The 43,960-nt window shown below is 60.7% G+C and carries 39 protein-coding genes and 3 pseudogenes; 17 read left to right on the top strand and 25 right to left on the bottom strand.

What is annotated here, in order from left to right; genetic code table 11:
* Positions 1-72 precede the first annotated feature (72 nt).
* The gene (locus IEX25_RS16720) at positions 73-1,008 is read right to left on the bottom strand and encodes a multicopper oxidase domain-containing protein (protein WP_229665362.1); all 936 of its coding nucleotides are present in this window, start codon (positions 1,006-1,008) and stop codon (positions 73-75) included.
* Positions 1,009-1,587: 579 nt separating this feature from the next.
* Between IEX25_RS16720 and IEX25_RS16715 the strand changes: the two genes are divergently transcribed.
* Positions 1,588-2,076: a DUF305 domain-containing protein gene (locus tag IEX25_RS16715; RefSeq protein ID WP_229665361.1), complete on the top strand. Its 489-nt coding sequence runs from the start codon at positions 1,588-1,590 to the stop codon at positions 2,074-2,076.
* 383 nt (positions 2,077-2,459) lie between these two features.
* Here the strand turns inward: IEX25_RS16715 and IEX25_RS16710 are convergent, their stop codons facing one another.
* Positions 2,460-2,615, bottom strand: a complete 156-nt coding sequence (locus tag IEX25_RS16710) for a hypothetical protein (RefSeq protein ID WP_229665359.1) — start codon at positions 2,613-2,615, stop codon at positions 2,460-2,462.
* 196 nt (positions 2,616-2,811) lie between these two features.
* On the opposite strand from IEX25_RS16710, the gene ccoN reads away from it, so the two are divergent.
* The 6 genes from ccoN to IEX25_RS16680 are packed head-to-tail and all read left to right on the top strand — an operon-like array spanning position 2,812 to position 7,313.
* The gene (gene ccoN / locus IEX25_RS16705) at positions 2,812-4,467 is read left to right on the top strand and encodes a cytochrome-c oxidase, cbb3-type subunit I (RefSeq protein ID WP_188716550.1); all 1,656 of its coding nucleotides are present in this window, start codon (positions 2,812-2,814) and stop codon (positions 4,465-4,467) included.
* A 4-nt stretch (positions 4,468-4,471) separates the two neighbouring features.
* Complete coding sequence (ccoO, locus tag IEX25_RS16700; RefSeq protein WP_188716549.1) at positions 4,472-5,248, top strand: cytochrome-c oxidase, cbb3-type subunit II; 777 nt, start codon at positions 4,472-4,474, stop codon at positions 5,246-5,248.
* A gap of 4 nt (positions 5,249-5,252) precedes the next feature.
* Positions 5,253-5,423: a cbb3-type cytochrome oxidase subunit 3 gene (locus IEX25_RS16695; protein ID WP_188716547.1), complete on the top strand. Its 171-nt coding sequence runs from the start codon at positions 5,253-5,255 to the stop codon at positions 5,421-5,423.
* On the top strand, positions 5,414-6,286 hold the full coding sequence (ccoP, locus tag IEX25_RS16690; protein WP_188716545.1) for a cytochrome-c oxidase, cbb3-type subunit III: 873 nt from the start codon (positions 5,414-5,416) through the stop codon (positions 6,284-6,286). The genes IEX25_RS16695 and ccoP overlap by 10 nt, the downstream gene beginning before the upstream one ends.
* Entirely contained in the window at positions 6,283-6,474 is a 192-nt protein-coding gene (locus IEX25_RS16685; RefSeq protein WP_188716543.1) for a hypothetical protein, read from the top strand. Before ccoP ends, IEX25_RS16685 begins: the two co-directional genes overlap by 4 nt.
* An 11-nt stretch (positions 6,475-6,485) precedes the next feature.
* A complete protein-coding gene (locus IEX25_RS16680; protein ID WP_188716541.1) occupies positions 6,486-7,313 on the top strand; it encodes a DUF2189 domain-containing protein in 828 nt (275 codons plus the stop codon).
* Positions 7,314-7,324: 11 nt separating this feature from the next.
* Here the strand turns inward: IEX25_RS16680 and ccoS are convergent, their stop codons facing one another.
* From ccoS to hmpA, 4 genes are all read right to left on the bottom strand, one after another.
* Entirely contained in the window at positions 7,325-7,501 is a 177-nt protein-coding gene (gene ccoS / locus IEX25_RS16675; RefSeq protein ID WP_188716539.1) for a cbb3-type cytochrome oxidase assembly protein CcoS, read from the bottom strand.
* Positions 7,498-9,684 (bottom strand): heavy metal translocating P-type ATPase, encoded by a 2,187-nt coding sequence (locus tag IEX25_RS16670; protein WP_188716537.1) that lies wholly within the window; start codon positions 9,682-9,684, stop codon positions 7,498-7,500. Before IEX25_RS16670 ends, ccoS begins: the two co-directional genes overlap by 4 nt.
* A 490-nt stretch (positions 9,685-10,174) precedes the next feature.
* Complete coding sequence (locus IEX25_RS16665) at positions 10,175-10,480, bottom strand: DUF6522 family protein (protein WP_188716535.1); 306 nt, start codon at positions 10,478-10,480, stop codon at positions 10,175-10,177.
* A gap of 17 nt (positions 10,481-10,497) precedes the next feature.
* Positions 10,498-11,688 carry an NO-inducible flavohemoprotein gene (hmpA, locus tag IEX25_RS16660; RefSeq protein WP_188716534.1) on the bottom strand — a complete coding sequence of 397 codons (1,191 nt, stop codon included), beginning with the start codon at positions 11,686-11,688 and terminating at the stop codon, positions 10,498-10,500.
* Positions 11,689-11,766: 78 nt separating this feature from the next.
* Between hmpA and IEX25_RS16655 the strand changes: the two genes are divergently transcribed.
* From IEX25_RS16655 to IEX25_RS16640, 5 genes are all read left to right on the top strand, one after another.
* On the top strand, positions 11,767-12,183 hold the full coding sequence (locus IEX25_RS16655; protein WP_188716532.1) for an RrF2 family transcriptional regulator: 417 nt from the start codon (positions 11,767-11,769) through the stop codon (positions 12,181-12,183).
* A 283-nt stretch (positions 12,184-12,466) separates the two neighbouring features.
* Positions 12,467-15,481, top strand: coding sequence for a PAS domain-containing protein (locus IEX25_RS16650; RefSeq protein WP_229665357.1), 3,015 nt, complete (start codon positions 12,467-12,469; stop codon positions 15,479-15,481).
* The gene (locus IEX25_RS20165; protein WP_229665355.1) at positions 15,396-15,866 is read left to right on the top strand and encodes a response regulator; all 471 of its coding nucleotides are present in this window, start codon (positions 15,396-15,398) and stop codon (positions 15,864-15,866) included. Before IEX25_RS16650 ends, IEX25_RS20165 begins: the two co-directional genes overlap by 86 nt.
* A 197-nt stretch (positions 15,867-16,063) precedes the next feature.
* Positions 16,064-16,471, top strand: a complete 408-nt coding sequence (locus tag IEX25_RS16645; protein WP_188716530.1) for a sensor histidine kinase family protein — start codon at positions 16,064-16,066, stop codon at positions 16,469-16,471.
* Positions 16,464-16,829 carry a response regulator gene (locus IEX25_RS16640; RefSeq protein WP_188716528.1) on the top strand — a complete coding sequence of 122 codons (366 nt, stop codon included), beginning with the start codon at positions 16,464-16,466 and terminating at the stop codon, positions 16,827-16,829. The genes IEX25_RS16645 and IEX25_RS16640 overlap by 8 nt, the downstream gene beginning before the upstream one ends.
* Before the next feature lie 241 nt (positions 16,830-17,070).
* Here IEX25_RS16640 and IEX25_RS16635 read toward each other — a convergent pair whose 3' ends face one another.
* The 8 genes from IEX25_RS16635 to IEX25_RS16600 all read right to left on the bottom strand — a co-directional run bounded on the left by IEX25_RS16635 (position 17,071) and on the right by IEX25_RS16600 (position 25,437).
* On the bottom strand, positions 17,071-18,870 hold the full coding sequence (locus IEX25_RS16635; protein WP_188716526.1) for an acetate/propionate family kinase: 1,800 nt from the start codon (positions 18,868-18,870) through the stop codon (positions 17,071-17,073).
* 87 nt (positions 18,871-18,957) lie between these two features.
* Complete coding sequence (locus tag IEX25_RS16630) at positions 18,958-20,022, bottom strand: NAD(P)-dependent alcohol dehydrogenase (protein ID WP_188716524.1); 1,065 nt, start codon at positions 20,020-20,022, stop codon at positions 18,958-18,960.
* 603 nt (positions 20,023-20,625) lie between these two features.
* On the bottom strand, positions 20,626-21,249 hold the full coding sequence (locus IEX25_RS16625) for an ABC-type transport auxiliary lipoprotein family protein (protein ID WP_188716522.1): 624 nt from the start codon (positions 21,247-21,249) through the stop codon (positions 20,626-20,628).
* Positions 21,250-21,260: 11 nt separating this feature from the next.
* Entirely contained in the window at positions 21,261-22,508 is a 1,248-nt protein-coding gene (locus tag IEX25_RS16620; RefSeq protein ID WP_188716520.1) for an MlaD family protein, read from the bottom strand.
* Positions 22,509-22,512: 4 nt separating this feature from the next.
* A complete protein-coding gene (locus IEX25_RS16615) occupies positions 22,513-23,292 on the bottom strand; it encodes an ABC transporter ATP-binding protein (protein ID WP_188716518.1) in 780 nt (259 codons plus the stop codon).
* The gene (locus IEX25_RS16610) at positions 23,289-24,380 is read right to left on the bottom strand and encodes an MlaE family ABC transporter permease (protein WP_188716516.1); all 1,092 of its coding nucleotides are present in this window, start codon (positions 24,378-24,380) and stop codon (positions 23,289-23,291) included. The genes IEX25_RS16615 and IEX25_RS16610 overlap by 4 nt, the downstream gene beginning before the upstream one ends.
* Positions 24,381-24,616: 236 nt before the next feature.
* Positions 24,617-25,072, bottom strand: coding sequence for a DUF2934 domain-containing protein (locus IEX25_RS16605; RefSeq protein ID WP_188716514.1), 456 nt, complete (start codon positions 25,070-25,072; stop codon positions 24,617-24,619).
* 128 nt (positions 25,073-25,200) lie between these two features.
* On the bottom strand, positions 25,201-25,437 hold the full coding sequence (locus IEX25_RS16600; RefSeq protein WP_188716512.1) for a hypothetical protein: 237 nt from the start codon (positions 25,435-25,437) through the stop codon (positions 25,201-25,203).
* Positions 25,438-25,588: 151 nt separating this feature from the next.
* Between IEX25_RS16600 and IEX25_RS16595 the strand changes: the two genes are divergently transcribed.
* A complete protein-coding gene (locus IEX25_RS16595; protein WP_103174725.1) occupies positions 25,589-26,323 on the top strand; it encodes a Crp/Fnr family transcriptional regulator in 735 nt (244 codons plus the stop codon).
* 1,054 nt (positions 26,324-27,377) lie between these two features.
* On the opposite strand, the gene IEX25_RS16590 is transcribed toward IEX25_RS16595, so the two are convergent.
* Entirely contained in the window at positions 27,378-27,614 is a 237-nt protein-coding gene (locus tag IEX25_RS16590) for a hypothetical protein (RefSeq protein ID WP_103174723.1), read from the bottom strand.
* 514 nt (positions 27,615-28,128) lie between these two features.
* Between IEX25_RS16590 and IEX25_RS16585 the strand changes: the two genes are divergently transcribed.
* Positions 28,129-28,347, top strand: a complete 219-nt coding sequence (locus IEX25_RS16585) for a hypothetical protein (protein ID WP_188716510.1) — start codon at positions 28,129-28,131, stop codon at positions 28,345-28,347.
* A 178-nt stretch (positions 28,348-28,525) separates the two neighbouring features.
* Here the strand turns inward: IEX25_RS16585 and IEX25_RS16580 are convergent, their stop codons facing one another.
* Entirely contained in the window at positions 28,526-28,711 is a 186-nt protein-coding gene (locus tag IEX25_RS16580; RefSeq protein WP_188716508.1) for a hypothetical protein, read from the bottom strand.
* A gap of 945 nt (positions 28,712-29,656) precedes the next feature.
* Here IEX25_RS16580 and IEX25_RS16575 point away from each other — a divergent pair.
* Together IEX25_RS16575 and IEX25_RS16570 are read left to right on the top strand one after the other, a co-directional pair.
* Entirely contained in the window at positions 29,657-30,088 is a 432-nt protein-coding gene (locus tag IEX25_RS16575; RefSeq protein ID WP_188716506.1) for a hypothetical protein, read from the top strand.
* Positions 30,089-30,331: 243 nt separating this feature from the next.
* Entirely contained in the window at positions 30,332-30,967 is a 636-nt protein-coding gene (locus IEX25_RS16570; RefSeq protein WP_146038716.1) for a hypothetical protein, read from the top strand.
* A gap of 324 nt (positions 30,968-31,291) precedes the next feature.
* On the opposite strand, the gene IEX25_RS20355 is transcribed toward IEX25_RS16570, so the two are convergent.
* A complete protein-coding gene (locus tag IEX25_RS20355; protein WP_256388169.1) occupies positions 31,292-31,414 on the bottom strand; it encodes a hypothetical protein in 123 nt (40 codons plus the stop codon).
* A gap of 578 nt (positions 31,415-31,992) precedes the next feature.
* Here IEX25_RS20355 and IEX25_RS16565 point away from each other — a divergent pair.
* Positions 31,993-32,322: a hypothetical protein gene (locus IEX25_RS16565; RefSeq protein ID WP_188716504.1), complete on the top strand. Its 330-nt coding sequence runs from the start codon at positions 31,993-31,995 to the stop codon at positions 32,320-32,322.
* A gap of 202 nt (positions 32,323-32,524) precedes the next feature.
* Here IEX25_RS16565 and IEX25_RS16560 read toward each other — a convergent pair.
* From IEX25_RS16560 to IEX25_RS16525, 8 genes and pseudogenes are all read right to left on the bottom strand, one after another.
* A pseudogene (locus tag IEX25_RS16560) lies at positions 32,525-32,629 on the bottom strand (transposase domain-containing protein); the annotation flags it as partial.
* Positions 32,630-32,946: pseudogene (gene tnpB, locus IEX25_RS16555) on the bottom strand (IS66 family insertion sequence element accessory protein TnpB); the annotation flags it as partial.
* Positions 32,943-33,317 (bottom strand): annotated as a pseudogene (gene tnpA, locus IEX25_RS16550) (IS66-like element accessory protein TnpA); the annotation flags it as partial. The pseudogenes tnpB and tnpA, both read right to left, overlap by 4 nt.
* A gap of 146 nt (positions 33,318-33,463) precedes the next feature.
* Positions 33,464-33,790: an endoribonuclease MazF gene (mazF, locus tag IEX25_RS16545; RefSeq protein WP_103174720.1), complete on the bottom strand. Its 327-nt coding sequence runs from the start codon at positions 33,788-33,790 to the stop codon at positions 33,464-33,466.
* The gene (locus tag IEX25_RS16540; RefSeq protein ID WP_188716502.1) at positions 33,790-34,032 is read right to left on the bottom strand and encodes an AbrB/MazE/SpoVT family DNA-binding domain-containing protein; all 243 of its coding nucleotides are present in this window, start codon (positions 34,030-34,032) and stop codon (positions 33,790-33,792) included. The genes mazF and IEX25_RS16540 overlap by 1 nt, the downstream gene beginning before the upstream one ends.
* Before the next feature lie 253 nt (positions 34,033-34,285).
* Positions 34,286-42,487: a glycoside hydrolase family 94 protein gene (locus IEX25_RS16535; RefSeq protein WP_188716500.1), complete on the bottom strand. Its 8,202-nt coding sequence runs from the start codon at positions 42,485-42,487 to the stop codon at positions 34,286-34,288.
* A gap of 188 nt (positions 42,488-42,675) precedes the next feature.
* Positions 42,676-43,164, bottom strand: a complete 489-nt coding sequence (locus IEX25_RS16530; RefSeq protein WP_188716498.1) for a hypothetical protein — start codon at positions 43,162-43,164, stop codon at positions 42,676-42,678.
* Between the two features lie 210 nt (positions 43,165-43,374).
* Positions 43,375-43,809 carry a hypothetical protein gene (locus IEX25_RS16525; protein ID WP_188716496.1) on the bottom strand — a complete coding sequence of 145 codons (435 nt, stop codon included), beginning with the start codon at positions 43,807-43,809 and terminating at the stop codon, positions 43,375-43,377.
* Positions 43,810-43,960 lie beyond the last annotated feature (151 nt).

The raw sequence follows: 43,960 nt of genomic DNA, 5'->3' as shown, positions 1-43,960 counted from the left end.
GCGTTCGCGAAGCTCGGCCGGATAGGCGGGGGTGAATCTCGGCTTTGACATAGGGCTCATCCTTTGAGTGTTTTACTCTCCGGTAAACCAGGGGCGGTTCACACCGATGACGTGGAACGAAGACGTGTAGTTCGGGCCGCCTACACCGAAAAAGATGCGCACGGTCTCTCCGACTTTGGCGCGCAGGGGGAAGTGTTCCGTCAGTGCACCGACATGGCCGTTGAACACGAAGTATTCCGGCCGCTCATTGAGAAGCTTGTCAAAGCTTTCGGTCAGGAGGCCGCGGCTTCCGAACGTCTCCTCGGTGTAGATCTCGCCCTGCATAACGTAAAATTCACGATCTACCGGTGGCAGGCCGTCTTCCGGCTCCACCAGGATCAGGCCGTACATGCCGTTGGCGATATGAAGGGCCACAGGGGCCACAGCGCAGTGGTAGACGTAGAGCCCGGGGTTCAGGGCCTTGAACCGAAATGCATACTCCTCGCCTGGCGATGCGGTTGTCAAAACTGCCCCGCCACCGGGACCTGTAACAGCATGGAAGTCGACATTGTGCGCCATCCAGCTCTCTTCATGGTTCTTGAAATAGCACTCCACGGTATCGCCGACACGAACCCGAACGAAGGGACCGGGGACACGCCCGTTGAAAGTCCAGAAGCGGAAGGTGGCATTGCTGTCGAGGTGAGCTTCCAACTCAATGGTCTCGAGATCGACACGCACGGTTTGCGGTTCACGCTGGCCAATCGGACCGGGAATATCGGTGGGATCGTGCGCGATATCCGCATGCTCGGGCATGTCAGGATTTGTCTGGTACAGACGACCGCTCAGACTATTGCCGCCAGCAGCCGATACATGCCCCGAATGTACGTTGTGGCTTTCCTGCGCCACTGCGGCAGAAGAGGAAAACGTCCCGGCCAAAGTCAGTCCTGCGGTGCCGGCAAGAAGGTGGCGGCGGGATAGGCAGATTTCTTCTTCCGTGGGCTCTTTGGAAGTTTTTTCCCGTTCAGTCATGTCGTTTCCTTGAGTTACAACAGGTTCCGCCATGATTGTGAGGCATGGCAGCGGGCCAAGGACGCAACGATCGCCATCCATGCAGGTTCCTGTCAACGCCGCTGGTCAATATGCGCCACCTCGGAAGACCCGCTGATCCTGGCAGGCGGATAGCCGCCGCGCAACAACTTGGACTGTACCCAGGCCTGCGCTCCCCGATCCGGTAGTTTCGGAACTTGGGAACCAATTGCACCAGATGCCCTTTGAGATGCAGCACTGCATCTCTGCTTGTCGCACGGTGTAATACCGGCTGCCTGGGCATGGCGATGAACCATTACCTTGAGGCAGGCAGCCGACGAGCCGGTCCACCATCGGCTTATGATCGCCTGTGCCGAAAACCCGACAGATTGCAGCGAACGTCATGCTGATCGGCACCAGTCTCCTAACACGTATCCGCGGCGTGCGCCGATGGCTGCGAGAGTGCTCCCAAAGCTGTGGAAATCTGAACTGCGTCGACGCTTGCCAGCGTTGTACTGAAAGTTGCCGAAAGATGGCGGCTTGAACCGTTGAAAAATGTCATCAGCCCTCAGGAGAATAACCATGGGTAAACTTCATCTCACTGCAGCTGTCGCTGTACTTCTTGCCGCCACTCCTGGTCTTGCTCAGAACGCCCATCATGCTCATCAAGGGGGAACAGCAGCGGGGCAGCCTGAGCAGATGGCTGATCTGTCGATCTTGCCCCAAGGCTGCCAGGATGCAATCCAGCATTCCGGAATGATGCATGGAAATGACATGTCCGGCATGATGAGCGGCATGGAAGGCATGGACGAGGCACAGAGGGCTTCCATGGAAGCCATGATGGAAATGAACGCTCCCATGATGGCCACTCACACCATCAAGGATCCCGACCTCGCCTTCCATTGCGGGATGATCGCCCATCATGCAGGTGCCATTGCCATGGCGGAAGTCGAGCTGAAGTATGGCGACGACGAGACGTCAAAAGAGATGGCTCAGAAGATCATTGACACTCAGGGGCGGGAAATCGACGAGATGACGGCCTGGGTCGAGGAACATACGGGCCAACAGTAAGAGATTGGCCGCCGGAGCCTGAGGCTCCGGCGGTGCCGTCTCCTGTAGTAAGCCGCAGCACCCGAATGAGGTCATCACGGCCTTTCGACAGTGCTGTACTCAGAGGGGCAAAGGGGCGACCACAGGATAATTACCAAAGGAAAATCGGGCTCGGCGCCGCATTGACGATATAGGAGGCAAACCACTTCACGTAGGCGTAGACTATGCCCGGCAGGCTCCTTGCAAGGACGCCGACAAGCATGTGAGACCTTTCGTTTTAGGGGATGAATACAGCATTAAACCGCTCCTTCAGCGACGAGGCCTTGGTGCCGAAAAGCCGAGACAAGGCGCCACGCGTTGAACCTGCCTCGGCTACCCACTGCTTGAAGCCGTGAGCGGCACGTTTACTGCACGACAATCTCGCTGGATGGCCGTGGCGTGGCATTGGTTTCCACCGGCAAGCTGGGCAGGGTAATCTCGGGCCCCTCACCGGTCAGGCTTTCGAGGAAAGCCACGATCTGCTCGGCTTCAGCGTCTGTCACATCTTCGACGACTGACACGCCACTGAATGTTGGACGCGAACAGCAGGCTGACGGGCGTCCTATTTTTACGACCCGGCTGTCTCTGATGCCGCACACCTTCTCCACATGTCGCACCACGGCGGTTCAGCTTCACTGCAGGTTTGTCGAACCACCTGGTTCACAGCTTCGCGATGATCTGCCATGCTGGCAAGGAAGCCAGGCGCAGGGAGAAAGCATGATTAACAACCTGACTGTGGCAGAGCGCCAGTGGGCTCTCGTTGTTTTGCTCGTCGGAGGACTCATCGGTCTGACGATGGCGGCGGTGGGCGCAGGAGAACCATTCGGGGCGCACGGGTTCCTTGTTCTGTTCTTCTGCGCGGCCCTGTTCTTTCCGGTGCTGTCGCGTCTGGACGAGCCGGAGCCCTCACCCCATGCTGGGCGGAGCTATTACGACGATCCGATCAAGGTCGGTATCATCCTGGCAATGGTCTGGGCCGTGATCGGAATGTTCTTCGGTCTTTGGGTCGCCTATCTGCTGGCTTGGCCTGACCTGACCATTGACGCCCCTTGGGCAAGTTTTGGCCGCCTGCGCCCCGCACATACGACGGGCGTGATCTTTGGCTTCGGCGGCACGGCCCTTATCGCTACGTCTTTCCATGTCATGCAGCGCACCAGCCGTGCCCGGCTTGCCGGACAGTTCAGCCCTTGGTTTGTGCTCCTCGGCTATCAGCTTTTTGTCCTGATCGCAGTCAGCGGCTACCTGATGGGCGTCACCCAGTCCAAGGAGTACGCGGAGGCAGAGTGGTATGCGGATCTCTGGCTGGTCGTGGTCTGGATCACCTATTTCGTCCTTTACCTCCGCACGCTCGCGCGTCGGAATGAGCCGCATATCTACGTGGCCAACTGGTACTACATGGCCTTTATCCTGATCGTGGCCATCCTGCACATCTTCAACAACCTTGCGCTACCCGTCTCCTGGGCGGGATCGCGCAGCTATATCGTGTGGTCCGGCGTGCAGGATGCGATGATGCAGTGGTGGTACGGCCACAACGCCGTGGCGTTCTTCCTGACCGCAGGCTTCCTCGGCATGCTCTACTATTACCTGCCGAAACGGGCGGAGCGGCCGATCTATTCCTATCGCCTGTCGATCCTGTCGTTCTGGGGGATCGTGTTCTTCTATGTCTGGGCGGGGTCGCACCACCTGCACTATACCGCGCTGCCGCACTGGGTGCAGACGCTGGGCATGACCTTTTCGGTGATGCTGCTGGTTCCATCCTGGGCCACGGCGGCGAACGCGCTCATGACGCTGAACGGCGCTTGGCACAAGGTGCGCGACGACGCGACGCTGCGGTTCATGATGGTGGCGGCGATCTTCTACGGCCTCACTACCTTCGAGGGGTCGTTCCTGGCTATCCGCGGGGTCAATGCGCTTTCGCATTACACCGACTGGACGGTGGCGCATGTCCATGCCGGTGCGCTTGGCTGGAACGCGCTCCTGATCTTCGGGGTGGTCTACGCGGCCGTCCCGGTGATCTGGCGGCGCGAACGGATGTGGTCGAACCGGCTGATCGAATGGCACTTCTGGCTCGCTGTGCTGGGGACCGTCGTCTACGTGCTTGCGATGTGGAACTCCGGGATCCTGCAAGGCCTGATGTGGCGGACCTATACGGATGCCGGAACGCTGCAGTATCCGTTCATCGCGTCCGTTCTGGCGATGAACCCCTATTACGTTGCACGGGCCGTGGGCGGGACGATGTTCTTTGTGGGCACCCTGATCGGCATCTATAACCTGTGGATGACGATCCGGCAGGCGCCGGCAGCGGATATGGTGGCTGATCATCCAGTGTCCGTGCGCGACGAGGCGGGTGAACGCGGCGTTCCGGCGGAGTAAGATCATGCTGAAGAAACTTCTCACGCCATTCCGCAAGTTCTTCCACGGCGTCTTCGGTCTGCAATACAAGCTGGAGCGCTATTCACTTGGTTTGGCGGTCGCCATCATCATCGCGGGCAGCATAGGCGGCGCGGTGGAGATCGCGCCACTGTTCACCATCGACGAGACGGTGGAGGACGTGCCCGACATGCGCGTCTACACCCCCCTGGAGCAAGCCGGACGTGACATTTACATCCGCGAGGGCTGCTATACCTGCCACAGCCAGATGATCCGCACGCTTCGCGACGAGGTGGACCGCTATGGCCCCTATTCACTTGCCGTGGAATCCAAATACGACCATCCGCATCTCTGGGGCTCCAAGAGGACGGGCCCGGATCTCGCGCGGGTGGGGGGCAAGTATTCGGACGCTTGGCATTTCGCGCATCTTTACTATCCGCGCGATGTGGTTCCGGATTCGGTCATGCCCGCCTATCGCTGGCTGGCGCGGCGGAACGTCGACCTCGACGACCTGCCGCAGCGGCTTGAGACGCTTCGGCGCGTTGGCGTTCCCTATACCGACGAGATGATCGCCAATGCTGTTGCCGACGCACGCGGCCAGGTGGCGCCGGACAGCGCATTGGCCGAGGGCCTGATAGAGCGTTACGGCGAAGCGACGACGATCCGCAACTTTGATGGCCAGCCGGGTGTTCTCACCGAGATGGACGCGATCATCGCTTACATGCAGGTGCTCGGACGGCTGGTCGACATCAACGCTACCGCCCCGACCCTTGCGGAGGAGTAGGGCCATGGAGATCGACCACTATACGCTCGTCGCCTTTGCCAAGACGTTCGGTCTGTTTTACCTGATGGTGATGGCCGGGCTGGCCACGCTTTACGCACTCTGGCCCTCGAACGGGAAGCGGTTCGACCGGGCTGCGAAAAGCGTTCTTGACGATGAGGAGGGCCCATGTCGGTAGAGGAACGCGACCCGCTGACCGGCCATAAGACGACCGGCCACGAATGGAACGGGATCACCGAGCTAAACACCCGTGTGCCGCGGGCGGTTTGGTGGGCCATCGGCATCACCCACGTCTGGGCGCTGATCATCTGGATCCTGCTTCCAAGCTGGCCGCTGATCACGACCTATACGAAGGGCCTCTTGGGCGTCGACCAGAGGGAGCTTGTCCAAGGGGAAATCCAGGCGGGGCAGAGATACCGCGCCTACTGGGAAGCGAACCTGGCGGCTGCCTCGCTTGACGAGATCCGGGGTGAACAGGCGCTGATGGATGTCGTTGTGGCAAGTGCGCCGACGCTTTGGGGCGATAATTGCGCCGCTTGTCATGGGATGCTTGGTGTCGGCGGACCCGGCTTTCCCAACCTGACGGACGATGCCTGGCTTTGGGGCGGCAGCGACGAGGCGGTGCTTGAATCCATCCGCGTGGGGATCAACGCAACGCATCCTGACACGCGGGTTTCGGAGATGCTGGCCTTCGGCCAGCTTGATGTTCTTACGCGGGACCAGATCCGGGCGGTGGCCGCCTATGTACAGTCCCTGTCTGGGCTGGCCAACCCAAACCCGGAGGTGCGCGCAGAGGGGCAGACGATCTTCGAGGTGAACTGCACGAGTTGTCATGGCGAGGACGCGACCGGAATGAACGAGGTTGGGGCGCCGAACCTGACGGATGAATTCTGGATCTATGGCGGTAGCGACGAGGCGATATTCACATCGATCCACGACGGGCGGCGCGGTTGGATGCCGGCGTGGGAGGGGCGGCTGAGCGAGGCGCAGAACAAGATTCTCGCGCTCTATCTGCTCGACATCCTGCCAGACGCACAATGAGCGGAACTCCTAAACGCGGATCGCGCCGGCTCTGGATTGCCTTGGCCATTGCGATCACCGCAGTGGTGGCGGCGGCGAACATCCACCTGGTGCATGTTTCGATCGCCTCGCAGCCCGATTGTGTTCCGCACCTGAAAGCGCCCGACGGCAGCGGCACGACCTACCGCGCCGCGAAGTCGTCCTGTTGAGGGAGATGTCCATGGATACCCACTCCGTCCTTCCGAAAGTGGTACCGCCCTTGCCGCGCCCCAATCCCAAGGCCCGCGACCTACCGAAGAGCACGGCGTTTGAATGGCTGAAGGCGGGCTGGCGCGATTTTTGGACAAACCCCCTTCCGAGCCTGTGCTACGGGTTTGCGATCTTTGCGCTTTCAGCTTTTGTCCTCTGGGGGATGTTCCGGTTTGAGGTGGATTACTTCTTCCTGCCGGCGCTGAGTGGGTTCCTGGTCCTTGGTCCGCTGATCGCGACCGGTCTTTATGAAAAGAGCCGCCGACTGGAAGAAGGCAAGCGCACCAGCCTTGCAGGCATGATCTTCGTACGGCCCGCGTCGCGCTACCAGGCGGTGTTCCTGGGCTTGCTGCTTCTCCTGCTGTTCATGCTGTGGCAGCGGGCTGCGTTCCTGCTTTACGCGCTGCACATGGGCGTGCGGCCGTTTCCGGGCTTCGACGAGGCTTTGCAGATGATCTTCACGACCTGGATCGGCTGGTCGCTGTTGATCACCGGAAGCATCATTGGCGGACTTTTCGCGGCATTCGCCTTCGCCGTGGGAGTCTTTGCCATGCCGATGATGCTGGAGGAACGGACCGATGCGCTGACCGCGATGGGCATCAGCATGACGCTTGTCTGGAACAACCTGAGCGTCATGCTGTACTGGGGAGCGATCGTCGTCGCGCTGTTTGCCGTTGCTCTCTTGACAGGTCTTCTTGGGCTCATCGTGATCTTTCCAGTGCTGGGGCACGCGACCTGGCATAGCTATCGCGCCATCCGGGTGAGCCGCGGCGAAAGCGTCTTCTTCCGGCCGGAATAGCGGGCAGGCCTTTATTCGCCCTTTTCCTCGGCGCGGGCCGGAAGAGGCTCGTCGTCGCTATCCAATACACGTTCAGCCGAGCCTCTCAGATCATCATACTGACCGCTGCGCATGCTCCACAGGAAGGCGGCAAGGCCGAGCAAGCCAAGCCCGATGCTGGTGGGGATCAGGAGGGCCAAGACGCTCATCCGGCGGTCTCCTGCGCGGGGTGGTTGGCGAAACGGAAAGTAGGCTGGCGTTCTGGGCGAATTGAGTTTGCAACCACAACGATGGAGGAGGTCGACATCGCGATCGCCGCCAGCAGCGGTGTTACGTACCCTGCCACCGCCAGAGGGATCGCGATGCAGTTGTAAAGGATCGCAAGGCCAAAGTTCTGCCGGACCAGCGTCTCCGCTCGTCGCGCAATCCGGTAGGCGCCCGTCACCGCATCCAAACTGTCGCGCGTGAAGACGAAATCTGCCGCGAGCCGCCCGGCATCCGATGCCGAGCCTGGCGCCATGGAGACATGGGCCGCCGCAAGTGCGGCGGTATCGTTCAATCCGTCGCCGACCATCAGGACATGCCTGCCTTCGGCACGGAGTTCTTCCAGCCGGGCGATCTTCTGCGCCGGTGTTGCGCCCCAGGCAACTCTATCGAAGGGGATGTCGCGGGCGATGGTTTGCGCCGCCTCTTTCCCATCGCCAGACAAGAGTTCGACGCGCATCCCGGCTGCGCGGAACGCCGCGACGGCCTCTACCGTGCCGTCCCGCAGCGTCTCGGCAATGGTGAAGGTGGAAAGTGGCCCGCTCTCAAGCGCAAAGGCGGGGCCGCTGCCGGCTGTGCTGTCGGCTGTCCTGTGGCCGGTCACGATCTCGGCAACCCAGTCGGGCCGGCCCAGACGGGCGCGGCGGCCGCCAACCACCGCTTCAACGCCGCATCCGGGCGTCTCGCGGAGTTGCTCGATCGCTACAGGCGAGGCTGGTATGCCGAGCGCGACCGCCCTGGATGCCGGATGAAGCGAGCGAGAGGCAAGCGCGGATGCGATGGCCCGTTCTTCGGGCGACACCGGGCCGCCGCCGGTCAGAACTGGCGTTCCGGTGGTGATGGTGCCGGTCTTGTCAAAAACAGCGGTGTCGATAGTCGCCAACCGCTCCAGCGCAGAGCCGTCCTTCATCATGATGCCTTCGCGGAACAGGCGCCCTGCGGCGGCGACATGCACCACGGGAACTGCAAGCCCAAGCGCGCATGGGCAAGTGATGATGAGAACCGAGATGGCAATGAAGATTGATTCATACCAGCGGCCGGTGGCGAGCACCCAGCCCACCAATGTCAGTGCCGCCAGCAGGTGGACCACGGGCGCGTAAAGGCGCGCTGCCCTGTCCGCAATCCGTACATAAACGCCGCGCCCCTGTTCGGCTGCGGCGAGCATGCGCGAGACCTCGGCGAGAAACGAGCTTTCTGCTGGACGGATAACGCGCATCCTGATCGCGCCCGTCAGGTTGAGGATACCGGCTTCAACCGGAGCGTTGGGGCCGGCCGGCACGGGGGCATGTTCGCCTGTGACCAGCGAGCGGTCGAGATCGGTGGTGCCGTCAAGAATGCAGCCATCCACTGGGATCCGTTCTCCCGGGGCGATGCGCAGCACCATGTCGGGCTGAAGCTGATCCAAAGTGAGATAGGTCGTCGTCCCGTCCGGCAGTTCGCGCATGGCACCGCGGGCCGCGAGGCGAGAAAGGCTTGTGACGGCGCTGCGCGCCTTGGCCCGCATGAGCTGGTCGAGGTATCGTCCGACGAGAAGGAAAAAGAGCAGCACGACGGCGGCATCGAAGAAGACGTGCCGACCGTTCATGGCAGTCTCAAAGACACTCAGCCCTGTGGCGAGGAGCACGCCAAGCGAGATCGGCACGTCCATGTTGAGGCGCCCCGCCTTCAATGCACGCAGCGCCGAGCCAAAGAACGGCCGGCCAGAGTAGGCGACGACCGGAAGCGCAATCAGGGCGGATACAATGTGGAACACCTGACGCGCAGAACCCTCGGCACCGGCCCAAACCGAGACCGACAGGAGCATGATGTTGGCCGCGCCGAACCCGGCCACGGCGACGCTTCGAAGCAGGCTTGAGGCGACGCCGCTGTCGGTCGCGTCGGCGGGGGCGGCAGGATCGAGTAGCGTAGCAGGATAACCCCGCGCCTGGAGCTTTTCCAACGCTGGCAGAGGATCGGTCTCCGGATCGCGCAGCGTGATCGCAACCTGTCGCAGCGTCAGGTTCGCACGCGCGGCAACAACGCCCTCGCAGTCGGCAAGCGCCCGTTCGACCGCGCCGATGCATTTCCCGCAGCTGATGCTTGGCACGGACAGGCGGCAATGGCCCCGCCCGTCGGTGCCGCCCTGCACCCGTTCTATGCGTTCAGCGCGCCGAAAGCGCGCGGCAACTGTGGAAGGTAAAGTACCCTCAGGTGAGACGTCGGAACAACTCACGTCAGCTCCTGACTGAACCTAGCATACCTTCCTTGCTGTACATCAGAGTGGCAGGACTTTGAAGGCTTTTGCCCTTGGCGCACGCAACGCGCCCTAGCAAGATCTGAGGTTATGAAAGTCGACTTAATCACAGAAAGCCTCTTCGCAGTCGGGATCCTGGACGGGAGCGGCTCGATGAGTTCTCGAGCCAGGTGCTGAAGCTCCTCTGTCTGCGCCCAGGCCTCCGTCGCAGCACCGATTGAACGCAAATATCGTAGGTCCTCACATGAGGCTGCCCTTTGTCATCCACGCGTTGTTGGCGAACCATGCGCTTGCGTTTTTCTTTCCTGACCGGCTTGGCCTGCTGCCTCGTGCCAAGTTGTGGCAACACAGGCTCCAACGCTCCTGAGATATCGCGACCGAGAGGTCATGACCCTGTGCTGACTGACCGCCCTTCCGGCAGAGGCACATCCAACCGCACGCGCGTCATGCTCAGGACCTCACCGTCCCGCCCGCAGGTCAGGCGAACCCGCCAGCGAGGCGATTGGAACGTCAGGCGGAACTTTCCACCGTCCTCTCCTTCGCCGCGTTCCACGATGCTCCTGATCTTCCCGGATCGCATGAGATCCTGAAAGCCAGATACATCGAGTTCCAGCAGCGGTGCGATCTCGACCGCCTCCACGACCGGACGATCCTGGTCGAACGCGATCTTTGTGGCAAACTCGAGACTCATGACACGGCTCCTTTCCTCTAGGTCGCTAGTTCTTCGTCGGCCGGGCCGAAGAACTCGTAGTGGATGCGGTCGGCAGGGATGCCCACATCCTTCAGACCGCCAACGAAGTGTCGCAGGAAAGGACGGGGGCCGCAAAGATAGACCTCCGCTTCGTCCAGGGGCGTGTTGGCCCGGAGCCAGTTGATGGTGATCCGGCCCGGATTGGCTTTGTCGTCAGCGCCAGTCTCGTAGAAAGTCTCGACAAGAACATTGCCGTGCCGGGAGGCAGCAAGCCGTACCTGCGCGTCAAGGGCATGATGCGCCGGGCTGCTGGTGCCGTGGACATAAAAGACAGGCACATCGCGATGCTGTTCTGCCAGCACCTCCAGCATGCTGACGACGGGCGTCAGGCCGACGCCGCCCGACAGCAGGATCAGGGGACGCTGCGGGTCCTTGGCAAGATGGAAGTCCCCAGCGGGTGGCGTGGCCTCAAGAATGGTACCGACGGGCGCGTGATCATGCAGAAAACAGGATGCTTCTCCATTCGGCTCTCGCTTCACGGTGATCCGGTAGCCCTCGTCGCCTGGAATGCTGGAGATGGAGTAGTTCCGCTTCACGCCCGGGAGGCCCGCCTCGTCAAAGCGCAGGGTCAGATACTGCCCCGGCCGGTGCGGAACAACAAGGCCGCCATCCTCGGGCCGCAAGATGAATGAGACGATCCCCTCTGCCTCGACCTGTCGCTCCGCCACCACGAAGCGGCGCCAGTCGGTCCAGCCTCCGGGCTTTGCTTCAATCTCCGTGCGGATGGCGGCTTCGCGTTCGATCAGAAAGTCAGCCAGGAACCAATAGGCTTCGCCCCAAGCCTGCAGAATGTCCGGTGTCGCCGCATCACCCAGGACCTCTTCCATGGCGCCAACAAGAGCTTCGGCCACAAAGGGATAATGCTCCGGCAGGATCGCATAGCCGATGTGCTTCTGGGCAATCCGTTCCACCGCCGCGCCCAGAACCGACAGGTTTTCGATGTTCTGGGCATAGGCCAGTACGGCCTGCGCCAGGGCAAGGCGCTGTGTGCCCTTCTTCTGATTGGCCTGGTTGAACAGCGCAGCGATGTCTGCGTTGCGGAACAGGCGGCGGTACATTGTCTCAGTAATCAGGGGACCATGCTGTTCCAGCGCGGGCACCGTCGCCTTCACGACGGCAATGGTCTGTTGCGATAGGGGGCGCGGCATGAGTCTCTCCTAAACATGCATTATAGATGCATCTATAGATCCCTATATATGCAAATGGAATGCATCTAATGTAAAAAGATGAAGTTGACCCGCTACACCGACTATGCGCTTCGTGCGCTGATCTACCTCGCCAACCATGATGGCGGGCTGGTGTCGATCCGGCAGATCGCCGAAACCCATGGCATTTCGCAGAACCACTTGATGAAGATCATCCAGGACCTGGGGACTGCGGGCTTCGTCAAGACCACCAGGGGACGTCACGGTGGACTGGCACTGGCGCGGCCGGCTGCGGACATCACCATTGGTCAGGTTGTGCGGCACACTGAACGCGACGGGGGGCTCGTCGATTGCAGCACCTGTCGGATCGCCGAAGGATGCAGCCTGCCGGATGTCTTTTCCGAAGCCAGGGAAGCCTTCATGACCGTGTTGGACAAGCGTCGCCTGTCGGATGCCGCACGCACACCGGATGCCTTTCGGCATCTGTTCGTCGCCTGAGAAAGCAACCTCGGCGAACGTGGTGACGGGACGGGCTTTCGTCTGCCTGGTCGGCGCTCGTCCGGCTGAAGTCGGCAGGTCTCGCTGTTAGCCTTCTCGCTCCGCTTTGTCCGATGAACGATCCCCTTGCAGACGCCTTCTGGAACCTCCGCTTTCTTTACTTCTCTCGACTGTAGGCCATGCTGGAACAGTATGTTGTTTGATCAAAGGCAGGTAATGGCGGTTTGTGAGACTCCTGCGCTAGAGGCAATCGGCGCCACAACGGCACGTGGAGGACTAAAGCGTGGATGAGCTGACCATATCGAACCGCAGCCGCATCTTTCCCGGCGACGGCGAGATGGCCGCGCTCATGCGCGCCAAGGACTGGAGCAAGACCGGCCTTGGCGATCCCGAGCAATGGCCGCAACCGCTGAAGGTCGCGGTCGGCATCCTGCTGACCTCGCGCTTCGAGATGTGGCTGGGCTGGGGTCCCGATGTCAATTTCTTGTATAACGACGCTTATCGCCCGACGCTGGGCCTCAAGCATCCAAATTCCCTTGGCATGCCGACGCGCGAACTCTGGGCCGAAATCTGGGACGATGTCGAACCCCGGGTCCGAAGTGTCTATGACCGCAGTGAGGCAACCTGGGATCGCGCTCTGTGCCTGATCCTCGAGCGGAACGGCTACCCTGAAGAAACTTATCATACTTTTTCCTACAGCCCGATCCTGGACGAGGATGGAAAAACTACCGGCCTGCTGTGTGCAGTATCCGAGGAAACCGTGCGGGTCATCACAGAACGGCGCATGGAAACTCTTCGGGTGCTGTCGGCCTGTCTCGCGGGGACGACGGATCGGGCTTCGGTTCTAGCCGCGGCTCGCCTGGCCCTGAGCGAGAACCCCCACGACCTCCCCTTCACACTGACCTATCTGGCAGATGATCCTACGCGCGGCCCGGCTTTTTCCACTGGCCTGCCCGAAGGCTTCGATCCACAGGTCATACGCCAAGTGCTGGACCTGGACAGCGAGGCCCCGCAGGCCTTGCTCACGCCATTGCCTCAGGACGCTTGGGACCGCCCGCCCACTCAGTCCGTTGTTGTTCCTTTGACCGAGCAGGGAACCGGCGCCAGTTTCGGCGCCATGCTGGTCGGGCTGAACCCGCTGCGGCCCTTTGATAAGGATTATGGCGATTTCCTGAAACTGGTGGCTGGCCAGATCGCGGCGGGACTGTCCGGCGCGGCAGCTCACGAGTCCGAGCGGCGCCGAGCCGAAGCGCTTGCCGATGCATTGCGCATGCGCCAGGCGGCGGCGGACGCGCTCAAGCAGGCGAACGCCACCCTCAGCTCCGAGATCGACAAGCGCACCGCGGAACGCGACCGCTTGCGTGCCTTGTTCCAGCATGCGCCCAGCTTCATGTGTGTGCTAGGAGGCCCCGATCATGTGTTCGAGTTTACAAACGAGGCCTATCTGGACCTGGTCGGACATCGCGACCTGGTCGGCAAGTCCATTCGCGCCGCCCTGCCCGATGTCGAGGGTCAAGGCTATTTCGAGCTGCTGGACACCGTTTATCGCACAGGTGAACCCTTCATCGGCCGGGATTTGGCCGTCACGGTCCAGCGTGGCCCAGGTGCGCCGGGCGAGCAGCGCTTTGTTAATCTGGTCTATCAGCCGATCCTGGACGATGGGGGTCAGGTCAGGGGGATCTTCGCCGAGGGTCACGACGTCACCCACCAAAAGCGGGCCGAGGAGGCGTTGCGCTCGCTGAACGAGACCTTGGCCGCGCAGGTTGAAGCGCGCACCCATGAGCGCGACATGACATGGCGGATCAGCGAAGATCTGTTTCTGATCTGCGGCCCTGACGGCGTCTTCCAAAGCGTGAACCCGGCTTGGGAGACAGCACTAGGCCATGCCCCGCAGGATCTGGTGGGTACCAGGCTGGACGCGCTGATCCATCCCGATGACCTGATCCCCACGATTGAACGCGGCCGGGCCCTGGCCGGCGGGGAGGCGCTGCGTGACTTTGACCTGCGGCTGCGCTCCAGGGAGGGGGAATATCGGTGGTATTCGTGGACATGCGTCCCCGAGGGCGGTCGGATCTATGGGGCCGGGCGTGATGTCACGACCCGAAAGTCCCTGGAGGAACAGCTGCGCCGGTCCCAGAAGATGGAAGCACTGGGGCAACTCACCGGTGGCGTGGCACATGACTTTAACAACCTGTTGCAGGTGATCAGCGGCAACCTGCATCTGCTGACCAAGGATATCGCCGGCAACGAACGGGCGGAAACACGGGTTCAGAATGCCCTCGCGGGGGTGGCGCGGGGATCAAAGCTCGCTTCGCAGCTGCTGTCCTTCGGCCGACGGCAACCACTGGAGCCCAAAGTGGTCAATGTCGGGCGCTTCTTGCAAGGCATGGACGATATGCTGCGCCGCACCTTGGGCGAAGAGATCGAGTTGGAAACCGTTGTCGCAGGCGGTTTGTGGAACACCCTGATCGACCCGAACCAGGCCGAGAATGCGGTGCTGAACCTTGCCATCAATGCGCGTGACGCCATGGGTGGGCGTGGCCGCCTGACAATCGAGGCGAGCAATGCCTCTCTGGACGATACCTACGCGAGCACCAATGACGCCGAGGCTGGCCAATACGTGCTGATTGCCGTGACGGATACAGGCACAGGAATGACACCTGAAATCCTGGACAAGGTGTTTGAACCCTTCTTTTCCACAAAGCCCGAGAGCAAGGGGACAGGTCTGGGCCTGTCCATGGTCTACGGCCTGGTCAAGCAGTCGAACGGCCATATCAAGATCTACAGCGAGGTCGGGCACGGAACGACGGTCAAGATCTATCTGCCGCGGAACACGGCCTCCGAGGACGTCTTGACCGACCTGCGGAGCCTGCCCGTGCAGGGTGGGACGGAGACCATTCTGGTGGTCGAGGACGACGATGAGGTGCGCGACACGACCGTGGCGCTCCTGACAGACCTCGGCTATCGGACCTTGCGCGCGCGACGCGGCAAGCGCGTTGACAGTGGTGGAAAGTGGCGCGCCCATCGACCTGGTGTTCACCGACGTGGTGATGCCCGGTCCCCTGCGCAGCACGGAACTGGCGCGAAAGGCCAAGGAACGACTACCCGGCGTCGCAGTGCTGTTTACCTCGGGATATACAGAAAACTCCATTGTCCATGCCGGACGCCTGGATCCTGGGGTCGAACTGCTGCCCAAGCCTTATTCCCGCGAGATGCTGGCCCGCAAGATCCGGCATGTGCTGGCCAATCAGCAGCAGGCCAATGCCGTCGCCGCCCGGAAGGCATCCTCTGGCAATGAGAACCGCGACGGCTCGCGTGCTCCCTCCTCCGCAGACGCACTTCGCATCCTCCTGGTCGAGGACGACCCCTTGATCCGGGTTGGCACGGCTGATATGCTGGAATCGCTGGGCCATTCAGTCACTGCCGTGGGGACAGCGGCGCAAGCCTTGGCCGCCTTGTCACCCGATCTGGACGTCCTGATGACCGACCTGGGCCTGCCGGACATGAACGGCAGGGATCTCGTGGCGGCTTGCCGCCACCAAAGGCCGGACTTGCGCGTGGTCCTAGTCACGGGCGATCCAGGAGCGGCAGGCGAAGTCGAGAATGCCATTGCGGTGATCAAGCCCTATGCGGAAGCCGATCTGGAGCGGGCATTGACTGCCCTGTCCGGTACCAAACAATAGCAAGACGGTCGCAAGCTTCTTTGTCGAAGTCTGCCGCAGGTCGTGGCAGTGCCGCCTCCCCTCAAGTGGAGTGTCCGTTTGACCATCCCTTTCGGACGCTATCGGGAAAGGACTCGAAGCGGTGAGCCTCGCTGTCGCGGCTGCGCGATCTCGACCGCGTTACCTTTGACGAGCTGATCAGGACCGAACTCGCGGCCATGGGCGGCGACCCGGAACGCATATCGCTCAACGGTCCGGCCGGTATCCGGCTGCGGTCCTCGACAGTTCAGACGCTTGCCATGGCGCTCCACGAACTGGCAACCAATGCCGTGAAGTACGGCGCGCTCGGGCAGGCGGCCGGGCGGCTGGCGATCACCTGGTCACTCGACCCCGATGGCCTGGAGGGCGCGCCGTGGCTGCATATCGACTGGCGCGAAAGCGGCGTTGAAATGCAACTAGCCGAGGCGTCTTCCCGTGGAACTGGCCAGGGGCGCGAACTGATCGAGCGGGCCTTGCCCTACCAGCTCAAGGCAAAGACGACCTACGCGTTCACGCCGAATGGGGTGCATTGCACGATCTCGCTGCCCGTGTCCGCCAGCACAGGGGAGCAGACGAAGCATGGCTGAGCATACGTTGCAGGATCATCGCATCCTGGTCATCGAGGATGAGTATCTGCTGGCCATGGCGCTCCAGGGCAAGCTTCAGGATTTGGGTGCCGTCGTCCTTGGGCCTGTCGGAAACCTTGACGACGCGCTTGCGCTGATCCAATCGGAGGCGTGGATCGACGGCGCCGTCCTGGACATCAACCTGGGCGGCAAGAAAGCTTTTCCTGCTGCCGATCTGCTGACGGAGCGGGGCATCCCCTTTGTGTTCACCACAGGGTACGATGACTTGATCATCCCCGAACGCTTTGGAAACGCCCCTCGGTTGCAGAAGCCGGCCGACATCAGCACAATCGTGCAGGCGTTGGCTGGCGTGTCATAGGCACCGTTGCGGTGTTCGTGCCTTCACGGGACTGGTCGTGGGCGGCGTGCCGACCGGCAGTGTTCTGCTCTTCGCGTCGATTTGACGATGGCTCAGCGCAACGGCTTTCTATTGCAAAGCCACCCATCTTCTAGGGCTGCTCACGAGCACATTGTTCTGCCACTTAGGGCAGGCAAGCCGTCGCGATGAACGTCATCAAGCATTTTTGGCACCGCTTCGCATGCGGCCAAGAGTGGTTGCTTTATGCCTCCCTGCTCGGCACCGCGACGGCGCGAAGATCGGGAACGAGCGATCCTTCACCGTTGACGCGGATATCGGCCGCGTTTGCCTCGTCAGTATCAATATGCATCTCAGTCACGGCCCCGGCGCCGACCCGGATCAGCGTCTTGCCGAACACCAGCCCGCGCTCTTCGTCGCCAATATGAACATCCACGAGCATGCCGTCTGCGAGACCGAGGCGTTCGGCATCATCCGGATTGGTATGTATGTGCCGTGCGGCCACGATCAGTCCGCCGGTCTCGAGGCTCCCAGCGGGACCGATGAGCCGAACGGTCGGCGTTCCGTCCAGCTTGCCGCTGTCGCGAACCGGCGCATCGATGCCGAGCGCAAACCCGTCCGTCCTTGAAATTTCGATCTGCGTCCCGGGACGTTCTGGGCCGAGGATGGCGACGCGCTCCAAGCGGCCTTTAGGTCCCTCCAACGTGACACGCTCGCTAGCGGCCCATTGGCCTGGCTGCCGCAAAGGAACGGCAGGTGTCAGTTGGTAGCCTGTGCCGAACAGGGCCTCAACCGCTGGCCGGGACAAGTGCACGTGACGGGCCGATACCGCGACGGATACCGGTTGGGGCACGGGCGCCTTTGGAGCCAACGCGGCGGCTGTCTCTCGAGCGATCATTAATTGCTCCGCCGTCTCGGTGACAATTACCCGCACTTTCGCACCATAGGCCTGGATCTGAGGTGCAGCATTGTCGGCAAGTTCCACGGATTGGTTGCGCTCGTGGTCAATCTGCAGACCCATGAACTCCAGTCCATCGCAGATGCGCCGACGCATTGATGGCGAGTTCTCGCCGATGCCGCCGGTGAAAACGACAGCATCGAGGCCTCCCATCGCCGCCGCATAGGCTCCGATGTATTTGCGGGTCCGGTAAGCATAGATTTCGATAGCAAGCTGGGCATTGGCGTCCCCCTTGGCTGCGCGGTCCTCTACGCTGCGCATGTCTGAGGAATTAGTCAGACTCAGCAGCCCGCTGTTCGAATAGAGCGCATCCTCGATCTCATCGATCGACATGCCAAGCTGCCGCGACAGGAATCCGAACAGCCCGGGATCGACGTCGCCGGAGCGGGTCCCCATCACTAGTCCCTCGAGCGGTGTCATGCCCATGGACGTGTCCAGGCTTTCACCGCGACTGACCGCGCAGACGCTGGCCCCATTACCAAGATGCACACTGACGATCTGGAGATCACGCAGGGGGGCGCCAATCTCCTCTGCGGCGCGGATAGCCACATACTTGTGCGACGTTCCATGAAACCCAAAGCGCCGCAGGCCAGCGTCCCGCCACGCCTTCGGCACCGCGTAGGTCGTTGCACGAGGTGGAATGGTGCTATGGAATGCGGTGTCGAAGACCGCGACCTGAGGAAGGTTCGGCCAGACTTCTTGTGCAATGTGCACGGCGAGCAGATTAGCGGGATTGTGGAGCGGCGCCAGCGGCGTCAGTGTCTTGATCGCTTCGATGGTCGGCTGGTCGAGGATCGTCGTTGTTCGGAATTTTTTGCCTCCATGGACGACCCGATGTCCAACCGCGTCGAGTTCGGTGACCCTATGGCCCCTAAGGATATGCGGAAGGGCACGCAGCGCGGCGGCGATGTCGCCGAAGGCCGCTTCTCCGGTCTCTGTCTTTCCGCCTCTCGTGATCTTGTAGGAACAGCTCCCGGCTTCAAACTTCTCGTAGCTCGCTTTGAAGACTTCGATGGCTGTCTTCCCCACTTCGAAAACGCCGACCTTCAGACTGGAACTGCCGCAGTTCACCACAAGTATCTTCACAATGCGTCTTTCTCAGTCGGCTCAGCCGTGTCGAAGGATTTGGCGCTGGTCAGCGGCCGCTGATCGCTTTCCTCACGGATGGTGTTTTCAAGGGGTAATGGCGACCTTGAAAACGCCATCTCTTTGATTGGCAAAAAGCTCGTATGCCGCCTCAATGTCATCGAGCTTGAACCGATGAGTGACCATCGCCGCGAGATCCACGCGGCCTGATTCAATGACGGCCATGAGCCGCCGCATCCTCTCCTTGCCGCCTGGGCAAAGGCTTGTCACGATCCGATGGTCACCAAGGCCGGCAGAAAAGGCATCCAGAGGAATGATGAGATCGGACGAATAGACCCCGAGGCTGGAAAGCGTCCCCCCGGGTCGGAGCACACGCAAGCACGCTTCGAAAGTCGCCTGTGTGCCGAGCGCCTCGATGGCGACATCAACACCTCGACCTTCTGTGATGCGCATGATCTCTTCAACAGGGTTCACGCCGCTGAAATCCACAACGTGGTCAGCGCCAAGACGCCGGGCCATGTCGAGCCGTTCAGGCAGCTTGTCCACGGCGATAATGTTCGAAGCGCCCAGCAGCTTTGCACCGACAGTCGCGCACAGGCCGATGGGCCCTTGTGCGAAGATCGCCACCACATCGCCTATCTTGATGTCACCCTGTTCAGCCCCGCTGAAACCGGTCGACATGATGTCCGGACACATGAGTACCTGTTCATCCGTAAGGCCGTCCGGCACTTCGGCCAGGTTCGCCATGGCGTCAGGCACGAGCACGAACTCGGCTTGGCAGCCATCGATCGTGTTGCCGAACTTCCAACCTCCCATCGCTTTCCAACCGTGCCGACTGCCTGCCCCATCTTGAGACGCGCGGCCGCATTGGCAGGCGTTGCTGTGGCCGCTCGGCGTAATGGCGCCCGCGATTACGCGCTGGCCTTCTGTGAATCCCTTCACTGCTGAACCGAGTTTCTCGATCACTCCGACCGGCTCGTGCCCTATCGTCAAACCCTTCTTGACGGGATATTCGCCCTTCAGGATATGCACGTCCGTGCCACAGATCGTGGTCGTCGTTATCCAAAGCAGCGCATCGAGCGGTCCGACATCCGGTATTGGCTTTTGATCCAAGACGATCCGCCCGGGCTCGACGAAAATTGCGGCCTTCATTCTACCTGCTGACATTGAAGCTCCTCGGATTATTTGCCCTGTGCGCCATGTTCAAAGCCGCCGGATGGAAACACCAAGCGTTCCACATTTATCCGACCGGCCTCAAGGAGACCGCGACCACGCAGAATGGAAGGCTGACATTGGCTGGAGGCAAACCCACAGCACACTTGATAGCACACTTGAATGAGAAGTGTTGTGTTCAATCGACCTGCGTAATGAAGAGGGTCGTGTCTCGGAACTGGTAGAAATTGGCTGGCGGCGTAATCTCCGGGTGAACCAACACCCACCCAACCGGCGGCTGCAACCGCCAGGGAGATCACGCCATGAAGCAGAATACCGACAACTCGTCCTTTTCGCTACTGCCTGACGCAGGCGGGTATGATCCGATCGAGGATCGCCTGCGGGCGAATATCCGTGCCACGATTGAGGCAATTACCCTATTCCGCATAAGCCCCGATCAGCGTCGCAGGCGATTCATCAGATTATAGACCGCCGTGGTCGCGGCCGCCTGCCGAGCCGTGCCCGAGTTCATAAACAGCGCGCAGATGCCCCTACTTTCAGCGCAGTATGTTCTAAAAAGGCCGCCGCATTGCCGGGCTTTGTTTATCGACATCCCGCCGGGTTCACACCCGAAGCGCGCAGACCCCAGTCGGTCATCTGCGTGACCAGCTGCCGCGCCCCTGCGTCGAAGGCCGGGACCAAATCTGCCGTGCGGGTGCTCGCCGCGGGAACGGTGGCGGCGAAACGACCACGCGAGATCACGTCTGCTTCCATCTCGCTTACCATCTGTGCGTCGACCGTCATCTGAATGATCACGCCATCAGGGGTCAGTTCGGCATTGAAATCCTGGATTTCACTGATCAGGGCATAGTCGCCAGACAGCCCGAGCGGCGCGCGGCCGACCTGGGAATAGCTGCCCGTTGCGCCCAGGCTTTGGACCAGCAAGCGCTGCAGCATGGCTGGCACCGTATCGCCCCATTGCGCGTCTGGCAGGTATTGCGTCTGCAGGGCCGACGGACGGATCATGATCCGGTCGCTGTCGAGCGTGCCGCGCGCTTTCGGAGGTTCGACAACCAGCTCTCCAATGCGGGCCCGCCCGCAGCTGCGGGCAGCAGGAGGGCGCAGCTCGAACAGATCGCGCTCCGGTTCGCCCTGAAGGGCGGACAGGGCACCACATCCCGGCAAGGTGCTCAAGGCTGCGATCAAAACGGCGGGAAGCAGGCGCATGGGAAACCTCATCATCGACGGAATTCAGGGGTGCGGGGACCGGACAGCAGCTGTGTCGGATTGCGGCGCAGGGTCGAGACAAGCTGATTCATGTTCTCGACCAGCGTGCGCAGATCTTGAGACAAGCGCGAGATCTGGGGCAGCGTGTCAGCGGCGAAGGCTTGCACGGGCGTGCGGGCGCCCTCGATCACGCTACCTAGCGACTGAAACGCCACCGCAGCCGAGTCTGCGGCCCGACGCAGGCTAGCGGTGATTTGCGGCAGATCTTCGGGCAGGCTGGCCAGCGCGGTGTTCACCGCAGCCAACGTGCCACGCAGGTCGCCGGCCACGGGGGCAAGATCGCGGCTGATGACCATTTCTGCCGCATCAAAGGCGCGCGTGCCAGCGGCCAATGCAGTGTCGAGGCTGTCCAGGCTGGTGGCGCCTCGTTCACTGAAAGCGGTCAACCCGGCGGCGCTGCGTTCCAGCTGCTGTGTCAGCGTCGTCAGATCGCCAGAAACATAGCGGTCCACCCGCTCCAGTGTCCCCGTGGCGGCGCTCAGGGTGGTCTCGGCCTCGGACGCCGCATCGGCAAAACGCTCCAGCGTCACTCCGGCACTGCGGCTGAGGCCATCCATCTGCGTCCCAAAGGCCGCGATGCCCGTGGCAGCTTCCGATATCGCCTCCGTCGCAGTGGCCACATCGTCCAACGCCTGATCCAGGTTGCCGCTGGATCGTTCCACATTGTCCAGGATCGCAGCCACCCGGCCCTGATTGTCCGGTCCCAGGATTTGCGACAACTGTTCGGCCACCAGGCTGAGGCGGTTGATGATCTGCGGCCCCTCGTCGCTGAGCGTCTGCAGTGCCGACCGGCTGGAGGCGATAACCGGCACCGCGGAGGTGTCGGTCTCCCTCAGCAAGGGCGCGCTCTCGGAGCCTGCGGTGACCGCAACAAGCGCCACGCCCGTGACGCCCTGCACCTCCATCGCGGCAACGCTGTCGCTGCGTATGGGCGTATCCAGGATCACCTCCAGCCGGACCCGGACAGGCAGGGGATTGCCGGGGGCCAGCTGCATGTCCACAACACGCCCGACCGGCAGCCCTGCGAAACGCACGTCTGACGACGGACCGAGGCCTGACACGTCTGGGAAGTACACGTCATAATAGGCGAATTGACGGTCCAGTTCCAATTGAGCAAACCACAGAACAAACCCCAGGATGCCCAGGAAGCCTGCAATCGTGAAGGCCCCGATCAGGATATAGTTGGCTTTGGTTTCCATGGAATCAGTCCTTGTCCGGGATGCCTTCGGTCGCAGCGCGCGCCCGAGGCCCGTGGAAATACTCGTGCACCCAGGGGTGATCGACCTGCAGCATCTCGGCCATCGTGCCGGTTGTCAGCACCTTGCGTTCGGCCAGCACTGCCACGCGGTCGCAACAGGCGTGCAGCGTGTCCAGGTCATGCGTCACCAAAAACACCGACAGGTTCAGCGCGTCGCGCAGCGTCACGATAAGCCGGTCGAAGGCCGATGCACCGATCGGGTCCAGCCCGGCCGTAGGCTCGTCCAGAAAAACGATCTCGGGGTCCAACGCCAGCGCACGAGCCAGTCCCGCCCGCTTGCGCATCCCTCCTGAAAGATCCGAGGGATAATTGCCGTTGGCCTTCCAGGGCAGCCCCGCCATCGAGACCTTGAGTTCCGCCAGTCCCTGTCGTTGGGTATCCGAAAGTCCTGCGACCGCCCTCAGCGGCACCTCGACATTCTCGCGCACGGTCAGCGACGAAAAGAGCGCCCCATCCTGGAACATCACGCCCCAACGCTGTTCCAGCGCGCGACGGTCAGGATTGGAAAGAGTTCCGATCTGTTTCCCCAGCACCTCGATTGTGCCGCCTTGGCAAGCCTCAAGCCCCACAATGGCGCGCAGCAGGACCGACTTGCCGGTTCCGGACCCGCCGACGACGCCCAGGATCTCGCCACGCCGCAGGTCAAGGTCCAGTTCTTCATGCACGACATGATCGCCAAACTGCGTGCGCAGGCCGCGGACGCGGACAACAGGATCGCCGTTCATAATCCCACCTGCGCGAAGAAGATCGAGAAGGCCGCGTCGGCGATGATGACCGCAAAGACCGCGCTGACTACGGCGGACGAGGTCATCCGTCCAAGCGATTCAGCATCCTTGCCGACACGCATCCCGGCATGACAGCCGATCACTCCAATGATCAATGCAAAGACGGGAGCCTTGGTCAGGCCGACTACGGCGTGGCTGACGCTGACATCTGCCAATCGCGCAACAAAAACGGCAGGAGAAATGCCCAGCTCGATCCAGGACATGACCGCACCGCCCAGCAGTCCGGTAAGCGCCGAAACTAGGCCGAGGATCGGCAGCATCAAGACCAAGGCCAATATGCGGGGCAAAACCAGCACCAGATCGGGGTCAAGCCCCAGGGTCCGCATTGCGTCGATCTCCTGGCGCATCTTCATCGACCCAATAGACGCGGTCAGCGCCGAGGCCGTGCGTCCCGCGACGATGATCGCGGTCAGCAGAATGCCCAGCTCGCGCAGGATCGAGATCGCGATCAGATCGACCACGAACACCTCCGCCCCAAACTGGCGAAGCTGGTCCGAACCTTGGAAGGCGAGGACCACACCGATGAGGAAGGACATGACGGCAACGATCGGCACCGCGCGCAAGCCGGTTTCCTGGCAGTGATGGATCAGGGACGTCGCAGGAAATCGTGACGGGTGGCATAAGCCTCGCCAAAGCGCGGCCAGGGTGCGTCCCAGATACTCGGCCAGCTCACTCAGATATACCAGCACCCCGGCCACGCGACGCCCTGTCCCCTCCAGAGTGCGACGCCACCAGGCAGGGACTTCGACGGCCAGGTCCGGCACCGGCAACGCCCCAGTGACGGTCGCAAGCAGACTGGCATGATGGTGCGACAGTCCGGTCAGCGTGCCGCCTGCCGCGCGTCGCCGCGTCAGTTCCCATGCACCTGCCGTATCCATCCGGGTCACCGCAGCAAGATCAATCTTCGCCGCATCTGGCGTGTCAGACAGCTTGCTCAGCGTCCACACGACCAGGTGGCCGGACAGGATCACGCGCTTGTCGAAAACATCAATCGACAGGTCAGACAAGGTCGTATCGGCAACCTTCATGCCCACCTGAATTCGCTTTTTGCGTGAACAGCGGCGCGCGCTAGGAGGCAGCAGCCAAGCTGTTCCGCCGAGACGGCAGGAATGCTGATTGTTGGGCGATGGTAGTGGGGCAAGCTTGGCAGACCTTTTGCTTATGTAGAAAACGCTGCCCGGGAATTGCTTGCGGCTTGGCGGCGCCAGGATGATGCTCTTTGTGGCGGCCCTTGCGCGGTGTTCCTCACGCCGCTCCCCAATCGTTATTGCGACTGGAACTCGCGGGTTTGATGCCAATCTTTGTCGGCGCCGCCGTCCGGACTCCCCTCTTGCTGCCACAGGACATAGGCACGCCCCTTGAGATGCTGCTCGAGGGCACGATGCCAGAACTCTTCGGCGCGTCCGTCTGGCCGTCCTTCCTGTTCCCACAGGGCATGGGCTTGCTCGCGCACCACCTGTTCCAAACCAAGTTTTGTCTCCGATGTGGTGCTGATCTCGTCGCTGGAGGGCTGCAGTCGGCCTCCCCGGCTTTGGTGCATCCGCGCGCTCAAGCCAGGGAGTTCGGCGTCGGGAACGAGCGTACCATGGGCGGCAGCCTGCAAGGCTTTGGCCTGGTAATCGGCGTCGCTGGCAACTCCGTGGGCCTCACCCAGTGTGATGGGATAGGTGTGAAGGACCCGTCCATTGCTGTCGATAACATCTACAAGACGTTCTTCCATAGTGATCTCCCAGGATTGCCAAAGTCGTTTAGGCTACGGCGTCTTCCTGACGCCAAGGATGATGGGGGCCGAGCACATGATGAGTAACGCTCAGGTTCAGGACGCCAATCGGCGCACGCAAACCCGCATCACGGGTGCCGAACCGAATTGCCGCCAACAATGATTGCGTTGATCAGGTCAGCAGCAGCCCGGTGCTCCTTCCTGTTTACCTCAGTGCCAATGGCGTTCTCGTGGGCAGCCGCGGCATCCCGGAGAACTCCCATGATCTCGTTTTCGGGTAACAACTCGGCGTCGTTCATGGCAAGCAGGAGTGATTCGCAGATCGAAAGTGCAGCTAATCCCGCGTATTCGTTCGCAGTGGACATCCACAAAGTTCCTTTTATCAGCCTACCGGCTTTCGCAGAGGCTTTGATCTGATGCGTCCCCACTTCTCGCAGAAAATCCCCTATGCTGGACTGATCGAAAGCAGTCTCAGACAGATTTCTGCTTACGCACCGCAAATCGGCAGGAGGAGGCATGACACCAGTCAAAAACAGTCCACTTGTCCGTAAGCTCTCCGCGTTCGTGGCCCTGTCAGAGGCCGAGCTCGCTGTTCTGGACCATCTGCATCAGCGTCGCCGGACCTTCCTTGCAGGGCGCGATCTGGTACATCAGGGACAATCGGAACAAGCTGCGTACATCCTGTCGGCGGGTTGGGTCTGCTCCTACAAGCTTCAGCCGGACGGGACGCGTCAGATTGTTGACTTCCAGATCCCCGGGGATTTCCTCGGATTGCGCAGTGTTTTGCTCCGCACCTCGGACCACAGCTTCGAGCCGCTCACGGATATCCAGGCAGCTGAGGTGCTGAAAGGCGATCTTCTTGATGCGTTCACGCACACCCCGCGATTGGCCATGGCCGTTCTTTGGGCGGCATCACGAGACGAGGCGATGGTGGTAGAGCATCTTGTCGGCATCGGACGGCGAAACGCCGAGGCCCGAATGGCACATTTCTTGCTGGAACTGGCATCAAGGCTGGCTTTGGTCGGGATGGGCAGCAGGGAAGGCTACGACTGCCCCCTCACGCAATATCATCTTGCCGACGCATTGGGCCTGAGTGCCGTTCATGTGAACCGCGTGTTGCGCCAGCTCCGTGAAAACGGACTGGTGACCTTTCGGGACGGTCATGTATCGATCCACGATCACGAGGGGCTTATAAAGTTGGGGGAATTTGATCCAGCATACCTCGACCAGGACGGGCCGCTCGTAAGATGAGGAAGTTAGCGTTTGCTTTTCCGCAAGTTGCAAGAACTCTTTTTTGCCGCAAAGTCCAAGGCGTACGGCCAGCGCTTCGGGAGTTTCAGCAGTATGTTTGGGGTTAAGGATTTTATGGGGTAGGAGGCTCCGTTATAGGGAGCTGATTGCACTTACCCTTTTTGCAATGATGTCCCTCTTAGCGGCGCCTGTCTTGCTCAGGTCGAGTTGCGAAGGCTTGCCCTTCTTTATATAAAAAAAGAAGCGCATAGGCCTACCGACCGATAAGGCTACGGTACGCCCACGCGCTTCTGGAACTCGTAACGAACAATGCCTGACGGCACGTTCACACTTAAACCATGCCAGAGCCCGGTCATACTGACATAGGTTAGCCTTACCTGTGACACAGGGCAATTTTCAGAGGCTTTGATCGGACTGAAGACATAAGCGCCTTTTCTGAGGGCCATTTTTCGTGGAGCGCGTCAGACAAGACGTTGTTCTTCCGTTGGGATCGACCAAACTCAGCGTGAGGATCAGCATGGCGATCCACGCCAATCTGAGCTTCATCGATTATGCGTCAGTCTTTGGCTTCTTGAACGGCTCACGCATCGCTCCATACTGGAGATCGTAAACGGAGGGTCCTACCTCATAATGCTGGACGTTGCATTGAAAGCGGCGAAAGGCTGGGCAGCACCGCGGGGTTGTGGAGCGGACATTGGCATGGCTCGACCGCTTTTGCCGCCTCGCTGTCAATTGCGAGCGGCCCACCGATAAAGACGGGGCTTTCTTGATCATCCCCTGCGCTCTCATCTGCCTCAATCAGATCGAAAGCTTCTTTAAACGTTCTAAACTTCGGCCTTAGCAAAAACCCAGCGTGGCGTGGCGCCGGAGATTACTCTAGGTTGATCGTTCTTGCGGTATTCAACTCCAGATAACTAGGCCATATAGTCGACTGAATACATGTCTTTTAAGCTGGTGCACTGCTCGCCGCTTTGCTGGAACATGTGGCTTTTGCCCAAAGATAGACATCAAAAGCCCTGCAGATCCTGGCCGGCGCGGGGCAGTCCTGCCTAATCTACTCCCCGTCCCCTATCTGCTGCCCCAGCGTCTGTGCCCATCCAAACAGCAATCGCGCTGCCCCATCGTCGCCTTGCTGTTTTCGCCCATCGGCGGCTTCGGACAACACCTTCGGCAAATCCTCCGGGCTGATCGCACCAGGAGCGACTGTCTGCACACGCAGCAATGCCAAAAGGAGTTCCAAGGCTATCTCGTATTGCCGGATGTCTTCAGGAGCGTTGCCCTTATCGGTCATCCCACGTCCCCTTAGCGCTTTTCGCATCACAATGCCCGTCCTCGTTCTTAACCCATCTCATCTTTTCGCGATACAATCCGGCGAGATTTCACCGGGACTCGTTGCCTTGCCACACCTGGGACACTTGCTTGCGTGAAGAATATCGGCATGGAGCGGCAAACTGTTCTTTCCAGCCTTCCTATAGGCTTGCGCTTTAGGGCCAGCATCACTGATGCAAAATGACCTTTTGTACCCCATGTTTGAAGGGTTGCGACAGAATACTCTGCCCGTGATTTATGGAGGGCCTGATGATGGCCGTGCTAATTCCCATCGCTCCGAAAGACTCACCAGCCAAACCCAACGGCGAGTACAAAGACCCAAATCGGGATTGTGAAGACGCCGAGGCTTCCCAAAAGATGGCTGACGAAGGCGGCGTCCTTCACAAGAAGAACCGCCTTCCTGTTAGGGAAATCCGCGGCGGACAAAGTTCATGTTCGGGTGGAAGTATCTGCCTTTTCTCATGAAGGAGCATAGAATGAAAATTATTCACAAGACATTGCAAAACGAACGCACGACGCTTGCAAATGGAGACGCACAGGTAAGTCCTGCAGGACTGCGTGGGTTGTTCGCAAGAGCATTTCGACGGGCTATTGGCTGGCTCGCTGGCGATCCTGCCGCTGTCAATCCAGACATGGTGCGGTCTCTGGCTTATGTCAGGATCAACAGCCATTACGACGCGCTTGGGCGCAGATGAATTCTGAAGGAATAAAGGGCGGCGGGGGAAGCCCCGCCGCTTTCGGAAGGAACGCAAAATCCATCTCGCCAACAGGTTCTCGAAAGTGCCGCGTGAACAGGCCTGACAGATGACCGCACTGGATCACCAAGCCCAACGTCAAGAATTCTTGCATCACGGCCGGTAACCACAAAAATCGCTAGACGGGGACATTATCAAACGGGTCTGTCTCTTCTAGCAAAGTTTCTAACTGCGGGGGTGGTCGATCACCGCCAGAAATTGCCTGCCGCAACTGCTGCACTGCAAGCTCTTTTTCCCTGGGGATCGCAGCATCTATTTGATTTAGAAGTTCGTTGATCGGATCTTCTAAGTTCATCTTAGTCATGATTTCCTCGATTTCCATAAGAGGTGATGCAGACGTCTTTTAGAAAACGGAAGCGCCTGATCCTGCTAATGATCCAGACAGAAGGGGATTTCCTACGGTCGGTTCTCGATGACCGATCTCGAGTTCAATGGCGCTTCGTCGCTTGAGGAGCTTTTCCACTAGCGGGACATGCCGCGGCGAATGGTATCATGCGAGGAAAGACATCACTTAATACAAGCCTAAAGCCTTTCGGAATTAGCCTACGACATCCCCGGCTGCCTGAAAGTAGTTCCAGCACCCCTCGGGCCTGAACAAGGAACAATGCCTGTCAGCACGTTTACACTTAAACGGTGCCTGAGCTGTTCGTGCTGACATAGGTTAGGGCCTTCCTGATAAATACCTGCTATGAACTGGCCAGCATCCCGGTGTTAGTATCGATCGTTCAGGCAGGGGATGATCCCTCCTTTTTTCCGAGGCGAGAAAGGGAACCGACATATGACTATGTGGTCAACAGGCCGTCGGTATCTATTCGAGGCAATCAGATGTGCTGCCGCGTGGCAGAGCAAATACTCGCCCCGGTCAGGTCGACTGATGCGGCCACGCAACCCATCGATAATACAGACTGCGATGAGGGCGCGGTTGGACGTGGGGGATGCCTTTGGTGCAGATGGAGCCTGGGGAAGGCGCTCGACGCTGGTCCTTTTGTGACACCGCTCAAGAGGGCGCAACCAAATTTCAGCTGCTGTGCCGGAGAATTTCTCAGGTTCTTTTGATCCAGCGAGTGCTGCAGAGAAGAAACGGAGGCCCCACCGTGCCTATAAGGGGCCTCACGGACCATGGCACAGCAACAATCTTCCGCTCCTAGGATAGCTTTTGTCCAGGCGCCCCGCAGGTTGCACGCCTTCGTTCCGGAGCGATGTCTCCGGCCAGGGTATCGCGCCTTTACTCTTTGCAAAGGGAACCATGATGACCACGCGATCCACGACCTCTGTTGTTGAATTCAAGCATCCTTTTGTCGTGCCCGGCTCACCCCGGCAGTTCCCTCCCGGTCGCTATGAGGTTCTCGTTGAAGAAGAGCTGATCGAAGGTCTCAGCTTTGCGGCGTTTAGAGAAACCGGGGCCTATCTGATGATCCATGAAAAAGGGCACAGCACAAGGCCCACAGAGATGCGATCGATCTCGTCGACCTATCTCGACATGGCCCTGAAACGGGACGCTATATTAGACACCACGGTTGAAGGCGCCTTTGTATCTCCCTCTGACAAAACCATTCCGGAGGAAGAAGGGTCAACTCTTCAAGACATGCAGGCACAAGATCTGCCATCGCAGGAAACCGCGACTGTCGGCAACAGGATCAAGCAATGGATCGAGACCGTAACGTCGCCTTTGCCACGGTGACGATCGCCTCAGATCTGCAAAGGCAGCGCCAGTCAGGCGAATGGCCGCTGGCAAGAAAGGTAAACATTCATGTTCCCGTCCCTCGAACCCCCGCAGCTCCTAGTGCTCCGGCTCATGGCCAGGATTGGCCTTGCGGCAGGCCTTGCTGCCTTGCTCGCGCTTCCAGCGTCCGCACAAATGGGGGTTGGTCCAATACCGCCGAATGCTCAGCCCCGCAGTTACGGCGGGGGCTGGGATTGCGACTTGGGCTACGTTCTGGAGGGGGCGGAATGTGCAAAGGTCGAGGTTCCTGAGAACGCCTATGCAACCAGACGCTCCTACGGAACGGGCTGGAACTGCCACCGCGGATTTGAAAAGGTTGATGGAACGTCCTGTTCTGCAATCCTTATACCGGAAAATGCCTTCTTGAAGTCGTCAGGCTACGGCTGGCAATGCGAACGCGGCTACTGGAAAGACGAGGACCTTTGCGTGTCAATTGTTCTGCCGGAGCATGCTTATCTTACGGATAATCGAACCGGATCCGGATGGGCCTGTGAGCGTGGTTTCACAGCAGATTTGGACCGCTGTATTCCCATTGTTGTGCCGGAAAACGGTTACCTGACCAACGTGGATTACGGCGATGCATGGTCCTGCGAGAGAGGATTTATTCAGGTCGGCGACCGATGCGATCCCGTGGTTCTCCCGATCAACGCCTTCCTCGATCCAGGTGCTTACGGACCAGGATGGCGCTGCGATCGTGGGTACGCACCAGATGACCGGGAGCGCGGGTGCGTCGCGATTGAGCTGCCGAGGAATGCACATCTTGATGACTCCGGAAACCGATGGGAGTGTGACCCCAGCTTCCAGCTCTCGGAGGGGGCGTGCATTCTTGGGCGATGACGTGGAAGACTTCCCGTGCATGACTATCCGGCGTACGCAAATGTAACGAGTGGCTGTCTGACCACCAACGGCAGCAATCGGGCCGGCCTTACCCCACTTGACCCTCACCCGAAGAGATTGCCACGAAGCTGCGGCGAGTCAGGGTCTTGGCATCGCAGGGCTGTTCGGTAGCGCAAGCGAAATCGCCCAAGCCCGCTGGAGGCGCAAACGAAGCCAACTCTTCGTGCCACAGCTTCAGGCCTTTGGCGGTCAGCAAGGTGGCCGATCAGCATGACCAGAAACCAATGACACTGCCGGACCATGTCGTCTCACGCCCGATCCGTATCAGTCATTCGAAGCAGCCGTTTTGAACGTGGGCAGCTTGAAAAAGGCTTCGGTACGTTTGCCATCCTCGTCTTTACCGTGGACCTTATAATATTGGTCCTCGGTTTTGACGTTGTCGATCATCAATCTCTTTTCTATCCGACCATCGGCCTACGAGATGCCTGCAGAAGGCCCATGTAATTGCGCGTTCTGATCCCTATATCTGTAGTGACCTTTCAGTATCTTCTGCACGGTCTTATGGAGGGCCCGACAATGGGCACCGACGTCAAGATGCCTGGCGATGGCCAGCATGTGAACCGGGTCACTGAACCCTCTCAGGAAAAGTTGTCCAGCGGAATTGGTGCAAGCCAAAAGCGCGAGGCTGGGCGCCCGGGCCGCGATCCCGACGACCAGGCGCGCCCAGCCGATGGAGATCGGGCGTAACTTTTGGCATCTGCAGAACTGGGAGGATGATGGCGGAGCCATCGTTTTCCCGGTGTCGTTCAGGAATGTTCGCCATGGGCAAGTTGCACGCAGACCTCGTGTGATTTGTATCTGAACTTTCCTAGAAGCGAAGTCAGCGCGTCGGCCTCAGGCCGGTTTCGTCTGCATGCCAGCAAAACTCGGCAGGCCCCGCCGGGGCCGCGCATCGACGCGATCAGGGAGAACCAATCGCAGAGCTGCCGCTTCAAAAAGGCAATGCCACCAGAGGGGATCACGACATGATCGATGCGATGAAACGACTGATCGAAGCGACAGAGTCTGGTACCTGGGACGAGAGTTGGCGATGGCTTTTGGATAATGTCGGCATCATTGACCCCCAGCGGTTCTCGGACGCATATCTCGGATCGCTTGACGCAGCTAAAGCCATTCATGATGCCTTGCTGCCGGGGTGTAGGATCGAGTTGTTCGGTCCTACGGCACAGGGCCTGTACGGGGTGGGCTTGCCCACTCTTGGACAAGATATGGTTTTTGGTCCGAACCCTGCTCGGGCATGGTTGTTGGCTATCCTCCGCGCCAAACTGGCCCAGACGGATCAGGATCCCTTATAAAGAGGTCCATAAGATCCGTACTGCGCCTTCCTTGACTAGCCAAGGAGCTGTCTACGGCACCATCCAAGCGCAGATCGCCTGGGCGGTATCTCCCACAACCGCCCAGGCTTCTTCCCTGGACAGGCCGGCGATGTCAAAGAGCGCGATCATGGCCTCGGCCCTGGTGGCCATGCGTATCCGTCCGGCATGACTGCCGTTGATTTCAGGCTTTCTGCCAATTCCAAGGCAGGAGTTCGTCGATGCGATTGATCTTGTGATCGGCGATGTGGGTCAGCACCCAGATCAGCCATGCCTCGAGGTCGACACCTTGCGGCATTCGCCAGTCGATCCCTCCACGAGCATGGAGAGCTGAGCGGGGCTGAGACTGACTTTCCCTTCCTGGGCGGCAGGCCAGACAAAGCGCCCACGCTCGAGGCGCTTCAGAAAGAGACATCCGCCCTGTGAATCCCACCAAATGATCTTCAAAAGATCACCCCGACGCCTGCGAAATACGAACAGATCACCGGAATAGGGGTCCTCCTCCAGAACCTTCTCGGCCTGCGCCGCCAGCGTGTTGAACCCCCGCCGCATGTCCGTGACGCCGGCCGCCAACCAGATGCGCGTGTTGCTCGGCACCGGGATCATGACAGCAGCCCCTGAACCAGCCCCAGAACCGCCGCTAGGCTGGTTGGGCCTTCCACCAGGATCCGCCGGCCGTCGGAGAGCGTGATATCGACCCGCTGTGCGAGCGGCTGAGTATCCGCCGGTTGGTGTGTTCCGACGACATCATTCATCAAATGCGAGGTCGTGGCCGAAGCCGAGATTTCCACCGGCAGGAAGGTATGGCTATCTTCGACAGCCTCTGGCGACTTGGCGCCGGCGGGTGAAAACCGTGGATCCCGCAGCCAGGTAAAAAGCAGGTTCGAGTTCATCGAATAGCGCCGCGCCACCTGTGCAACGGATACGCCGGACGCCCGTGTCTGCCGGCAGATCGAGCGTTTCTCCTCGTCAGACCAGAACCGCTTCTTCTACCCCTTCGTGCCCGCCAGCGAGTGCCTCAAGATGTCCATTATCAACCATGGACATTATCAAGCGCGGGCTTTCACCGTCAGGGCAGGCACACCGGACGGATACGTAATGTGCTGCGCAGCAGATGGGTTTATTAACCGATCAAAGCCTTTGCTTTCATCCGGACTGCCGCAAGTTCCGCATCAGAAATGCGGCCTTTGGCCTTAGCCCGATGCGCACGCCAATCCAGGGACTTGACCTGGTCCGCCAGCACGGCGCTGCCAAGCGCATCATCGATCGGCACCTCAAACGGATAGCCTTTGCGTTTCGCTGTCAGCGGACAGCACAGCATCAGACCGATCCGGTTATGGGCTGCAGGCGACAGAACAGCAGCGGGGCGGTGCCCAGCTTGTTCATGTCCTGCGCGTGGCGAAAATTCCAGCGAGACGATTTCTCCAGCCTCAGGAACATAATCTGCCATCAGAGAGCTTCGTTACCGACTGGTGCCCCGAAATCGACCTGATCATGAATGTTCTCCGGCGTGATACCGGCAAGCAGATCAGCAAGGTCATACTCTTCGTGGGCAATGGGTTCGATGACAACGCGCCCTTTGTCCTCTCGCACCTCAACGGCCTGATCCAGGCGCAAGCCTGCCGCAGCCATGAAGGATGCGGGAATGCGCACTGAGGCGCTGTTTCCCCATTTCTTGACTACGGCGCGCATCAGGACCCCATGTCTATACATTGTTTATACTGCCTCGCATTGAAACATATAGCAACGGCGTTTCAAATACCGGATGACCAGAAGAGAATGGTGCAGAGATCAGTATACAACAAATTGATATAAAGTAATAATATTCCGTAAATCCGATTATCACCTCAGGAGCTATAGCCGGGGCGCGCGCTATTCTGAAATGCAACTTTCAGACCGCTGGCACCTCATTGCTCCTCATACCATTTGATACTCGGCTGCCATCCTAAAGCGCAAACGTTCCATCCTCACCTGGCCCTTCCCCGTCCAGTGTAACACCATCTTGCTTGACCTCGATCTGGCGCTTGTGGCCCGCCACTGTGATTGTAGCGCTGAAGCCCGGCCAGTGGGGCGGAAGGGCCGGTTCGATCCGCAGCCGATCGCCGCCTTCAGGGACAATTCCCAGGATGCCCTCGACTGCCGCGCGGTATAGCCACCCGGCGCTGCCCGTGTACCAGGTCCAGCCGCCGCGCCCAGCTTTCGCCCCTTCGCCATAAACGTCGGCTGCGACAACATAGGGTTCCACACGATAGCGGTCGACATCGGCCCGGTTCTCAGCGTGAGAAATCGGATTCAGAAGATCAAACAGCCGGTGCGCATCGGCACCCCTGCCCATCCTGCCCAGGGCATAGACCATCCAACTTGCGGCGTGAGTGTATTGGCCGCCATTTTCCCGCACGCCGGGAGGATAAGCTTTGATATAGCCCGGTTCCTTGTCGGTATTCTCGAAAGGAGGCGTGAAGAGCTTCAACGCCTGTGCGTCTTGGTCCAGTAGCCAGGTCAGGGCGGCATCCATCGCGGGCCCGACCCGGTCAGGCCGCCCCGCCTTCGAGATTGCGGCCCAGCTTTGCGCAATGGAGTCGATGCGGCATTCTGCTGAATCCGCCGAACCCAAGGGGCTGCCGTCGTCGAAATAGCCGCGCCGATACCAGGCGCCATCCCAGCCTGCGGCATCCAGTGCCTCGGCCACCGCCGTGCGGTGCGTGCGCCAAACGGCGGCGCGGACATTATCACCTCGCGCCTCGGCCAAAGGGATGAACGCATCGATGGTGGCGCACAGGAACCAGCCAAGCCAGACGCTCTCGCCCCGTCCTTCTTCGCCCACTCGGTTCATGCCGTCGTTCCAGTCACCACCTAGCATGAGTGGAAGCCCGTGCGATCCAGTCCGCGCCACGGCCAGATCCAGTGCGCGGGCGCAATGGTCGTATAGGGGGGCGACTTCGCCTGATTGCTCGGGTGTCAGGAAGTTGTCGTGCTGTCCAGGCTCCAGCAAAGGACCGGTGATGAACGGCACCGGCTCATCCAGAATGGCGCGGTCACCTGTCAGGCGGACATAGCGTTCCGTGATGTGGCCCAACCAGATGACATCGTCCGAAATCATCGTCCGCACCCCTGCGCCACTTGAAGGCAACCACCAGTGCTGCACGTCTCCCTCGGTGAACTGGCGTGCGGCGGCGTTGAGGATCTGGCGGCGGCACAGGTCCGGATCGTGAAGGATCAGCGCCGACGTGTCCTGTAACTGGTCTCGGAACCCGAAGGCGCCGGATGCCTGGTAGAAGGCCGAGCGTGCCCGGATGCGGCACGCTAACGCCTGATATGGCAGCCAGGTGTTGATCATCAGATCCAGCTTCGGGTCGGGCGTCTGGATCTGAAGCGTGTCTAGGAACCCTTCCCATTCCGCTGCCGCGCATTCAAGCGACTGCGCCACCTCCGTCACGCTGGTGACGGCGCCAAGGATACCGGGCAACTCGGCTTCGGGCGCGTCGGCCAAGGCAAAAACCACTTCGGCCGTCTCTCCGGGCGCCACGGCAAGGCGGGTCCGCAGCGCCAGGCAGGGATCGCCTCCGGTATCAGTCGAATTGGCGGGCCAAGATCCGACCAGAGCCTCGGGGCAGCGCACGTTGCCCGCGCCAAGCATCGCCGAACGCGAGGCCAGCCACCCTGTCACTGCGAGGTCGCAAGCGAGGCCCGCGGCCCGGCTTGGAAACTCAATCGACCCTGCATTGCAGGCGATGACGGCATTGGCGCCGGCCTGTGCGCGGATCGCCGAAGCGGTGCGGCCGCGGTCGTTGCCTAACACCAGTTCGGCATAGGCGAGACAATCGAGCTCCAGCTGTTCCTTCCCTCGATTGGTCACACGCAAACGGGTCAGCTTGGCGGGTCCATTGACCGCCAGCGTCTGAACTGCCTCCAGACCGATCCAGTTGCTCCAGGAGCTGAAGCGGCTGTAGCCTAGCCCGTGCCGCGCTTCATGGATTGCGCCCGGATCAGAGCACAGTGCCGAGAAGGGCGACGTGATGCGCCCGGTTCGGCGGCATTTCAGCAGGATTGCCTCGCCCGGGCGGTTCTCGACTGGGTCGTTCGACCATGGAGTGATCTGGTAGTCGCGCGAATTTACGGCCCATGTAAAGCCCACTCCTTCGGCCGAAACATGGAAGCCGAAGCCGTCGCGGGCAATGACATTGATCCAGGGCTGGGGGGTGGATTCGCCATGACGAAGACGAATGACATATTCGCGTCCGTCAGATGAAAAACCGCCGTATCCATTAAAGTGACGCAAGTCCTCTACAGGAAAATCCGGCATATCGCGCGGCGCGGCATGTCCGAATGAAATGGGTCGATCGCGGTTTGTCGGCACGGCCATCGCAGCGGCCTGAACCCGAGCCAGTTGTTCCGCCAGCGTGCCGTTGCGACTGTGCAAGACAACCCGTCCGGCTGCCAACAGAGCCCGCATCTGGCCGGGATCCATCTGGTCCTGCCGCAGGACAAAGACGTGACGCGCGGTGGGATCGAGATGTGTGCGCAGGAATGTGTCGCACAACGCTGTCAGCGCGCTCTGCAAGTCCTGGATATAGCTGGATGCCCGGTCGTTCAGGATCACCAGATCGGCCCGAACGCCATGGTGGCGGAAATAGCCCTGCATGCGCAGCGCGGTTCGGACGATGGGTAGATCAGTTTCGGTATCAATCCGCAGTATCATGATCGGCAAGTCGCCCGAGATACCGAGCCCCCAAAGACTGGACTGCGGACCGATGGCGGTGCGGAGTTCGGCATCCTGCACGGCCATTTGACCATCTGGCCAGATCAGCTGGGCAGCATAGGCGCGAAACATCGCCGCCTCTTCCAGCGAACTGTCCATGTGGCGCAGCTGCACCTGTGAAAGTGTCCAGGCCAGACGACTTTCGTGGTCATATGCGGCGCGATCCGCATAATGGTTCAGCGCAGCGTCAAGGGATGCGTCGTCATCGGCGACAATGGTCCAGAAGGTCAGCGATGCTTCTTTCCCCGGTGCAATGCGGAGCCGACGGCGCAGCGCGAAGATCGGGTCCAGGGTGAAGCCCTGCCCGCCGCCCAGCCGCATGCCTGGCTCCATCGCAGCCGGGTGGGTAATGTCCTGCCCCCTGCCGATAAAGGTGCGACGGTCAGTCTCTGCCCCCAAGGGCGTTCCTCCAACCGCCAGATGCGCAAGATACAGCACGGGTTCGGTCCCACGTCGGTTGCGGCGCGCGGTGACGGCGCTGCCATCGCGTTCGATTGCCGTACGCACAAACATCTTGGAAAATGCCAGATGGGCCAAGTCCGCCTGCGGCCTGTCCAGCACGATCTCTCCATAGCTCGTCACTTCGATCACGCGCGGTCGCTTTGAAAGGTTGCGAAGCGTCAGGCGCATCCCCTCTGCTTGCGCTTCGGACGCTACGATGATCTCAAGATGGCTCTCGATGTCGTGGGCAGTCTTGAAGAATTCCGCCTTGTGGCCAGAAAAGATGGCGCGCGCTATCTCGGAAGGCTCTGCCGTCGGTGCAGACGTTGCGGACCACCAGTCCTGCGTCTGGGCGTCGCGCAAGAACAGGAACAGTCCGTCGCGATCCAAGGTTGGGTCCGGACGCCAACGGGTGACGGCCCGGTCGTCCAACCGCGACCAGCCGGTGCCGGTTCCAGTGACCATTCGGGTGTACCGGCCGTTCGACATAAGCCCGATGGCCCGTGGCGCCTCGGCCGGATTCTCCAGGATCGTCTGCAATGCCGGGGGTAGTTCCGTACCGCCCTCGCGGCTGTGGCCTGGGGCGGGGCGCGTGATGGGCACGATCTCTCGCGGGGCCTTTTCCTGCAGCAGCAACTCAGCCGCCCTGATGACCGGATCGTCGTGGAAGCGGTCGCGGTGAATACCTTCTAGGAGCGCGTTGGCGATCGCCACAATGCTCATGCCCTGGTGGTGGGCCATGACGGTGCGGACGATGGCCATATCGAAGCCTGTGGGCAGGCGGGCAGGGGTGAAGTCGATGGCGTCGAAGAAGCCATACGGCCCTAGGGCGCCGATCCCCTCCAGGCGGTCAAAATTGGCGACCGCCGCGCGCGGACGGATCTGGCTGGCCAGCGCGGTGGCATAGGGGGCGACAACCAGATCCTCTGTCCCCGCCCGCTTCAGCGCAAGCGCCGGATCGCCGAAGGCATAGTATTGGTAGTTCATCTCGCGGTCGCGGGCGTTGAAGGCGCTTTCGGATACGCCCCAGGGCACACCCCGAGCGCGCCCCTGGGCAATCTGGACATCCACCGCCGCCACGCAGGATTGCGAAAGCAGGCTGCCCTGCCGTTCGTGCATCACCAAAGGCGGCATCAGGTATTCGAACATTGATCCCGACCAGGACAACAAGGACCCGTGCGTGCCTAGGGCGGCCACCGGTCGGCCCAGGCGGAACCAGTGCTCGTTCGGGGCATCGCCCTTTGCAATGGCGAACAGGCTTGCCAGCCGCGCCTCGGACGCCATCAGATCATAGCAGCTCTCGTCCAGTTGCTTGGATTCGGCACGATACCCGATAGACAAGAGTTGCCGCTGCGGGTTCATCAGGAAACCAAAGTCCATCCCGAAGGCAAGTGCCCGGGCGCGTTCGGACAAGGAGGCCAGGCGTTCCTCCACCTTTGGAGCATTTCCGGGTGGTCGTATCGCGGCCTCGCAAGCGCGTTGCAGTGCCTCGGCCCACCAGAGGAGGTCGCTGCCGTCGGTTTCGAGTTCCCCCACATAGGCCTCAGCGAACTGACGGATATCGCCTGCGATCACCGTCAGATTAAGGCCCTGCATCACTGCCAAATGTGGCTCGGTCAGTATGTCTGCATAGCTTCTTGAGAAGCCGTCAATGCGTTCCTGCAGGCGGCGGAGCAGGGGCCGCAGGGCGCGGCGGTCATCAGGAATGGTTTCAAGCTGGCGTGCCAGCACGTTCAGCACATCGCCGACCCCTTGCGGATTGGTGGGCACATGGACGATGGCTCCATGCGTCCACCCCCGCAATGCGGAGGCAAGCGTTACCAGATGGCCTGCAAGATTGCCGCTGTCCACTGATGATACATAGCGTGGCTGCAGCACCGAAAGGTCGCGCGTGTCATACCAGTTGAGCAGATGGCCATTGAACTTTTCCATCCGCTCCAGCGTGGACAAAGTAGCCTCGATGCGGTCCAGCGTCTCGGGCAGGCCGATCCAGCCGAAATCGCGTGCCGAGAGTGTCGCCAGAAGATACAGGCCCGCATTGGAGGGCGAAGTCCTTTCGGCTATCTTCGGTTCAGGAGTATCCTGGAAGTTGTCTGGCGGCAGGTGATGAGTGTCGGCACCGACGAACTCCTCAAAGAAGCGCCAGGTGATCCGGGCGGTGCGGCGCAACGCTGCAGCATCTGCTGGAGCGACATTCAGCCGGTCCTGCGTTTCCAATGTGCGGCTTGTCTCCCATGCCAGTAGCGGGGCGATAAGCCAGGCCAGCGCGACCAATGCAGCCAAGGGCAGGTTCGCAGGGTTGATCAGCGCGACCAGGATCAGCACCACGATCGCCGTCACCGGAGCCACGGCCATGCGCCGCAGATAGTCGGTCCGGCTGCCCGCCCCACCCGCCGCAACGTCTGAGTTGCTGCGCCACTCCAGCAGGTGCCGGCGGCTCACGCACATGCGGTGCAGGGTCCGGCCGATCGCGTCCAGCGCCAGCACTGCCTGATGGGGCATGAAGGACAGGCGCAGCAGAACCGCCGACAGATACCCTTTCGCCTCGGCAAGCACCACTCGAAGGTGCCGCTGGGACGAAGCGAAAGGATGGCCCGGCACCAGTCCGGCGTAGAAGCTCATCACTGATCCCATGAACAAGGTCAGGATCAACAGGATCTGCAACCGCAGGGCGACGCCGGGTGTTAGGGCGAGCCATCCCATCACCGAGGCCGCGATCCATGCTGTCGGCACCAGCGAGCGGCGCAGGTTGTCCATCATCTTGAACCGCGCAAGCCTGCCCAACCCGTTGCCGCGCGACAGGATAAACGGCAGAAGCTGCCAGTCCCCTCGAATCCAGCGGTGCTGACGTGCCGCATCCACGTGATAGTGGGTGGGAAAATCCTCGATCACCTGGACGTCGGTCACCAGTGCAGATCGGGCCAGCGCCCCTTCGAGCAAGTCGTGGGACAGGACCGTATTGTCGGGAATACGCCCTTCTGTCGCCTGAGTGAAGGCATCCAGGTCGTACATGCCTTTGCCGGTAAAGCTGCCTTCTTCGAACAGGTCCTGGTAAAGGTCGGACACCGTAAAGACGTAAGGGTCCAGACCTCTGTTGGTCGAGAAGATCCGCTGGAAGACCGACGCTTCGTTGCCGGACGTCAACGATGGCGTGACCCGGGGCTGAAGGATCGCGTGCCCCGACACCACTCGGCCCGTGGCGTCGGATATGGGGCGGTTCACCGGATGGGCCAGCTTCCCTGCCAAGGCCGACACCGAATTGCGCAAAAGACGCGTATCGCTGTCCAGCGTCAGCACAAAGCGCACGTCAGCAGGGGGCAAGGGCCCAGTTTCCATGAACGAAGTGTCGGCGTTCCCACGCAGCAGGGCGTTCAGCTCCATCAGCTTGCCGCGTTTTCGCTCCCACCCCATCCAGATGCCTTCCTGCAAGTTGCGAACACGGTGACGGTGGAGCAGGTAGAAGCGGCGGCCAGTGGCCGCGTAGCGGCTGGCCAGCGCCTCGATCCCGGCGCGTGCGTGAGCCAGCAGCAGGGTGTCGTCAGAACGGGTTTCGGTCGGACTGTCGCCCCAATCCGACAGCAATGCAAAATCGATCGCACCCAATGCGTTGGACAGGTAGTGAAGCTCCAGGGTCCGTAGCACCTCGTCTGTGTCGTCGCGTGAAGTCAGCAGGTAGGGGATCACGACCAGCGTACGGGATGTCTCTGGCACCCCGCTGGCGAAATCATAGGCAGGCAAGCGCCGGGGCGGGAACAGGCGGGCCGCAGTAGCCTGTGCAATGGCAAGCGCGGCCTCGGAGGCAGGGAACAGGGCGAGGACAAACAGCAGCACGGCCACCGAGGCGGGGGCGTCAAGCCCCTGTACCATCAACGCGGCAATCAGCAGGGTCACGACGATCACAGGGCCGGCCAGGGCAGCCCAGCCTGCGCGGCGGCTTCTGCGGCGCAGGCGCTCGGCCAGCGTGGGACGATAGGCGATATGCGCCTCGAGTCCTGGCAAGCCTTCGGCCAACAGCAGCCGCCCCGGGTCCGCACCATCCGCGGCTGTGAGCGCTGCGCGAGCCACCTCCACTTCGGTGAAGTCGGATCGCCGGGCCAGCCGCTCGATCTGTTCGCGGTACGTGTTGCGAGTTGCGCCATCCAGGGCAGCAAACTCTGGTGCGCGGCGCAGTTCCCGATCAACACTCGATACGCTCTCGAACCATTCCAGCCAGTCCGTTTCGTCGATCAGGCGCAGGCTTCTGATGATGTTGCCCATGGTGACATTGCCGCTGGACTGGCGGGCATGCTCGGCCGCCAAAATCGAGTCAGGAGTCTGCCCCGCAGCTGCTAACTGTGCCTCGAGCCAGTCTAGTGCCAGGGCTGTCGTTCCCGAACCATCCCGGAGGCGATAAAGGAGTTGCGCAGCAAAGGTCGCGTCACGGGCCGCTGAAGACTCTGACGCCAAGAACGCCGCTGCTTCCGTGAGGGCGGCTCCCACCAAACAGTCGGCCAGTGCATTGGCTGCCGCACGCTTGCGGTTGCCATCCTCGATCCGGTCGGACAGGCGACGCAGGTTTTCAAGCAGCACGAAGCGCAGCAGAGAAGGGACAGCCCAGACCTCACCGATGGTCAGATCGGTATGGCGCTGCATTCCACCGACGAGCTGGCTCAATTCCTCCAGAGTCACGGCAGAGTTGGTCAGCGCGACATGGGTCCACGCCAATGCCAACACGCGAGGGACGCGCGCTCCGCCTGCCAGTTGAAGAGAAGGCAGGCTGCCGTAGAACTTCGGCTGCAGATCCCGGTGCAGGTGGCGGAAGGTCTCGTCAACAACGTGGTGGTTATCCAGCAGCCATTCAGCGGCAGGGGTTACAGTACCCTTGTTGCGAACCTCGTTAAAAATCGAAAGATAAGTGGCTCGTACAGCCGCGCGGTTATTCGTCAAGCGACCGAGAAATTCAAACATGTGCCATGCAGGCAATGCGGGAGCCGATGACGCCGCCAGAGCGATGCCGGCCTCGGTAGGGCTGCGATCAAGCCAGACCTCGTGGCGGATGAGGGCAGGGAGCAGGGGCCAGTTCCTGGCCGTGATACGCTCTTCCAGGTGATCTATCCTATGCGTTGAGGCGGGTTGGTTTTGGCGTAGGTTCGCCGTCACAGGCTACCGGATCCTTGAGTACCAATGACTTGCGTCTCATCATCGGCACCCTTGCCGTCGCGGGGTGTGATTGGCTCTTGCTGACCTTGCAGGGGATCCGCGGGCGGTTTTCTGGTCCTCGAATATAGGTCGCGCAGTTCGGCTTCGCCCACACCATCGGCCTCCATCACAAGACGGATCATTGGGTCAGCCAGCATTTCCTCCAGGAAGAAATCTGTCAGTGCCTTGCCTGTCAGCTTGTCCTTTGCCACCGCCCGTTCAAATTCCGCAAATGGGACGGTCAGCGTTCGACTGAGACCGGGATGGGAGGTGCGGGGGTGCAGACGCACCAGAACAGACGCCTTCCAGGCATCTGGGCTGACCCCGGCTGAAGGAGGGGAGAATTGGGTTTCCACCTCGTATTCACCAGGAGGCAGGGGCTCATTGAAGCTCGGAAGTTCGAAGGCCCGCAGGAAGATGGCGGTGGTCTTGATTGAACCGGTCAATTCGGCTCCCTCCAAAAGGGTTGCTATGTCAGCCGTTCGGGCACTTGCGCTTACAGTTTCGCCTGAACGTAGGACCAACCAAGTGCTTGCTTCGCAGGGTGAAAGCAGTGGCCGTGATTGGGACTCTCTTCGGAGGCAAGCAAGATCTTAGAGCGGCAGCCAAATGCCACTCGTCTGAATTACGCGGCAGTCGAGAGTTCTGAAGACGAGTCAGCGTGGTAGTAGCGATGTCACAGTCCCGATCCATCGCTTGATCCTGTTGCCGACGGTCGCGCCCTCCTTCGCCTCCAGATCCTGTGCCTGCACATCCTGATCAGGGGAGCCACCTTTATACGGACTGACAGCTTCAGAGGCAGGTGCCGACTCTGCGCTTTCAGCCGGCCCATCCAGGAGGGCATCACGCTTCAGTGCCATGGTGAGATAGGCCGATGAAATGGCGCGCATCTCCGTCGGCCCCGAGCTGTGCCCCTTCCCGTAGATCATCAGATAGGCCCCTGTTTCCCTGTATGCAGCGAAACTGAGACCTTCGAGAAGCTCTTCCTCAACCAAGACCTCATAGCGACCAGGCGGGAACTCCTTGTTGGAGCCGGGCACAACGAAAGCGTGCTTGAATTCAACGGCAGAGGTTGTGGACCGCGTGGACATCTGGATTTCCTGGCAAAGAGCGCTGCGGCAAGACGGAGTCCCTTGAAAAAAGGGCGGAGTTTGACCCCGCCCGAACCGTTGACGCTCGTAACTGGATGCTGCCCTAATCAGGCAAATGGCTCTTTTTCTCTGATGCGCCTTCGTGATCCGG

Origin of the sequence: Paracoccus acridae, from assembly GCF_014642735.1 — a bacterium.
In the GTDB taxonomy this organism is placed as follows: domain Bacteria; phylum Pseudomonadota; class Alphaproteobacteria; order Rhodobacterales; family Rhodobacteraceae; genus Paracoccus; species Paracoccus acridae.
The sequence above is the reverse complement of the archived record's forward strand: the minus strand, read 5'-3'. Positions and strand labels throughout refer to the sequence as shown.

Bases quoted from the DNA above. Each gene is read 5' to 3' on its own strand.
- IEX25_RS16720 (WP_229665362.1), bottom strand. From the start codon at position 1,008: ATGACTGAACGGGAAAAAACTTCCAAAGAGCCCACGGAAGAAGAAATC.
- IEX25_RS16715 (WP_229665361.1), top strand. From the start codon at position 1,588: ATGGGTAAACTTCATCTCACTGCAGCTGTCGCTGTACTTCTTGCCGCC.
- ccoN (WP_188716550.1), top strand. From the start codon at position 2,812: ATGATTAACAACCTGACTGTGGCAGAGCGCCAGTGGGCTCTCGTTGTT.
- ccoO (WP_188716549.1), top strand. From the start codon at position 4,472: ATGCTGAAGAAACTTCTCACGCCATTCCGCAAGTTCTTCCACGGCGTC.
- IEX25_RS16695 (WP_188716547.1), top strand. From the start codon at position 5,253: ATGGAGATCGACCACTATACGCTCGTCGCCTTTGCCAAGACGTTCGGT.
- ccoP (WP_188716545.1), top strand. From the start codon at position 5,414: ATGTCGGTAGAGGAACGCGACCCGCTGACCGGCCATAAGACGACCGGC.
- IEX25_RS16685 (WP_188716543.1), top strand. From the start codon at position 6,283: ATGAGCGGAACTCCTAAACGCGGATCGCGCCGGCTCTGGATTGCCTTG.
- IEX25_RS16680 (WP_188716541.1), top strand. From the start codon at position 6,486: ATGGATACCCACTCCGTCCTTCCGAAAGTGGTACCGCCCTTGCCGCGC.
- ccoS (WP_188716539.1), bottom strand. From the start codon at position 7,501: ATGAGCGTCTTGGCCCTCCTGATCCCCACCAGCATCGGGCTTGGCTTG.
- IEX25_RS16665 (WP_188716535.1), bottom strand. From the start codon at position 10,480: ATGAGTCTCGAGTTTGCCACAAAGATCGCGTTCGACCAGGATCGTCCG.
- hmpA (WP_188716534.1), bottom strand. From the start codon at position 11,688: ATGCCGCGCCCCCTATCGCAACAGACCATTGCCGTCGTGAAGGCGACG.
- IEX25_RS16655 (WP_188716532.1), top strand. From the start codon at position 11,767: ATGAAGTTGACCCGCTACACCGACTATGCGCTTCGTGCGCTGATCTAC.
- IEX25_RS20165 (WP_229665355.1), top strand. From the start codon at position 15,396: ATGCTGGCCCGCAAGATCCGGCATGTGCTGGCCAATCAGCAGCAGGCC.
- IEX25_RS16645 (WP_188716530.1), top strand. From the start codon at position 16,064: ATGGGCGGCGACCCGGAACGCATATCGCTCAACGGTCCGGCCGGTATC.
- IEX25_RS16640 (WP_188716528.1), top strand. From the start codon at position 16,464: ATGGCTGAGCATACGTTGCAGGATCATCGCATCCTGGTCATCGAGGAT.
- IEX25_RS16630 (WP_188716524.1), bottom strand. From the start codon at position 20,022: ATGAAGGCCGCAATTTTCGTCGAGCCCGGGCGGATCGTCTTGGATCAA.
- IEX25_RS16625 (WP_188716522.1), bottom strand. From the start codon at position 21,249: ATGCGCCTGCTTCCCGCCGTTTTGATCGCAGCCTTGAGCACCTTGCCG.
- IEX25_RS16620 (WP_188716520.1), bottom strand. From the start codon at position 22,508: ATGGAAACCAAAGCCAACTATATCCTGATCGGGGCCTTCACGATTGCA.
- IEX25_RS16615 (WP_188716518.1), bottom strand. From the start codon at position 23,292: ATGAACGGCGATCCTGTTGTCCGCGTCCGCGGCCTGCGCACGCAGTTT.
- IEX25_RS16610 (WP_188716516.1), bottom strand. From the start codon at position 24,380: ATGAAGGTTGCCGATACGACCTTGTCTGACCTGTCGATTGATGTTTTC.
- IEX25_RS16605 (WP_188716514.1), bottom strand. From the start codon at position 25,072: ATGGAAGAACGTCTTGTAGATGTTATCGACAGCAATGGACGGGTCCTT.
- IEX25_RS16600 (WP_188716512.1), bottom strand. From the start codon at position 25,437: ATGTCCACTGCGAACGAATACGCGGGATTAGCTGCACTTTCGATCTGC.
- IEX25_RS16595 (WP_103174725.1), top strand. From the start codon at position 25,589: ATGACACCAGTCAAAAACAGTCCACTTGTCCGTAAGCTCTCCGCGTTC.
- IEX25_RS16590 (WP_103174723.1), bottom strand. From the start codon at position 27,614: ATGACCGATAAGGGCAACGCTCCTGAAGACATCCGGCAATACGAGATA.
- IEX25_RS16585 (WP_188716510.1), top strand. From the start codon at position 28,129: ATGAAAATTATTCACAAGACATTGCAAAACGAACGCACGACGCTTGCA.
- IEX25_RS16580 (WP_188716508.1), bottom strand. From the start codon at position 28,711: ATGACTAAGATGAACTTAGAAGATCCGATCAACGAACTTCTAAATCAA.
- IEX25_RS16575 (WP_188716506.1), top strand. From the start codon at position 29,657: ATGACCACGCGATCCACGACCTCTGTTGTTGAATTCAAGCATCCTTTT.
- IEX25_RS20355 (WP_256388169.1), bottom strand. From the start codon at position 31,414: ATGATCGACAACGTCAAAACCGAGGACCAATATTATAAGGTCCACGGT.
- IEX25_RS16565 (WP_188716504.1), top strand. From the start codon at position 31,993: ATGATCGATGCGATGAAACGACTGATCGAAGCGACAGAGTCTGGTACC.
- mazF (WP_103174720.1), bottom strand. From the start codon at position 33,790: ATGGCAGATTATGTTCCTGAGGCTGGAGAAATCGTCTCGCTGGAATTT.
- IEX25_RS16540 (WP_188716502.1), bottom strand. From the start codon at position 34,032: ATGCGCGCCGTAGTCAAGAAATGGGGAAACAGCGCCTCAGTGCGCATT.
- IEX25_RS16535 (WP_188716500.1), bottom strand. From the start codon at position 42,487: ATGTTTGAATTTCTCGGTCGCTTGACGAATAACCGCGCGGCTGTACGA.
- IEX25_RS16525 (WP_188716496.1), bottom strand. From the start codon at position 43,809: ATGTCCACGCGGTCCACAACCTCTGCCGTTGAATTCAAGCACGCTTTC.